Consider the following 57,671-nt stretch of genomic DNA (forward strand, 5'->3'; position numbering starts at 1 on the left):
CCGACGGTTCGCAGATTGTCGGCTTTCCCGACTGGTTCACCAGCCTGTCGATCATCCGCCATTTCGGCTTCCTGTCGGTCACAGTCGGGGTGATGATGGTGCTGGCGATCGTCTTCGCCATCTTCCTCAACTACCGCGCCACCGGCCGCAGCCTTTACGCCATCGGCGGCAGCGCCGAGGTGGCGCGGCTCTCCGGCATTCCGGTGAAGTCACTGACCAACTGGGTCTACGCCATCTGCGCCGTACTTGCGGGTCTTGCCGGCATCGTGCTCGCCGCGCGGCTGGATTCGGTGCAGCCGAGTTCCGGCCTCGGCTATGAGCTCGACACCATCGCGGCGGTGGTGATCGGCGGCGCCAGCCTGTCGGGCGGCATCGGCTCGATCGGCGGCACCGCGGTCGGCGTACTCATCATCGGCGTGCTGCGCAACGGGCTCAATCTGCTCGGCGTCTCGCCCTTCATCCAGCAGGTGGTGATCGGCGTGGTGATCGCGCTGGCGGTCGCCAGCGATACCTGGCGGCGCAGGGCGCGATAGAGAACGGGGCACAATTGAGAATTCGCCCGGAGCGTCCGGGCGATAGACGGATCGGTCGATCCGAAACTGGGATGTTCCAAGGGGCGCGATGCGCTGGCGGGACAGTTTGACTATCAACGGAGGAAAAACATGCTGACCAAACGTTCACTGCTGCTCGCCGCTGCCGCCATCATTCCTATGCTCGGGCTGACCGACATGGCCTCGGCCAAGGAGGCCAAGAAACTCGGCCTCGCCGTGGCCAATTTGCAGGCCGACTTCTTCAACCAGATCAAGCAGTCGGTCGAAGCCTACGGCAAGGAGAAGGGCATCGAGATCGTCACCGTCGACGCCAAGGGCGATTCAGCGACCCAGGTCAGCCAGGTGCAGGATCTGATCACGCAGAACATCGACGCGCTGATCTACATTCCGGCCGGCGCCACAGCCGCCACCGTGCCGACCAAGACCGCCAAGGCTGCCGGCATCCCGGTCGTCAATGTCGACCGCAACGCCGACGGCGCGCCCGGCGACACCTTCATCGCCACCAACAGTGTCGCCTCGGCGCAGGCGGTGTGCGACTACATCGCCAAGCAGGCCGGCGGCAAAGGCGAACTGATCATCATCCACGGCCAGAAGGGCACCACGCCGGAAGTGGATCGCTCGAAGGGCTGCGGCGAAGCGCTCAAGGCCTATCCCGATATCAAGGTGGTCGGCGAATTGTGGAGCGAAGGCTGGCACCAGGACGAAGGCTTCAAGCTGACGCAGGACCTTTTGCAGTCGCATCCCGATGTCTCCATCGTCATCGGCCAGGCCGATGCGCTGGCGCTGGGTGCGGCACAGGCGGTCAAGGTCGCCAATCCCGGCCACAAGGTCTGGGTTGCCGGCTTCGATGGCGACGTGGCCGCGCTCAAGGCGCTGAAGGACGGCGTGTTCGACGTCACCGCGACGCAGCAGACGCAAGGCATGGGCCGGCTCGCCGTCGATGCGGCGATCAAGCTGGTGGCGGGCGAGAGCGTTCCGGCCGAACAGCTGCAGGATGCGACGCTGACCACCAAGGACAATGTCGAGCAGTTCATCGCCAAGCATCCGTAACGACCGGCACCGCTTAAGAGAGCGCCACGATGTCTCCTGATCCTCGCCACAGCGAAAGCCCGCACAACGGGCTCTTCGTCAACGGCCTTTGCAAGAGCTACGGACCGGTCCAGGTCCTGGCCGATGCAAGCTTTGAGGTGCGGCCGGGCGAGGTTGTGGCGCTGCTCGGCGAAAACGGCGCCGGCAAGTCGACGGTGTCCAATATCATCGCCGGCTCGACCCGGCCCGACGCGGGCACCATCATCTGGCGGGGGAAACCTTATTCCCCCGCCTCGCCTGCCGCGGCAATCGATGCCGGTGTGGGCATGATCCATCAGGAACTGAAGCTGCTGCCGGATCTGTCGGTGGCGGAAAACGTCTATGTCGGGCGCCTGCCGATGCGCGGCGGCCGCATCGACCGCGCAGCAATGAACGCCAATGCCTCGGCGCAGTTGAAGCGGCTTGGCCTCGACGTCTCGCCCGAGCGCAAGGTGGGCACGCTGCGCATCGCCGCCCAGCAGCAGGTCGAGATCGCCAAGGCGCTGACGCTGAATGCCGAATTGCTGATCTTCGACGAACCGACCGCAGCGCTTGGCGGCGAGGAAACGGAGCTTTTGTTCCAGCAGATCCGCAAGCTCAAGGCGGAAGGCATGTCCTTCATCTATATCAGCCATCGTCTCGACGAGATCGCGCAGATTGCCGACCGCGTGGTGGTGATGCGCGACGGACGCATCGTCGCCCGCCACGAGCGCGCCGATATTCCCGTGCGCACAGTGGTGGAGCAGATGGTCGGCCGCTCGGTCGAGCGGATGTTCCCGCATCTGTCGCCACCGCGCGAGGAGACGCTGCTCGAGGTCGACAACCTGTCCTCGCCGGAGAAGAGCTTCAACAACGTTTCCTTCTCGGTCAAAGCAGGCGAGATCCTCGGCATTGCCGGGTTGATCGGCGCCGGCCGCACCGAACTGGTGCGGGCGATCGCCGGCGCCGATCCGATCTCGTCGGGCTCGGTGCGCGTTGCCGGCAAACCGGTGCATCTCAGCGGGCCAGCGGCAGCCATCAAGGCCGGCGTCGTGCTGGTGCCGGAAGACCGAAAGGCGCAAGGCGTCGTTCTCGACCAGACCATCGGCGAGAATTTGGCGTTCGGCAATTTCGACCATGTCGCGCCGAAAGGCTGGGTGTTTCCGAAAGCGGTGCAGAAATTCGCCGAAGCCGGCATCGCAAGGCTCGGGGTCAAGGGCAAACCTGGCCAGGCGGTCAGCAAGCTTTCCGGCGGCAACCAGCAGAAGGTGATCATCGCCAAATGGGTGTCGCGACCGCCGAAGGTGTTCATCCTCGATGAGCCGACGCGCGGCATCGATGTCGGTGCGCGTGCGGCGATCTACGACGTGATCGCCGACCTCGCCCGCTCCGGCATGGCGGTGGTGGTGGTCAGCTCCGACCTCGAGGAGGTGCTGGGCCTGTCACACCGGGTGCTGGTGCTGAGCCGCGGCCGCCAGCGCGGCATTCTCGACCGCAGCGAGGCGAGCAATGTCGCGGTGATGGAACTCGCCACGAGCTGAGGACAGGAGTCGGAACAAAGCGCAGCAGGTGGTATCCTCCCAAGGACCGGACCGCGCGGGGCGCCAGCAAAGACTGGCGCCCCTTCACTTCAGGAGGGGGAACAACATGAAACTATTCGATCTCAGCGGCGACGTAGCGCTGGTAACAGGCGCCGGCAGCGGCATTGGCCAGGCCATTGCCATCGGACTCGCCGAAGCCGGCGCCGACATAGCCTGTTTCGGCCATGCCTCGAAAGGCGGGCTGGATGAGACCGCGCACAGGATCGCCGCGCTTGGCCGCAAGGCGGTGGTGCTGACCGGGACGGTGACGTCGGAGGCCGACCTGGCGACCGCAGTCGAGCGCACGGAAAAGGAGCTCGGCGCGCTGACCATCGCCGTCAACAATGCCGGCATTGCAGGAGCCGAGGCCGCCGAGACGCTGTCGCTGGAGAAGTGGCAGAAAATCTACGACGTCAATGTCAGCGGCGTGTTCCTGTCCTGCCAGGCCGAAGCGCGCGCCATGCTGACGCGGCGCAAGGGCTCGATCATCAACATCGCCTCGATGTCGGGCTCGATCGTCAATCGCGGCCTGACCCAGGCGCATTACAATTCGTCGAAGGCGGCGGTCATCCACATGTCGAAAAGCCTCGCAATGGAATGGGCCGATCGCGGCCTGCGCGTCAATGTGGTGAGCCCAGGCTACACGCTGACGCCGATGAACAAGCGGCCGGAGGTCGCCGAACAGATCAAGATCTTCGAACGCGACACGCCCATGGGGCGCATGGCGACGCCGGAAGAAATGGTCGGCCCGACCGTGTTCCTGGCCAGCCGCGCCGCGAGTTACGTCACCGGCATCGACCTGATCGTCGATGGCGGCTTTGTCTGCTGGTAGGAGAAGAAAAGTGCAGAAGCGTTTTGAAGGCAAGACTGCGGTCATCACCGGCGCGAGCGGCGGCATCGGCGCGGCGATGGCGAAGCGCTTCGCCGAGGAAGGTGCCGCGATCGTGGTCAGCGCCATCGATACCCGCGTCGAGGACGTCGCCGCCGGCCTTAAAGCGGGGGGCGCCAAGGTCGCGTCGATGCGCATGGACGTGACCAAGAAGGATGAGGTTACAGCGCTTTACGATCTCGCCGAGAAGGAATTCGGCCGTGTCGACATTTCGGTGCAGAATGCCGGCGTCATCACCATCGCCCGGATCGAGGCGATGACCGAGGCCGAGTGGGACAAGGTGATGGCCGTCAACACCAAGGGCGTGTTCCTGTGCTGCCAGGAAGCGATCGCGCGCATTCGCAAGCATGGCGATGGCGGCCGGCTGATCAACACGGCATCGGGCCAGGCGCGGCAGGGTTTCATCTACACGCCGCACTATGCGGCGTCGAAGTTCGGCGTCGTCGGCATTACCCAGAGCCTGGCCAAGGAAGTGGCCAAGGAAAAGATCACCGTCAACGCCATCTGCCCCGGCATCATCGACACGGACATGTGGGCCTATAATGACGCCGCCTGGGGCAAGCTGATGGGTGACTACAAGCCCGGCGAGCTGATGGCCGAATGGGTGAAGAACATCCCGATGGGGCGCGCCGGCAGCGGCGAGGACGTGTCCGGCCTGGTCAGCTTTCTCGCCAGCGACGACGCCACCTACATCACCGGCCAAACCATCAATGTCGATGGCGGCCTGATCATGTCGTGAACGTCAGCTCTGGCGGTTGGCAATCGACCAGTCTGAAATTCCGCAGTGCACAGGGCATCAGCCGTTGCGCCGCATGAACGTTGGTATATATAATTTCATCTCATGAAACGGCCTTGGCGGGGATGGGGCTCGCCGGCCGAGACCATGGGACCTTGATGGCTCGCACGTCTGAGAGCGCCGCTGGAGCGGCGATCGATCTGTTGACGATTGCTCACGCAGCAATCCATCCGATGCCATGACGCGGGCCCGCCCGGCATCACATAAACACCAAGTCGAGCAACCATTTCGCCTGCGCAAGTTGCGGCCGCGGCAATGGCATGGTGCGAACGAACTTGCGCAACGACCCGCCTTTCCAACACAATCAAGAAAAGACGCAAGAAGGGAACGGTCAAGAAATTTCCACATGGTTTGACAGGAGAACAAGCATGTCATTTCGCAGTGTGATTTCGAACCTATCAATAGGAGCCCTTGCACTTGCCGCCGCAAGTGCGCTTACATCACCGGTCCACGCAGCAGCACCCGAATCCAACGACCCGATCAAGATCGCGCTCTTCGACTGGACCAGCGTCAACCTCAACGCCAAGATCCTTGGCGGTATCCTCGAAAAGCTCGGCTATACCGTCGAATATCCGACAGCCGACTACCTCTCCAGCCTGACCACCGGCCTCACCAATGGCGACCTTGATGTCGGCCTGGAGTTCTGGGACACGACGGCCGGCGAAGCGATGAAGGCTTCAGACGCCACCGGCCAGACCGAGCGGCTCGGCAAGCTCGGGCCGAAGGCCAAGGAGGAATGGTGGTTTCCCGAATATATGAAGGAGAAATGCCCCGGCCTGCCCAATTGGGAAGCGCTGAAGGACCCGAAATGCGCCGAGGCGTTCTCGACAGCGGAGACGGCGCCGAAGGGCCGCTATCTCGGCGGCCCGGTAACCTGGGAGGGTTTTGACGACGAGCGCGTCGAGGCGCTGAAGCTGCCCTTCACCGTCATCCATGCCGGCACCGACGCGGCGATGTTCGCCGAACTGGACTCGGCCTATCAGCGCAAGGCGCCGATCATGCTGTGGATCTATTCGCCGCACTGGGCGCCGGCCAAGTACAAGGGCGAGTGGGTTGAATTCCCGGAGTATACGCCCGAGTGCTACACCGATCCGAAATGGGGCACCAACCCGGATGCCAAATATGATTGCGGCAAGCCGCATGGCGAGATCTGGAAATACTCCTGGTCCGGCATGAAGGACAAATGGCCGATCGCCTACAAGGTGACCAAGGCCTACACGATCGACACCGATGAGCTCAACAAGATGAGCGGCGAGATCGATCTTGGCGGCAAGACGCCGGAAGACGTCGCCGCCGCCTGGATCGCTGCCCACGAAGCCGACTGGAAAGCCTGGGCGCAGTGATCGCCTGACTGGAAGCCGGACCCGGCCTAGCGGCCGGGTCTTATCTCCATTTTCCAGAAGGACCATTGGATGACGGAAGCGACTGAACCGCAGGCAGTTGGCACGCCAAAGGATGCGCGGCCGATAAAGCTTGCCTGCCGCAACGTCTGGAAACTGTTCGGATCGAACGCGGCCAGCTTCATCCGCGAGCGTGACGGCAAGGCCAGCATGGCCGATGTCGCTGCCGCAGGACTGGTGGGTGCGGTGCGCGCCGTCGATCTCGAAATACGCCAGGGCGAGATCTTCATCATCATGGGGCTATCCGGCTCCGGCAAGTCGACGCTGGTGCGCTGCATGTCGCGGCTGGTCGAGCCGACCCACGGCAAGGTCGAATTCGAAGGCAACGACCTGCTCAAGATTTCCGATGCGGCGCTGATCGAACTGCGGCGTCATCGCATGGGTATGGTGTTCCAGAATTTTGCGCTGCTGCCGCATCTTAACGTGCTCGACAACATTGCCTTTCCCCTGAGCATCCAGGGCCAGGACCGACCGACGCGCGAAACGAGAGCGCGGGAGGTGATCGATCTCGTGGGCTTACGCGGCCGCGAGCATTTCTATCCGCGCGAACTCTCCGGCGGCCAGCAGCAGCGCGTCGGCATTGCCCGCAGCCTCGCGACCAAGCCGGAGATCTGGTTCCTCGACGAGCCGTTCTCGGCGCTCGACCCGCTGATCCGCCGCGAGATGCAGGACGAACTGATGCGGCTGCAGACCATGCTGCACAAGACCATCGTCTTCATCACCCATGATTTCGACGAGGCGATAAGGCTTGCCGACCGCATCGCCATCATGAAGGATGGAGAGGTCATCCAGACCGGCACGCCGGAACAGCTGGTTGTCAACCCGGCGACCGACTATGTCGCCGAATTCACCCGCGATGTCGACCGCGCCAAGGTGATTTCGGCGCGCAGCCTGATGCGTGCCTGCGATGGCGCCGAGCACGGCGGCACGGTTTTGCCCGACGCCAAGATCGCCAGCTTCTCGGCCAGCATTGTCGCGTCGGGTAAGCCCTTCGCCGTGGTCAACGGCAGCGGCAGGCCGATCGGCGAGGTGACGCCGCAATCGGTGATCGAGTTGCTGGCCGGTATCGAGCATACGAGAGCCGGCGCATGACGGTGACGGCAAGCGCCAGCCAAACGAGGCCACCGGTTCAGCGCTGGCTGCTGGTCTGGGCGCTGGCGCTGGCCGCCGTGCTGGTGGTGTTTCTGCTGCAGGACAGACTGCCCTGGGCCGTCAACTATCCGGCCGAGGCGGTTATCCCGGTCGCCGACTGGGTCAGTGCGCTGATGCGCTGGATCAAGTCGAACTTGTCCTGGCTGACCCGCTCGATCACCGCGGTGCTCGGCGTTCCCCTCGATTTCGCGCTCGACCTGCTGGCCAAGAATTTCAAGATTGGTCACGGTGCCGATGCCTATGTCCTGCCGCGCCTGTCCTGGATCGGCGTCTGCGTAGCCGCCTTCATCGCCGGGCACGCCGTGGGCGGTAGAAAACTCGGCATGCTGGTCGGCGGCTGCTTCCTCTACACCGCGCTGTTCGGCCAGTGGACCAGCGCCATGCTGACACTGGCACTGATTTCCATCGCGGTGCCGTTCTGCATCGTCACCGGCCTGTTCGCCGGCATCTGGGCGTGGCGCAAGCCATGGGCCGAGCGGCTGATCATCTCCCCTGCCCTCGATTTGATGCAGACCATCCCGACCTTCGCCTATCTCATCCCGATGCTGCTCCTGTTCGGCAACAGCCCGGTCTCGGCGATGATCGCCACCGCCATCTTCGCCACGCCGCCCATGGTGCGGGCAACGATGCTGGGTCTGTCGCGGGTGCCCTCCGAGATCGACGATTTCTCAGAGATGGCCGGCTGCACGGCGCGGCAGAAATTGTGGCGCGTGCAGCTGCCGTCGGCGCGGCCGACACTGATGATCGGCGTCAACCAGGTGATCATGCTGGCGCTGAACATGGTGATCATCGCCTCGATGATCGGCGCCGGCGGCCTCGGCTATGATGTGCTGCTGGCGCTGCGTGCGCTGAAGGTCGGCGAAGCGATGGAAGCCGGGCTCGCCATTGTGGCGCTCGCAATCGCGCTCGACCGGCTGAGCCAGGCGATCGCGCATAAGCAGGCAAAAGGCCACGTTCAACGGCAGGCGAACCAGAGCGTTTGGCGGCGCTATCCCAATCTGTCGCTGGCCATCGCCATCCTGGTCGTGACGACGCTGCTCGGCCTGTTCGTACCGGCCTTCGCAGCGGTGCCGAAGGAGATCACCTTCACCACCGCGCCACTGTGGAAGGCGGCGGTGAGCTGGGTGACGATCAACTTCTTCGACGTGATCGAAGCGTTTCGCGTGGCGCTCATCCTCAATGTACTGAACCCGCTGCGCGCCTTCTGCGAAGGCTTTCCGTGGCTCGGCGCGGTGGCCCTGCTCGGCCTCGCCGGCTATCAGCTCAGTGGCCTGCGTTTGGCCGCCCTTGTCGCGGCGCTGACCGCCTTCTGCGCCGTCACCGGCCTTTGGGAAAAGACTATGGCCACAGTCTATCTCTGCGGCATCTCGGCCTTCATCGCCTGCCTGATCGGCATTCCGATCGGTCTCGCGGCCGCCCGCAGCGACCGCTTCGAAAAGATCGTCACGCCCATCATCGACACGCTGCAGGTGCTGCCGTCCTTCTGCTTCATCATTCCCGTGGTGATGCTGTTCCGGGTCGGCGACGTCACCGCCATGATCGCAACGGTCGCGTTCGCCGTGGTGCCAGCGATCCGCTACACCGATCACGGCATCCGGCAAGTGCCGCCGGCGCTGATCGAGGCGGCGAAGGTTTCCGGCTGCACGCCGCGCCAGACCTTCTTTCGCGTGCAATTGCCGCTGGCGCTTCCCGAAATCATGCTGGGCGTCAACCAGACGATCCTGATGGCGCTGGCGATGATCATCATCTGCGCCATGGTCGGCACACGCGACCTCGGCCAGGAAGTCTTCATCGCGCTGTCCAAGGCCGATTCCGGACGCGGCATTGTCGCGGGTCTCGCCATCGCTTTCATCGGCATCGTCGCAGACCGGCTGTTCAATGCCTGGACGGCGAAGGCGCGGGCAAGACTAGGATAATTGTTGAATGTCCAATCCCGGCGAACCGCCTTTTGCCGTACTCGTCTTCGACATGGCCAAGACCGGCGAGCCGGACGGGGAGCACGTAGTTTCGGGGTTTGAGACGCTGGAGGCGGCGACGTCCTACGCCATTGCGCGGGTTCGCGCCTCGGTGGAGGAGTTGCGCAAGCCCGGCATCGCCACTGCTGAGCTTCGCCAGCTCTGGCACCTCTATGGCGAAGACTGTTCGGTGCTGAACGCCGGAGGGCGCGGCAGCGATCTACTCGACGATTTCATTGCGACGCCGTCGATGCCGGCCGAATGCAACTGGCAAGTTCTCGCGCCAAGGCTGCGCCGCTTCCGCGCCTCGCTGCTGATCTCCAACGGCAACAACGAATCCGTCTGGGCGGGCGGCTTCTTTCGCTCGACCTACAGGCTGACGCGAGACGGCCTCCTCGAGCGCTTTGGCGACGACGCCATTGCCGCCTTCAAGGCCAAGGGGATCGAGCCGGCGGAGCCGACGAAGCTCATGGTCGCCAATTACTTCGAGCTTCCCGACCCGCCCTACCCGCCGCCAGGCGTGACGCTGCGATCCTGGAAGGTCGAGGTCGGTTTTGTCTGCCATGACGTGAAGTTCGGCGGCGACGCCGCCGGAATCTTCGCCTGGCCGCAAGAGCCCACCGACTGGGCGCTCAGAACCATGCAGTTCCTGCTGATGGCCGACATGATGGCCATGCGCGGCGATGGCCCCGACTGGGCCAACGACTGCGAGATACTAACCGCCAAGGTGACCGAGACGGAGGCGCCTCCCGACTATCCGCTGGATTGAAGTGATGATCATCACCTGCCCCGTGGCCGGCACACGCGATCTCGGCCAGGAAGTGTTGGTCGCACTGTCCAAAGTCGCGGCATTGTCGCGGGCTGGCAACAACCTGCCATCGACATCATCGCGGTCGGTCTTCGACCCCTGAGCCGCGAAAGCTCAAGCACGGCTCGGATAGACGGTTTCGCCTCTTCTGGAGTTCGCCTCTTCTGGAAATGGCAGGCCGCGCTCCAGCTCTTGACTTTGACGCATTTTCGCGCGGAAAGCTGCTTCATCCTCGACCAGCCTGAGCTTGCTGCCGAATGCCCGATCAGCGCAAACCGCCTTTTACTGTCGTCGTCTTCGACATGGCCAAAACCGGCGAGCATGTGGTTTCGGGGTTTGAGACGTTGGATGCGGCTACGTCCTACGCGATTGCTCGGGTTCGCGCCTCGGTGGAAGAGCTGCGCAAGCCTGGCATCGCAGCAGCCGAGCTCCGGCGGCACTGGCATATCCATGGTGAGGATTGCACGGTGCTGAACGCCAATGTGCGCGGCAGCGATCTGCTTAACGATTTCATCGCGACGCCGGGGACACCGGCCGAATGCGACTGGCGGGCGCTGGCGCCACGACTGCGCCGTTTCTACGCCGCTGTGAACGTCTTCAACAACGATGGCAAATCTATCCGGGTCAGCGGCTTTTTCCGCGCGACCTACCGGTTATGGCACGCTGGCCTGCTCGCACGATTTGGCGACGACGCCATCGCCTCCTTCAAAGCCAAAGGCATCACGCCGGCAGTGCCGACGAGAGTCTCGGTCGACCATCACTTCGAGCAGCCCGATCCGCCGCGCCCGCCGCTCAGCGATATCAGGCCGTTGCTGTCGTGGAAGGTCGAGATCGATTTCGGATGCACCGATGTGAGGTTCGGCGCCAAAACCGACGGCGTCTTCGCCTGGCCCGAGGAGCCGACCGGCCGGGCACTCAACGACATGACACATCTGCTGATGGCTGACAGGCTGTCTATGTACGGCACCGGCCCGGAGGGTGCCTATTATAGCGAATTGGTGTGGGTCAAGGTGACGGAGACCGATGCGGCTCCCGACTACCCTCTGAATTGAAACTGGGCCGGTGCCGGCGCATTGTTTTGCATCACGCCGACCTATTCCGCCGCCACGCCCTTCACCTGGAGATAGCTTTCCATCGAGTCGTCCAGCGCCTGCAGCCAGGGCGTATGGTGCAATGGCGCCATGGTGCCGGTCATCAGCGAGCGGTAGGCGTGGTCGCGAAAGCTCATAATGTCTTCCGCCTTGTGGTGCTCCCATTCCATGAAGGTCTGGTTGACCGCCTCGACGTCGAAGCCGGGATAGTCGGTCTGGTCCATCAGTTCCTTGGTGTAGTCGCCCTGGAACCAGATCATCTGCTCGGCGTCTTCCAGCGTCTCTTCGCGTGCCCGCCACTTGGCGCCGTGCTCGGCCATCGCCTGTCCCGACGGCAGCTTGATGCGGCCCATGATGACGTCACGGGCGAACCAGGCCTGGGCGTCGAACATGTTGAAAGTGTAGAACTGGTCCTGCATGCCGATATAGGACAGTTTCGGGTTCTTCTCCCACACGACGCCCTCATAGAGCCCGTCCGGCCACATGCGGTTGGCGGTCTTCAGCTTCAGCTCTTCCGTGAGGAACGGGAAGGAATGCAGATAGCCGGTGCACAGGATGATGGCGTCGACATCTTTTGTGGTGCCGTCCTTGAAGTGCGCCGTCTTGCCGACGACCTTCTGCAGCAGCGGCACTTCCTTCCAGTTCTCCGGCCATTTGAACCCCATCGGCTTGGAGCGGTAGCTGGAGGTGATCGATCTGGCGCCGTATTTGTAGCATTGCGAGCCGATGTCCTCGGCAGAATAGGAGCGGCCGATGATCAGTATGTCCTTGCCCTTGAACTCCATGGCGTCGCGAAAATCATGGCTGTGCAGGATACGGCCGTTGAAGGTCGAAAAGCCTTCGAAATAGGGAACGTTGGGAACCGAGAAATGCCCGGAAGCGACGACGACATTGTCGAACTCTTCGGAGTAGGTGACGTCGTTGGTGCGGTCATGCGCGGTGACAGTGAATTTCCTGCTCTCGTCCGAGAAGGTGACCATGCGCACCGGGCTGTTGAAGCGCACCCATTTGCGCAGGCCTGATTTCTCGACGCGACCCTTGATGTAATCCCACAAAACGGCGCGCGGCGGGTAGGATCCGATCGGGCGGCCGAAATGCTCCTCGAACGTATAGTCGGCGAATTCCAGGCATTCCTTCGGTCCGTTCGACCAGAGGTAGCGGTACATCGAGCCGTGGACGGGGTCGCCATGCTCGTCGAGGCCGGTGCGCCAGGTGTAGTTCCACAGGCCGCCCCAGTCCGACTGCTTTTCGAAGCAGACGATTTCGGGGATCTCGGCGCCCTTGTCGGCAGCCGACTTGAAGGCCCTGAGCTGGGCCAGACCGGATGGCCCCGCTCCAATGACGGCAACGCGCGTTTTCATGGCAGGCCTCCCGGTGTCATTCGATTTTTGGAATTGCTCTTACGAAACAAATTTCACTCACAGGACAGTAATTGCCTCTTGGATGCTGTCAACAGGCCTTGTGGAGAAACCGCGTTTCGCCCCAGCGGATTTCCGGAAAAACGGATGACGGCGTAAATCCTGTTCGGACACCATTCGACTTAAGGGGCTTGCTGCGCGGTTGCGTTTCTGTATCGGCACCGAATATGTTCACCTGGAGTGAAATAATCATGGGGATTCGGAGGCGAGATGGCGAAGACAAGTTCCGATTCCAAGACTGCTTCGACAAGGGCAAAGCCACCGGCAAAGGCCTCCGTGGACGGAAAAACCATCCGCGCGCCGCTGACGCAGAATCCGCACGCCATTCGCGACACGCGCGAAAAAGTGCTGGAGGTGGCGATCGGGCGCGAGGTGCGCGCCTTCCGCAAGAAGCTCGGCATCACCGTCGCCGATCTCGCCGTCGCCACCGATATTTCGCTGGGCATGCTGTCGAAGATCGAGAACGGCATCACCTCGCCGTCGCTGACCACACTGCAGGCGCTGTCGAGGGCGCTCGGCGTTCCCGTCACCGCCTTCTTCCGCCGATTCGAGGAAGAGCGCAGCGCCGTCTTCGTCAAGGCCGGCGAAGGGCTAGATGTCGAACGCCGCGGCACCCGCGCCGGCCATCAATACAATCTGCTCGGCCATATCGGCTCCAACACCAGCGGCGTCGTCGTCGAGCCCTATCTGATTACGCTGACCGAGGATTCGGATGTGTTCCCGACCTTCCAGCATGAGGGCATGGAATTCCTCTATATGCTGGAGGGCGAGGTGGTGTACCGGCACGGCAGCAACCTCTATCCGATGAAGCCGGGCGACAGCCTGTTCTTCGACGCCGACGCGCCGCACGGGCCGGAGCAACTGACGAAACTTCCGATGCGGTATCTGTCGATTATTTGCTATCCGCAGAGCGCGGGGTAGTCGGACCGCCGCAGCCCGCTCACCCGGATTGCCCCGAGGGGAGAGGAGTCTGGCGTCAGCGCTGGCGATCTCTTCTCCGCTCGGGGAGAAGGTGGCCGCGCAGCGGCCGGATGAGGGGGCCTTTAGTCCGGCCCGAACCCCGGTGACGTCGCACTGCCATCATCCAGCTTCGACAGCCATTCCACCAATGTCGGCCGATACCGCGTCAGGCCCTTGTAGGTGGCCAGCTCTTCCGGCAAATCCCGGATCACCCGGTGCAGTCGCCTTGCCCATTTCGGCTGTGTCACCAGTTCGTCCATCTTGATCAGATAGCAGCGGATCGGGAAGACGATGCCGTTCGAGCGCGGCAGGCGCCAGAAGCTTTGCAGTTCGACGCGCAGATGCACCTTGTCGCCGACATTTTCGGGCGTCACCGTCGCGCGGTCCGGGCCCCATTTGTGGTAATTCTCCGGACTGGTGTCGAGGCGCGGGTTGATGGTCATCGTCCAGTTGAGACGCCGCGCCGGCTTGCCCTGCTGGATGTTGGTGAGGAACTTCAGCGCCCTGACGAAAATCCCCTTCTCATGCGCCAGCGGCACCGGCGCGTGCCATTCGAAGAAATTCATGCCGATGTCGAAATCGAGCGACCAGTCGGCCTGAGTGGTGACCATGCCGGCGTCCATCCAAAGATTGCCGTCGCGCTGATCGAGAATGCAGAAATCACCCTGGCTCTGGCGGGTGATGTACTCCATCGGCCCGTAAGGCAGTGTCGAGGTGTCGCCGAAGGTGAAGGTGTCGTCGATGCCGAGCGGCCGGTTGATCCAGCGCCAGCGGTCGCCGTCGCGGGTCAGGGTGAAATGCTCGGGATAGCCAAGTGCCTGTTGCTCCATCAAAAGTTCGAGCAGGTCCCAGCCGGCCAGCGTCATATGCGGCAGCGACTGGCAGCGCAGCGGATCGTCGGCCAGCACCAGTGCACGGTCCTGCATCTCGGCGACATAGTGCTCGTCGACGTCGATCAGGTTTTCCAGAACGCTGCCCTTGGGGCCAACCACATGCGGCTCGATGTTGACCGCATACATGTAGGCGTCTTCGTGGAACGGGAACGGAAACCGCCTGATGTGTTCCGGGCTGTTCCTGAAGGTGAAATCGTCGCGAAACGTTTCCTTGCGAAAGGTGATGCCCAAGCTGGCCTCCTATCTTTCCAGGACCAGCGACTTGCCTTCGAAGCGCGACACGCACGGCATGATCTTGCAGCCGGAACGATGGTCTTCCTCGCTGAGCCAGTGGTCGTTGTGGATGAACTTGCCGTCATACGAGACGACGTTGGTCTCGCACTGGCCGCAGACACCGCCGCGGCAGAGATAGGGCGGATCGACGCCGGCGGCCTCGATCGCTTCGAGCAGGCTCTGCTGCTCGCCGACGCGGATGGTCTTGCCGCTAACGGCAAGTGTGACGTCGAACGGCAGGCCGGGCTGGGGTGCCGCGAAATGCTCGTAGTGCACGGTCTCCGCCGGCCAGCCGAGAGCCGCAGCGCGCTCGCGCACCCAGTTGATCATGCCGGCCGGGCCGCAGACATAGAGATGGGTGCCGAGCGGCTGCGAGGACAAGAGACGGTCGAGTTCGATGCGCTCGTCGCGGTCGTCGTGATAGAGCCGGACGCGACGGCCATAGCGCTCCTGCAGCACATCGGCATAGGTGCCGAGCGAGGCGGTGCGGCAGGTGTAGTGCAGCTCGAAATTGCCGCCGGACCCGGCGAGCTGCGCGGTCTGCGCCATGAACGGCGTGATCCCGATGCCGCCGGCAAGCATCAGATGCTTCTTTGCCCTGAGGTCGAGCGAGAACAGATTGACGGGGTAGCTGACCACCATCTCCAGGCCAGGCTTGACGCTCCGGTGCATGAACAACGAGCCGCCGCGGCCGACATCGTCGCGGCGCACCGAGATGGTGTATTCGCGGGTGTCGAGCGGCGATCCCATCAGCGAATAGGGATTGAGCCTTGTGCGGTCGCCATCGCGCATCTCGACCACGACATGGGCGCCGCCGGAAAAGGTCGGCAAAAGCTCACCGTCACGGCGGCGGAAATGGAAGCGCGTCACCAGTTCGTTGACCGGGACGACGTCGCTGACGACGACATCGAGCTTGGTGGTGCCGGTGCTCATGGGAAGACCTCCTCTATGGGAGGGGTCTCCGAGCGATCCTCGGCATTTATGCAGACGCCCTGGAATGCTGCCAGCCGTCGCGAATAATGATCGCGCACCAGAAGCAGCAGGCCGCAATGCGCGCAGGTGGCCGGCTGCGTCGTCACATTTTCGGTGATGCCTTTGCAATGCACGCACTGCATGCGCCGCGCCAATGAGCCGCGATGCTCGGTCTGCATGGAGGTATGATCGATGCCGGCTTCGAGCGCCACCTGCATGGCCTGGCCGATCAGCCCTTCGGTGCCGGCGAGATAGAGGCGCAGGCCCATATGCGCGTTGGCAAGCGTCTGCTTCAGCCGGGGCAGCAGGCTGGCGAAGGTTGGCGCGACATGAAATTGCGCGGACTTCAGTGCCTCAAGAGCGGCAACGTGCTTGCCGTCGGCCCCGGGAATGAAGACGATTTCGGCGCCGTCGAAGAAGCCGGGGGGCGCCGTCCTTGCCATATCGACGATCGCCAGCGCGCCTTCCGCATCCGCCACGAAAAGATGATGCTTGCCGGGCTGCGGGGACAGGGTTCCGTAAATGGGCCGGCTGATGATCGTTTTGGCTGCCATTCTCTACTTCGTACCTCGAAACCCCTCGCTGTCGATTGTGCCTCAGCCTTTCGCCGTGCGCTTGGTCTTTTTGGGATCGTCGAAGGGCAGAGGCTGCGCCGTCGCCCTGATCGAACCGCTCTTGTTGCGGATCTCGAGCTTGGTGTCCTTGACCGCGCAGTCGACGTCGAGGCGGGCGATGCCCATCGATTTCTCGACCAGCGGCGAATACATGGCGCAGGTGACCACGCCCACCTTTTTGCCGTCGCGATAGACCGGCGCGCCCTCATCCGCGGGTTGCTTGCCGTCGAGCAGCACGCCGTAGATCTTGAAGCGCTCCTTGCCCTTGAGGCGGTAATGCTCTTCGGCGCCGCGAAAGCCGGTCTTGCCGGGGCTGACGGTGAAGTCGAGGCCGAGCTCCCACAGCGTGTCGCCGGGGCCTTCGTTCTCGAACGGATATTTCTGCGAGTTGTCATAGGGATAAAACAGCAAATAACTTTCGACGCGCAGCATATCGAGCGTGGTGAAGCGGCACGGAATGATGCCGGCGCTCTTGCCCTCGTCGAGGATCCTGTCCCAGATCGTGCCGGCGTCCTGGCCGCGGCAGAATATCTCGTAGCCGCGCTCGCCGGTATAGCCGGTGCGCGAGATCATGACGGGAAAGCCGAACAGCTGCGTCTGCATATGATGGAAATAGTTGAGGTCGCGAATGCCCGGCACATGCTTTGAGAGATAGTCGACCGCGGTCGGCCCCTGCAGCGACAGGTCGTGCAGATTGTCGTCGAAGCGCAGCGATACGTCGCGGCCGACGGAAGCGCGCTGCAATTCCTCATGGCCGGTGCCGGAGCCGTGCACCACCATCCAGGCGTTCGGCCCGGTGCGGTAGAGGATGCAGTCGTCGGTGAATTTGCCGGCCTCGTTCAGCATGCAGGCATAGGCCGACTTGCCGGGATAGATCTTCTCCACGTCGCGCGTCGTTGCCAGGTCGATAAGGTGTGAGGCGTGCGGCCCGGTGATGTGAACCTTCTTCAGGCCCGACACATCCATCAGCCCGGCCCTGGTGCGGATGGCGGTGTATTCCTCGTCGGCGTCCTTGTCGTAGGTCCAGGCGGTGCCCATGCCGCTCCAGTCTTCGAGCTTCGAGCCTAACGCGCGATGGCGATCCGCCAGGGTCGAAAATCTCCAGGATGCCGTCATGCGCAAATCCTCCGTTCGAAAATTCTATTGTGTTCCCGGCTCCCTGCGCGGAGGCGGGAGCATTTGGTCGAATTTGATCGCAAACGTCCTGATGCCGCAATACCCGGAAGCAAATAATTTCATTGTCAGGCAAAATTCGCGGCTGGGGACAAACGGTTAACCCAACGTAAAATCGGCTTGACAATTGCTGGATTCGGCCTGAATTTATGAAAAAAATTTCACTCTGTTGAAAGAGGGCAGCTGGCGGCCAATTCGGGGTCGGGCGCTGGAAAAGGGGAAAACCGATGTCAGATCTGCAGCAGCGCATCGAAGCGCTGTACCGTTCCGACCTGCGCGGATCCGCGCTCCTGATCATCTGCCTTTGGGCGACGATCCTCTTCGTGCTCGTCATGACATGGCCCTACATCCCGGACACCGGGATCAAGATCGTCGTCGCCATCGCTGCCGCCGCCGTGCTGATCTTCAATACGGCCGCCATCCTGGCGATGGTCAATCACTACAAGGAAGACAAGGACTTCATCTACGGTCTCGACATCAAGAACGCCGACGCGGCCCGCAACCGCAAGTCCTGAAAACAGAACGTCCTGAGGGGTAGAAGTCATGTCGCGCTACACGCCGCCGGAACAAGGCAAGGCCGGGCAGATTTTCGATATCGTGGTCGTCGTGGTCGCCATTTTCGTGGCGCTGTGGCTGCCATTGAAACTCGGCCTGGCGGGTGCGGCGAAATCCATCGACGCGCTCGATGCCAAAACCTGGGAAGCGTTGGGACAGAACCCGACCATGGCCTCGATCTGGGAAAAGCTCGGCTATACGCCGGAGACCGCGCACGACATCATCCAGAACCGCTTCCACTACATCATCGACTGGCCGACGCTGATCATCATGGCGGCGGTGCTGATCGGCTATTTCGTCTTCCTGTTCCGCGCCTCCGACCGCGAATATCGCGACGTCATCAACGAAAAGTTCGACGACAAGTAACGCCAGAGATTTTGGGGAAGCACGCTCATGTGGGTCGCACTCTCTTACGCATCGTGGGGCATCTCGGTCGTGCTTGCGCTGTGGATGCTCTACGACTGGTTCAAGATCGACACGACCTATTCCGAGGAGGTGCTGACTTCCTCGCGCGAAGGCGAGCTTGAAGCCGCTTCCGAAAAACACCGGATCTGAGTGGGGATTGAACAATGACGATCACGCTTGAACCGGCAATACACGGCGACAGAGTTTCACTGCTACGCGTGCTCGGCCCCGCCCATGTCTGGGCGCTTGGCGTCGGCATCGTGCTGGTCGGCGAATTCACCGGCTGGAATTTCTCGGCCGACAAGGGCGGCGCACTGGCGGCGCTGATCGTCTGCTGGGTGGTCGGGCTCTTGTACACTTCGGTCGCCATGATCGACTCCGAGGTGACATCGACGGTTGCCGCCGCCGGCGGCCAATACGCGCAGGCTAAGCACATTGTCGGGCCGCTGATGGCCTTCAACGTCGCGCTGTTCCTGGTCTTTGCCTACACCATGCTGGAGGTTTCGGACGCCATCCTGCTCGGCGACACCATCGTCGCCAAGGCCGGCGTCGAAGGGCTCACCCACAACTCCTTCATTGCCGCCACCATCGTCGTGCTGGCATGGCTGAACTATCGCGGCGTGCTGATGACGCTCAACGTCAACTTCGTCATCACGGCGATAGCCTATGTCTCGATCGTTATCCTGTTCTTCTCGGTCAGCCCCTGGACGCAGGGTGCTGTGCTGAAGCTCAACGAGTTGGTCACCCCCGGCAATGCGCTGCCCTATGGCTGGATCGGCGTCATCGCGGCCTTCCAGTTCGGCATCTGGTACTATCTCGGCATCGAAGGCACCACGCAGGCCGCCGAGGAAGTGCGCTCCCCGGCGCGTTCGCTGCCTTACGGCACCATGGCCGGCATGATCACGCTTTTGATCGCCGCCGCCATGACCTGGTATGTCTGCGCCTCGCTGATGCCCTGGGAGTACCTCGGTATCACCTATTATCCCTTGTGGGACGCCGGCAAGCTGACCGGCAGCCCGCTGCTGGAAAACCTGTTGTTCATCGCCACGCTGCTCGCTGCACTGGCATCGGCCAATGGCTGTATCAACGATGCGGCCCGCGCGTGGTTCTCGCTTGGACGCGACCGCTATCTGCCGACATGGTTCTCGGCCGTGCACCCGAAATACCGCACGCCCTATCGCTCGATCCTGTTCCTGTTGCCGATCGCGCTCGCCTTCGCCTTCATAGCCGACCTCAACCAGGCGATCACCTTCTCGATCCTGTCGGGCGTGCTGCAATACACCTTCATGAGCATAAACATCATGATGTTCCGCAAAAAGTGGCCGCTGGGCACGATCCGCCGCGGCTATACGCACCCGTTCCACCCGATCCCGGCGATCGTGCTGTTTTGCCTCTGCGTGGTGACCTTCTTTGCGATCTTCCTCGGCTACGGCACGCAGCTGATCGCCATGGTCGCCTTCTACTTCCTGATCTCGCTGTGGTTCCACTTCTACCGTTACCGCTATGTGCGCCGCGGCGACCAGTTCACCATGCCGTGGCCGAAGCCGCAGGGCTATTGACAGGAGAGGGCCTGCCGGTCTGGGCGGGCATGGCGTGACGAGGTGTCTGACGTGACGACAGCATTGCTGGCCGGGGCGGTCGCCGTGGCTCTCGTCCTGCACCTCGCCTGGCATGCGCGCGCCAGCCGCAAAAAGGCCAAGGCTGATCTTGCAGCCGAGGCAGCCAGCATCCGGACCGTCATCACAGATGCCGTTGATGTCTCCGATAACACAGCCGGCGTTGTCACCTGGGCGGGTTCGTGGAACGGACAGCGCGTGCAGCTGCGCACCATCGTCGACACGCTGGCGACGCGAAAGCTGCCGGCGCGATGGTTGAGTGTCACGATCACAGAGCCGGTTGCGGTGCCGGCGACCTTCGACATGATGATGCGGCCGGGCTCGCCGACGACCTTCTCCAATTTCGACCACCTCCAGCACACACTGCCGAAGGCACCCGGCTTCCCGGCCGAAGCGGTGCTGCGAACCAACCTCAGGGCGGCGCGCTTTCCGCAGAACCTCATCGCCCGCCATCTCGACATCTTTGCCGAAGGCCGCGCCAAGGAACTTCTGATCACACCGAATGGCGTGCGCATCGTCTGGCTGCTGACCGAGGCCGAGCGGGCGCGCTACGGCGTGTTCCGGCAGGCCGCATTCGGCGGCGCCAGGCTGGATCCAACGCTGGTCGAGAGACTGCTGACCTCAGCATCGGCGCTGCGCGGTGCCATCAACCGACAGGAAAGGCAGGTGGCATGAGCGCTCCCTCTCCCGCTCCAACAAACCCGTATCTCGTGCTCGGCGCGGCCATCGTCTTGCCGGCCAGCGGCCACGTCATTCTGGGCGTGCCTGTGCGCGGCCTGCAATTCCTGTTCTTCATAGTGATCCTCGCCTGGGTGACGGCCAAGATCGCGCCGGCCGATGCCAGCTTCGTCGGCCGCCACGCCGGCGGCTTCCTGATCTATGCGCTGTCGATCCTCGATGCCTACAGAATAGCCCGCATCCGCACCGCCACATGGATTCACAGCGCCCGCGACGGCGGCGATAGTTCACAAGGCCGCATCGAGCCGGATACGTAACTACAGGAATATTTTTTTCATATGATTGAATTCGCACGACGCATTCGATACATCATCGTCTAGTGGTAACGCCGGGAGGCTGACATGTGTGGAATCGTCGGACTTTTTCTGAAAGACAAGTCGCTTGAGCCGCAGCTCGGCTCGATGCTGTCGCAGATGCTGATATCGCTCAGCGATCGCGGCCCCGACAGCGCCGGCATTGCCATCTATGGCGCGCCTTCCAGGAATGAAGCCAAGATCACCATCCAGTCCGCGAAGCCCGAGCGCGATTTCCGCGGCCTCGACGCCGAACTCGCGAAGGCCATCGGCGCGCCGGTGAGCATAGCAGTGAAGTCGACGCATGCGGTGCTCCGGACCGCGCCCGACAAGGTCGATGCCGCGCGCGAAGCGCTGCAGTCAATCCGCCCCGACGTGCGCATCATGGGCGCCGGCGAAGCGGTGGAAATATACAAGGAAGTCGGTCTGCCGGAAGCGGTCGTCGACCGTTTCGACGTCCGCTCGATGACCGGCACCCATGGCATCGGCCATACCCGCATGGCGACGGAATCGGCCGTCACCACGATGGGCGCGCATCCGTTCTCGACCGGCGCCGACCAGTGCCTGGTACACAATGGCTCGCTGTCCAACCACAATAATGTGCGACGTGAGCTGGTGCGGGAGGGCATGAAATTCGAGACCGAGAACGACACCGAGGTCGCCGCCGCCTATCTCTCGTCGCAGATGGCGCATGGCAAGAACCTCGGCGAGGCGCTGGAAGGTACGCTGTCCGACCTCGACGGCTTCTTCACCTTCGTCGTCGGCACCAAGAACGGTTTCGGCGTGGTGCGCGATCCGATCGCCTGCAAGCCCGCCGTCATGGCCGAGACCGACCAGTATGTCGCCTTCGGCTCGGAATATCGCGCGCTGACCAAACTGCCCGGCATAGACAATGCGAGGGTCTGGGAACCGGAACCCGCAACCGTCTATTTCTGGGAGCATTGAGCCCATGCCGGCAACCAAACTTTCGAAGGCGGCGCAAGACCAGGCGTCCCGGGTCTTCGATCTCGATGTGTCGTCGCTGCGAGAGCTCAACCAGGCGCTTCACAATCTGACGCCCGGCTCCAACGAAACGGCGTGGGAAGTGCTGCACCCGAAGGGCAGCCATTCGGTTGCCGTCGGCGTCGACCAGCCGGTCAGCATCGATGTGCGCGGCAGCGTCGGCTACTACTGCGCCGGGATGAATGACGGCGCTGCGATCACAGTGCACGGCTCGGCCGGACCTGGCGTCGGCGAAAACATGATGTCGGGCTCGATCGTCATCAAGGGCGACGCCAGCCAGTATGCCGGCGCCACCGGCAAGGGCGGGCTGCTCGTCATCGAGGGCAACGCCTCGTCGCGCTGCGGCATCTCGATGAAGGGCATCGACATCGTCGTGCACGGCAATATCGGCCACATGTCGGCCTTCATGGCGCAGTCCGGCAATCTGGTGGTGCTGGGCGATGCCGGCGACGCACTTGGCGATTCCATCTACGAAGCGCGGCTGTTCGTGCGCGGCAAGGTCCAAAGCCTGGGCGCCGACTGCATCGCCAAGGAGATGCGGCCCGAGCATATCGAACTGCTGCAGGGACTGCTCGACCGCGCCGGCGTCACCGGCGTCAAGCCGTCGGAATTCAAGCGCTACGGCTCGGCGCGCACGCTCTACAATTTCAATATCGACAACGCCGACGCGTATTGAGGCAGCATGACCTACAAGAACCCGCCGACGACGCCGCGCAAATCCGCGACCTTCGACGACTACACGCTTTCCGAAATCCGCCGCGCCGCGGCGACCGGCATCTATGACATCAGGGGCGCCGGGGCCAAGCGCAAGCTGCCGCATTTCGACGATCTGCTGTTCCTCGGCGCCTCGATCTCGCGCTATCCGCTGGAAGGCTATCGCGAGCGGTGCGACACGTCGGTGGTGCTGGGCTCGCGCTATGCCAAGAAGCCGATCGAGCTGAAAATCCCGATCACCGTTGCCGGCATGAGCTTCGGGTCGCTGTCCGGCCCGGCCAAGGAAGCGCTCGGCCGTGGCGCCACACTCTCAGGCACGTCGACCACCACCGGCGACGGCGGCATGACCGAGGAAGAGCGCGGCCATTCCAAGCAACTGGTCTACCAGTACCTTCCGTCGCGCTACGGCATGAACCCCAGGGATTTGCGCCGCGCCGACGCCATCGAAGTGGTCGTTGGCCAGGGCGCCAAGCCGGGCGGTGGCGGCATGCTGCTTGGCCAGAAAATCTCCGATCGCGTTGCCGAAATGCGCACGCTGCCGAAGGGCATCGACCAGCGTTCGGCCTCGCGCCATCCCGACTGGACCGGGCCGGACGATCTCGAGATCAAGATCCTCGAGCTGCGCGAGATCACCGACTGGGAAAAGCCGATCTACGTCAAGGTCGGCGGCGCCCGCCCCTATTATGACACAGCACTTGCGGTGAAGGCCGGCGCCGATGTCGTCGTCGTCGACGGCATGCAGGGCGGCACGGCGGCCACCCAGGAAGTATTCATCGAAAATGTCGGCCAGCCGACGCTTGCCTGCATCAGGCCGGCGGTGCAGGCGCTGCAGGATCTCGGCATGCACCGCAAGGTGCAGCTGATCGTGTCGGGCGGCATCCGCAATGGCGCCGACGTCGCCAAGGCGCTGGCGCTCGGCGTGGACGCGGTGTCGATCGGCACGGCAGCGCTGGTCGCACTCGGCGACAATGATCCGCGCTGGGAAGCGGAGTACAATGCGCTCGGCACCACCGCCGGGGCCTATGACGACTGGCACGAGGGCCGCGACCCCGCGGGCATCACCACGCAGGACCCCGAACTGATGAAGCGGGTTGATCCGGTCGCCGCGGGACGGCGTCTGGCGAACTACCTCAAGGTGATGACACTGGAGGCGCAGACCATTGCGCGTGCCTGCGGCAAGAACAGCCTGCACAATCTCGAGCCCGAGGATCTCGTAGCCCTCACCATCGAAGCCGCCGCCATGGCCGGCGTGCCGCTGGCCGGCACCAACTGGATACCGGGGAAAAACGGCTTCTAAAAAACACATCAAAATAAGCGAGGAACTATAATGGGGAACGATCTCGCCGCATTCGCCAAAGAGAACGGCGTCAAATATTTCATGATTTCCTACACCGACCTGTTCGGCGGCCAGCGCGCCAAGCTGGTGCCGGCGCAGGCGATCGCCGACATGCAGAAGGACGGCGCCGGCTTCGCCGGTTTCGCCACTTGGCTCGACCTGACGCCGGCGCATCCTGATATGCTGGCGGTGCCGGATCCGGATTCGGTGATCCAGCTGCCGTGGAAGCGCGATGTCGCCTGGGTCGCCGCCAACTGCATCATGGACGACAAGGAAGTCGAGCAGGCGCCACGCAACACGCTGCGCCGGCTGATTGCGGAAGCCGCCACTGACGGTATGCATGTCAAGACCGGCGTCGAGGCTGAGTTCTTCCTGATCTCGCCGGACGGCAGCGTCATCTCCGACAAATACGACACGGCTTCAAAACCCTGCTACGACCAGCAAGCGGTGATGCGCCGTTACGATGTCATCGCCGAGATCTGCGATCATATGCTGGCGCTGGGCTGGAGCCCCTACCAGAACGACCATGAGGACGCCAACGGCCAGTTCGAGATGAACTGGGCCTTCGACGATGTGCTGGCGACCGCCGACAAGCACTCGTTCTTCAAGTTCATGGTCAAGTCGGTGGCGGAAAAGCACGGCCTGCGCGCGACCTTCATGCCTAAGCCCTTCCAGGGCCTGACCGGCAATGGCTGCCACGCCCATATTTCGGTGTGGGACAAGGCCGGCAAGGTCAACGTCTTTGCCGACAATGCGATGGAGCTCGGCCTGTCGGCTAAGGGCAAGAATTTCCTTGGCGGCATCATGAAACATGCCTCGGCGCTGGCCGCCATCACCAACCCGACGGTGAACTCCTACAAACGCATCAACGCGCCGCGCACCATTTCGGGCGCCACCTGGGCTCCGAACACGGTGACCTGGACCGGAAACAACCGCACCCACATGGTGCGCGTGCCCGGCCCCGGCCGCTTCGAGCTGCGGTTGCCGGACGGCGCCGCAAACCCTTATCTGCTGCAGGCCGTCATCATTGCCGCCGGTCTCGACGGCATCCGCTCCAAGGCCGATCCCGGCAAGCGCTACGACATCGACATGTACCAGAACGGCCACACGGTGAAAGGCGCGCCGAAGCTGCCGCTCAATCTGCTCGACGCGCTTCGCGAATACGACAAGGACAAATCGCTCAAGGCGGCGCTGGGTGAGGAATTCTCGTCGGCTTATCTAAAGCTGAAGCACCAGGAATGGAATTCCTATGCTTCGCACTTCACGCAATGGGAGCGCGACCACACGCTGGACATATAATCGTCCCAGCTGTGCGAGCGACCTCGGAATGACCTGATGAAATATTCGATCTTCTCGCTCGCCCGTGCTGCCCTTTCCGGCCACAAGAATTGGCAGCGCACCTGGCGCGATGCGCCGCCCAAGGACCACTACGATGTGGTGATCATCGGCGGCGGCGGCCATGGGCTCGCCACCGCCTGGTTCCTCGCCTGCGAGTTCGGCATCAGAAACGTCGCCGTGCTGGAAAAGGGCTGGATCGGCTCCGGCAATGCCGGCCGCAACACCACCATCATCCGTTCCAATTACGGCCTGCCCGGCAATACCGGCTTCTACGAGCTTTCGATGAAGCTTTGGGAGCGGATGGAGCAGGACCTCAACTATAACGCCATGGTCAGCCAGCGCGGCGTCCTCAACCTCTATCATTCCGATGCGCAGCGCGACGCTTATGCGCGGCGCGGCAACACCATGCGCATCAATGGCATAGATACCGAACTGCTCGACCAGGCGGCGCTGAAGAAGATGCTGCCGTTCCTGAATTTCGACCATGCGCGCTTTCCCGTGCAGGGCGGCCTCCTGCAGCGCCGCGGCGGTACGGCGCGCCACGACGCGGTGGTCTGGGGCTATGCCCATGCGGCGAGCGAACTCGGCGTCGACATTATCCAGAACTGCGAGGTCACCGGCTTTGTCCGGGATGGCAACGGCAAGGTGGCCGGTGTCGAGACCTCGCGCGGCAAGATCGGCGCCGGCAAGGTCGGCATGGCGGTTGCGGGTTCCTCCTCGCGCGTCGCCGCAATGGCTGGCCTGCGCCTCCCGATCGAAAGCCATGTGCTGCAAGCCTTCGTCTCGGAGGCGATCAAGCCGCTCATTCCCGGCGTCATGACCTTCGGCGCCGGCCATTTCTATGTCAGCCAGTCGGACAAGGGCGGGCTGGTCTTCGGCGGCGACATCGACGGCTACAATTCCTATGCCCAGCGCGGCAATCTGCCTGTCATGGAGGATGTCTGCGAGGGCGGCATGGCGCTGATCCCGATGATCGGTCGCGTGCGGCTGTTGCGCCAATGGGGCGGCATCATGGACATGTCGATGGACGGCTCGCCGATCATCGACAAGACGCCGGTCGACGGACTCTATCTCAATGCCGGCTGGTGCTATGGCGGCTTCAAGGCGACGCCGGGGTCGGGCTTGGTCTTTGCCCATCTGCTGGCGCGTGACGAAACGCACAAGGAGGCGGCTCGTTTCCGCCTCGACCGCTTCCGGACTGGCGCCATGATCGACGAAAAGGGCCAGGGCGCCCAACCGAACCTGCACTGAGGCTGGCGAGATGCGTATTGTCTGTCCCTTCTGCGGCGAACGCGAACTCGGCGAGTTCAGCTATCTCGGCGACGCCAAGCCTGTACGGCCGGCGGCGGATGCCGGCGAAGATGCCGTCTACGACTATGTCTATCTGCGCGACAACATCGCCGGCGTGATGGCAGAGAACTGGTATCACGGCGGTGGCTGCCGGGCCTGGCTGAAGGTCACCCGCAACACGCTGACGCACGAGATCTCGGCGGTGGAGCCGGCGGCGGGCGCCGGGGCGAGGCAGGTGGCGAAATGAGCTATCCTGTCGAAATCGTAGCCGTCGCGAAAAGCGCCAGCCCCCTACCTCCCCCTTGTGGGGAGGTCGGACCGCAGGTCCGGGTGGGGGTCGGTGCCGCACCCCCACCCCGCTGCTGCGCAGCGACCCTCCCCACAAGGGGGAGGGTAAGGGGCGGCGCCATCCTTCGCCATGACACCATATGGATCAGAGGCTGGACATCGTGACCTCTCATCGTCTCTCATCCGGCGGTCTCATCGACCGTTCCACCCCCCTCACCTTCCGCTTCGACGGCACGACATTTTCCGGCTTCCAGGGCGACACGCTGGCGTCGGCGCTGGTCGCCAATGGCGTCAAGCTGGTCGGCCGCTCGTTCAAATACCATCGTCCGCGCGGCATTCTGACTGCGGGCTCGGAAGAACCCAACGCGCTGGTCGAACTGCGCACCGGCGCACGGCGCGAGGCCAACACCAAGGCCACGACGGCCGAACTCTATGAAGGCCTCGAAGCGGCCAGCCAGAACCGCTGGCCGTCGCTGCGCCACGATGTGATGTCGGTGAACCAGCTGTTCGCACCGATCTTCGTCGCCGGCTTCTACTACAAAACCTTCATGTGGCCGGCAAAATTCTGGGAAATGGTCTACGAGCCGGCGATCCGACGCGCCGCGGGTCTGGGTCGCGCGGCGGTCACCCCCGATCCGGATCACTACGACAAGGCCTGGGCGCATTGCGATGTGGTGATCGCCGGCTCCGGTCCGGCCGGTCTCGCCGCCGCACTCGCTGCAGGCCGCAGCGGTGCGCGCGTCATCCTGTGCGAAGAAGATTTTGCGCCCGGCGGCCGTCTGTTGTCGGATGGCGGCACGATCGACGGTCTGCCGGCCGCGGAGTGGCTGTCGCGCACACTGGCCGAGCTCAGCTCGATGCCGGATGTCCGCATCATGACCCGCACGACCCTGTTCGGCGTCTATGACGGCGGTACCTATGGCGCGATCGAGCGGGTCAACGATCATCTGCCGGTGCCGCCCGAGCATCAGGTGCGCCAGCGCCTGTGGCGCATCGTGGCCAAGCGCTGCGTCGTCGCCGCCGGCGCGATTGAGCGTCCCATCGTCTTTGCCGGCAATGACACGCCCGGCGTGATGATGGCGTCCGCCATCCGCACCTACGTCACACGTTATGCGGCGACGCCGGCAAAGCGGATCGCGCTGTTCACCAACAATGAGGATGGCTGGCGCACGGTCGAGACGGCACTCGGCGCCGGGCTGCAGATCGCGGCGGTGATCGACGCGCGGCCTGACGTCTCGCCTGCCCATCGTTCTCTCGCTTCCAGGAACGGCTTCACCGTGCTGCATGGTTCGGTCAGCGGCGTCGACGGCGGCAAGGACGGCGTAAGAAAAATAGCGGTGTCGCTGACCGGCGGCGCGCGCGCCGAGGTCGAGGCCGACGGGCTTGCCGTTTCCGGCGGCTGGAATCCGGCGGTCGGGCTCACCTCTTACCATCGCGGCCGGCCGAAATGGCGAGACGACATCGCCGCCTTCGTGCCGGACGGCGCGCCGCCCGGTATGGTCGCCGCAGGTGCGGCTAACGGCGACTTCGGGCTAGGCGCCTGCCTGCGCGCAGGTTTCGAGGCCGGCGCCGCAGCGGCGCGGGACGCGGGACGCAATGGCAATCCGGGCTCTGCAGCTGTTGCCGGCGACGAGTCCTTCTCACTGACCCCGCTCTGGCACGTCGCCGGCAAAGGCAAGGCCTTTGTAGACCAGCAGCATGACGTCACCGCGTCCGACATCGAGCTGGCGCAGCGCGAGGGTTTTGAATCGGTCGAGCATCTGAAGCGCTACACCACGCTCGGCATGGCGACCGACCAGGGCAAGACGTCCAATGTCGCCGGCCTCGCCATCATGGCGGCGGTGTCGGGCAAATCCATTCCCGAGACGGGCACGACCATCTATCGCCCGCCCTACGTGCCGGTCGCCATCGGCGCCTTTGCCGGCCACCATCGCGACGAAAATTTCCATGCGACGCGGCTGACGCCGTCGCATCACTGGGCGGCCGAACAGGGCGCGATCTTTGTCGACACCGGCCTGTGGAAGCGCGCGCAATGGTATCCGCGCGCCGGCGAGAAAGACTGGCTGGAATCGGTCACCCGCGAGGTCAAGGCGGTGCGCGGCGGCGTCGGCTTCTGCGATGTCTCGACGCTGGGCAAGATCGATGTGCACGGCCCCGATGCCGGCGCCTTCCTCGACCGCGTCTACATCAACACCTTCTCAAACCTTGCCGTGGGAAAAGCCCGCTACGGGCTGATGCTGCGCGAGGACGGCCTCGTCTATGATGACGGCACGACCTCGCGGCTGGCCGATGACCATTATTTCCTCACCACGACCACGGCGAAGGCCGGGCTGGTGATGCAGCATCTCGAATTCTGCCGGCAGGTGCTATTCCCCGAACTCGACGTGCAACTGACCTCGGTCTCCGACCAGTGGGCGCAATTCTCGATTGCCGGGCCAAGGACGCGAGACCTGTTGAAGGAAATCGTCGACCCTGCCGAGGACCTTTCGAACGAAGGTTTTCCATTCATGGGCGTGCGCGAAGTCGCTTTGCGCGGCGGCATCAAGGCGCGGCTGTTCCGCATCTCCTTCTCCGGCGAGATGGCGTTCGAGATTTCGGTGCCGGCGCGTTACGGTGAAGCGATGGCACGCAATTTGATGCTGGCGGGAAAACCGTTCGGCGTGACGCCGTATGGCACAGAAGCCCTCGGCGTCATGCGCGTTGAAAAGGGCCATGTCGCCGGACCGGAACTGAGCGGCACGACGACCGCCGCCGATCTCGGTCTCGGCAAGATGATGTCGACCAAGAAGGATTTCATCGGTCGCGTCATGGCCGGCCGCGAGGCGCTGGTGGCGCCGGACCGGCAGGTCGTGGTCGGCATCAAGCCGGTCGACAAGGCGCGCCGCCTGCGCTCCGGCGCGCACATCATCCCGAAGGGCCAGACGCCCGGGCCTGATAACGACCAGGGCTACGTCACCTCGGTCTGCTTCTCGCCGACGCTCGACCAGTGGATCGGTCTCGGCCTTGTCGAGCGCGGCCGCGAACGCATCGGCGAGATCGTCCACGCGCATGATCCGCTGCGCGGTGAAGACTACGATGTCGAACTCTGCAATCCCGTCTTCTACGATCCCGATGGAGGGCGCCAGCGTGGCTGACTTTTTCTGGGATGTTCGCAGCCCGCTCGAGCGCGCGCTCGCTCCTGGCGCTTGCGGCCCGCAAGGCGATGCCGGTGTGTCGCTGACCGAGATCCGCAATTTCGACCTCGTCCAGGTGATGGCACGGCGCGGCAAGGCGGGTGATTTGGCCGAGGCCGCGAACGCTCGTTTCGGCGTCGCGGCTCCGGAAACGCCGAAGGCAATTGGCACCGCTGATGCGACGCTGATCTGGTCGGGACCGGATCAGTTTTTTGTCCTGTCGAAGGGTGGCAGGACTGAGGTGCTCGCTCAGACCTTTGCATCTTCCGCTTCGCTATCCGACCAATCGCATGCACGCGTGCTGATCAGCATCTGCGGCCTCAAGGCGCGCGCCATGCTGGCGAAACTGTCGTCGATTGATTTGCATCCCGATGCGTTTCCGGTTGGCGCTGCTGCCGCGACCTCGATGGATCACACCAGCGTCACGCTCTGGCGTGGTGGTGACAAGGCGGATGGGCAGGCGGTGTTCAACCTCCTGGTGTTTGCGACGTTTGCCGAAAGTCTGTGGCACACGATGTTGGATTCGGCTGCGGAGTATGGTGTGGCTATCGGGCATTCCGAGGAGGTTTAGCTCGATAGTTTCAGATGTTGGCGCCGCCCCTCATTGCCCTGCCGGGCATTTCTCCCCGTATAGTGACGGGGAGAAAGAAGCTGGTCGCAGCCTCGGCGCTCGTCCTGCAACGCTGGCGATTGGCGAAACCGGCGACGACAGCATCCTTCGCCCCGTTTACGAGGAGAAGATGGGCAGCCAGATGAGGGGCGGCGCTGGCGTTCGGAAGATGGGTTTGATTGGAAGGGTCTAACCTGCAGCGACCGCGTCGAGAACGCCACCTCCACCTTGCCAAACCCAACCGCGCTGCTATTCTTGCTGCTAAAATAATTTTACACACAGGCAAACATGTTTCTCTAACCGCAAGGCTGAGATGAGCCAGTCGCCCTACCCTTCAGTGACAGCCGGGCCGCCGCGGCCGAGCCTCGTCGTGAGGCCCGGACAGATCGCGCTGCCGCCGGGCATGGAGCGGTATACGATCCAGGGCAATGGCGCGGTGCTGATCGAGGTCGAGGCCGGCGATACGTTCACCGTGCGCAATGTCGAGGGCGGGCAGGCTTGCGAGTTGCTGGCCTGGGGCAGGACCGGCGCCACCGATCCTTCCATCCTCGGCGAAAAGTCCAACAGCAATGCCGCCGGGATCAAGGCGCTTCTGGCCGAGGGCGATGACAGCCTGGCTTCCGTCCGTCGTGGCCTTGAGCGCCGCCAGGTGCAGCTCGACGAGCCCAAGGCGGTGCGTGTGTTCGGCGGCGCAACGCCTGCCGGCACCGAGCAGGCATTCACGGTCACGCGCGACGGCGCGATGCTGATTGCCGCACCCGGCGGGCCGATGCTCGTCGACAGCCATGATACGGCAACGCCGCTCACCGTCATGGTGCGCCGCGCCACCGTGCGCCTGAAGACAAAGTCGCAGCTGGCCGATCCGCTTGCCGATCCGGTGCTCGATCTGCGCGTCCATTCGGCGACAGCCGAATCCTATTTCGTCAAGGCCGGCGACTACCTGCAGATCATCGATGTCGACGGCCGCCAGTGCACCGATTTCCAGTGCTTCTCGGCGCGCAAGCTGGACAAGGGGCTGGACCATCCGCTCGACGTTACGACCACGCGCACGCTGATGGGGTCGAGCTACCCGATGCCCGGCCTTCACTCGAAATATTACGACCAGGACATGGAGCCGCTGGTCGAGGTTATCCAGGACACGTGCGGCCGGCATGACGCCTTCGCGCTCGCGTGTGCGGCCAAATATTACGACGACATCGGCTATCCCGGCCACACCAACTGCTCGGAGAATTTCAATCGCGCGCTGGCCGACAAGGGTGTGACGCCCCGTGCCGGCTGGATGGCGATCAACTTCTTCTTCAACACGGCGATCGACGCCCATGGCGTGATGGTGTCGGACGAGCCGTGGTCGCGGGCGGGTGACTATGTGCTGCTCAGGGCGCTCACCGACGTTGTCTGCGTCTCCTCCGCCTGTCCCGACGACACGACACCGGCCAATGGCTGGAACCCGACCGACATCCATGTGCGAACCTATTCCGGCCAGCACAAATTCTCGCGAGCGATCGCCAGACGCATGACGCCCGATTCGGAACCGAAAATGACCCGCGAGACCGCCTTCCATTCCAGCTTCGCCAAGCACACCCGCAACTTCGTGGAATACCGGGGTTATTGGCTGGCCAATTCTTTCGCCAAAGAGGGGCCGATCGCCGAGTACTGGGCCTGCCGGCAGGACGCGGTGATCATGGACCTGTCGCCGCTGCGCAAGTTCGAGGTCACCGGTCCCGATTCCGAAGCGCTGCTGCAATACACGTTGACCCGCGACGTCAAGAAGCTCGGCGTCGGCCAGGTCGTCTATTCCGCCATGTGCTACGAGCATGGCGGAATGATCGACGACGGGACGCTGCTGCGGCTCGGCAAGGACAATTTCCGCTGGGTCGGCGGCGATGACCTGTCCGGCGAATGGCTGCGCGACACCGCCAGAAAACTCGGCCTCAAAGTGCTGGTGCGCTCGTCCACCGACCAGATGCACAATGTCGCTGTCCAAGGGCCGAAGAGCCGTGACATTTTGCGAGAGGTGGTCTGGACCTCGCCGCTGCAACCGTCGATCGACGAACTCGAATGGTTCCGCTTCGCTGTCGCGCGCATCGGCGGCGGCAATGGCATTCCGGTCGTGGTGTCGCGCACCGGTTATACCGGCGAGCTCGGCTACGAAATCTGGTGCCACCCACGCGACGCCGAAAAAGTGTTCGATGCCATCTGGGAGGCCGGCCAGCCGCACGGGCTGAAGCCGATGGGCCTGCAGGCACTCGACATGGTGCGCATCGAAGCCGGGCTGATCTTCGCCGGTTACGAATTCTCCGACCAGACCGACCCGTTCGAGGCGGGCATTGGTTTCACCGTGCCGTTGAAGACCAAGACCGACGATTTCATAGGCCGCGAGGCGCTGATAAGGCGCAAGGAACATCCGCAGCACAAGCTCGTCGGCCTCGACATCGACAGCAATGTCGCGGTCGGCCATGGGGATTGCGTCCATATCGGCCGCGCCCAGATCGGTGTCGTCACCTCGGGCATGCGCTCGCCGGTGCTGAACAAAAACATCGCTCTGGCGAGGCTTGACGTCACCCACGCGGCAATCGGCACAGAGGTGGAGATCGGCAAGCTCGACGGTCATGCCAAGCGGCTGCCGGCGCGGGTGGTGGCCTTCGCTCACTACGATCCGCAAAAGACCAGGCCGCGATCCTGAGGGTTGCACCCCCGGCCCTTCGCAGGCTCAGGGCGTTCGAAGCTCGAAAGCAATTGGCTTTCCGTCCGCTACCGCGGACCGCTTCTCACCCCACAAGGGGAGAAGGACAAAGCGAGCGTTTCGCAACCGTGATGTGCACGGCGCCACAAATCACTTGACGTGAAAGCGCGCCGGATCAATCTTCACTGTTAAGAAAAAAATACGACTGAGTGGAAACACTGGAGTCGTGCGGTCATGTACCGGGGAACAAGCTTCGCGAAGCCGAGGCATCACCGGCCGGGAACACAAAATGGGGAATTCAGACAGATGAGCACGATTACCACTGCCCTGGAGCAGCCTGCTGAAGGCAAGCTGCTCCGCAACATCGACTGGCGCGGCGCCTTCTGGGTGGCGAGCGGCGTTCCTGCCCTTGTCCTGTTTTCGATCGGCGGCATTGCCGGCACGACCGGAACGCTGGCCTTTGGGATCTGGATCGCTTCCATGATCATGGGCTTCCTGCAATCCTTCACCTATGCCGAGATCGCCGGCCTGTTCCCGAACAAGTCGGGCGGCGCCTCGATCTACGGCGCCACCGCCTGGCTGCGTTATTCCAAGTTCATCGCGCCGCTGTCGGTGTGGTGCAACTGGTTCGCCTGGTCGCCGGTGCTGTCGCTGGGCTGCTCGATCGCCGCCGCCTATATTCTCAACGCGCTGGCGCCGGTGCCGCTGTTCACCGAGGCGTCGCCGGACGTCGTCGCCTATATCGCGGCGCATGCCGGAACGGTGCCTGCCGACGCCATCGCCGCGGTGACCGCGGCGGCCACGCCGGCGATCCGCAACTGGACGCTGTTCAGCCACACGCTGGGTCCTGTCTCCTTCACCCTCAATGCCACTTTCTTCATCGGCGCGGTGCTGATGCTGATCATCTTCTCGATCCAGCATCGCGGCATTCTCGGCACCGCCAATGTGCAGAAGTATATCGGCCTGCTGGTCATCATCCCGATGCTGATCGTCGGTGTCGTGCCGATCGTCACCGGCCAGATCAACTGGGCGAACTTTTCGCCGCTGGTGCCGCTGGCGGCGGCTTACGCGCCGGAGCCCGGCTCGTGGAACATTGCTGGCTGGACGCTGGTGCTGGGCGGCATGTTCATCGCGGCGTGGTCGACCTATGGTTTCGAGACTGCCGTCTGCTACACATCGGAGTTCAAAAACCCCGGCACCGACACGTTCAAGGCGATCTTCTATTCCGGCCTGCTCTGCATGCTTCTGTTCATCCTGGTGCCCTTCACCTTCCAGGGCGTGCTGGGCCTCAACGGCATGCTGGCGACGCCGATCGTCGACGGCTCCGGTGTTGCCGATGCACTGGCCGGCATGGTCGGGGGTGGCGCATTGATCCACAGCCTCTTGGTGATGCTGATGATCCTGGCGCTGGTGCTGTGCATCATGACGGCAATGGCCGGCTCGTCGCGCACGCTCTACCAGGGCTCGGTCGATGGCTGGCTGCCGCGCTATCTCAGCCACGTCAACGAGCATGGCGCGCCGACGCGCGCCATGTGGACCGATCTCGTCTTCAACCTGATCGTGCTGGCCATCGCCTCGGCCGACGCGACGAGCTTCTTCTTCATCCTCGCCGTGTCGAACTGCGGCTACATCATCTTCAACTTCCTCAACCTCAATGCCGGCTGGATCCACCGCATCGACAACGGCCACATCAACCGGCCTTGGAAGGCGCCGAGCTGGCTGCTCGGCCTCGGCGCCATCTTCGCCTATGTAAACGCCATCTTCATGGGCGCCGGCGCCAAGGTGTGGAACCCGATGGCGCTCTGGGCCGGCCTGATCACAGCCGCCTTGATCATCCCGGTGTTCTGCTACCGGCACTACGTCCAGGACAAGGGCAAGTTCCCCGACCACATGCTGGCCGACCTCGGCATGGCGGGCGCAGACCTCTCGGTCAAAAAGGCAGGCATGCTGCCCTACCTGACGCTGGTCGCCGGCCTGGTCGTGATGCTGCTCGCCAACTGGTACTTCGTCATCTGATAGTGATGGCTTGAAAAGAATGGGCGCGCTTCGGCGCGCCCGTTTCTTTTTGTGGCAGACGTCAGCCGGCCTTGCGGATGACCGCTTCGGAGCCTTTGAAGAACCGGTTCGGCGGACGCTTCAGGCCGAGATTCTCGCGCAAGGTGGTGCCCTCATACTCGCGCCGGAAGAGCTTTCGCCGCTGCAGCTCGGGCACCACCTTCTCGGCGAAGTCGTCGAGCCCGGCTGGCAGATAGGGGAACATGACGTTGAAGCCGTCTGACCCTTCGGCAAACAGCCATTCCTCCATCGAATCGGCGATGGTTTTCGGCGTGCCGACGAAAGCAAGGCCGGAATAGCCGCCGAGCCGCTGCGCCAGCTGGCGGACGGTCAAAGTCTCCCGGCGCGCCAGCTCGATGACGCGCTCACGGCCGCTCTTCGAGGCATTGGTCTCGGGGATTTCGGGCAGGGGCGCGTCGGGATCGAAGCCGGATGCGTCGTGCCCCAGCGCGATCGACAGCGAGGCAATGCCGCTCTCGTAATAGACCAGGCTGTCGAGCTTGGCGCGTTTGGCCTGTGCTTCCTCGACACTGTCGCCGACGATGACGAAGGCGCCGGGCAGGATCTTGATGTCGTCGCGCGAACGGCCGAGCTTCTCGGCCCGGCTTTTGACATCGGCAAAGAAGCGCTGCCCAGCCGCCAGATCGGAATGGGCGGCGAAGATCACCTCCGCCGTTTCGGCTGCCAGCTGCCGCCCGGCCTCAGATGCGCCGGCCTGGACGATGACCGGCCAGCCCTGCACCGGCCGCGCAATGTTGAGCGGGCCGCGCACCGAGAGATGCTCACCCTTATGGTCGAGCACATGCAGCTTCGCGGGATCGAAATAGAGCCCGCTCTCGGCGTCGCGGATGAAGGCGTCGTCGGCAAAGCTGTCCCAGAGGCCGGTCACCACATCGTAGAATTCCCGCGCATTGTGATAGCGCTCGTCGTGCTCGACATGCTCGTCGAGGCCGAAGTTCAGCGCGGCGTCGGGATTGGATGTGGTGACGATGTTCCAGCCGGCGCGGCCGCCGCTGATATGGTCGAGCGAGGCGAAGCGACGGGCAATGTGATAGGGCGCGTCGAAGGTCGTCGATGCGGTGGCGATAAGGCCGATATGATCAGTGACGGCGGCGAGCGCCGACAGCAGCGTGAACGGCTCGAACGAGGTCACCGTGTGGCTGCGCCGTAGCGCCTCGATCGGCATGTTGAGAACGGCCAGATGGTCGGCCATGAAGAAGGCGTCGAACTTCGCCGCCTCAAGCGTCTGCGCGAAGCGCTTCAGATGGGCGAAGTTGAAGTTGGCATCGGGATATGAGCCGGGATAGCGCCAGGCCCCGGTGTGAAGACTGACCGGACGCATGAAGGCGCCGAGCCGCAATTGCTTATTGTCTACCATGGGATGATCACCTGATGCGAATGAGCGTTGCCGCTCCGATATGTAAGCAGGATCGGACGGCTTTGCCGTCCTGGAAAGGAATTCTGTTTTGCAAAACCGGCGCCGCGAAGCATTTTCATACAGGTGGCCGTTCAACCTATTTTGATGAACCCGCCTGGTGTTGAGATACTTGCCGAGGTGCTCGGTGCCACCGGCAACGAGAAAGCCAGAACGCCGCACGTCAAGCGTACGGCGTTCCAGCCTTTTCCAAGGTGCATCCTGTGCGCCGGCAGCGCTTACTCGGCGGCCAGGGCAAGTGGCGGCCTGTCATTGTCCTGCACCGCCTCATCAGCTGGCTTCTTGCCTTGCTTCGGCTCGCGGCCGAAGAACAGCGCGTAGCCTGCCGGCAGCACCAGGATGGTGAGTACGGTGGCGACGAGGATGCCGCCCATCATGGCGTAGGCGAGCGGTCCCCAGAACACCGCACGCGAGATCGGGATCAGCGCCAGCACCGCCGTCATCGCCGTCAGCACGATCGGCCGGAAACGGCGCACCGCCGAGCCGATGATGGCCTCCGATCGGTCCATTCCCCTGGCGATGTCCTGATCGATCTGGTCGACCAGGATGATTGAGTTGCGCATGATGATTCCGAGCAGCGCGATGACACCGAGGATGGCGACGAAGCCGAACGGCGCGCCGCTGATCAACAGAGCCGCCGCCGCACCGATGATGCCGAGCGGACCGGTGGCCAGCACGAGCATCGCCTTGCCGAAATGCTGCAGCTGGATCATCAGGAGCACGACGATGACGGCCAGCATGATCGGCGCCTTGGCGGCAATCGAGGCCTGGCTTTCGGCGGAATCTTCCGCACCGCCCTGGATCTCGATCTTGTAGCCGGGCGCCAGGCCGGCGCGCATGCCCTGCATGTCATTGTAGAGCTTGGTGACGACGTCGTTCGACTGCACGCCATCCGGCAGCGTGGCGCGCACCGAGATGGTCGGCAGGCGGTCGCGCCGCCATTCGACGCCTTGCTCGAGCACCGGCACCACCTTGGCCACCTGCGACAGCGGCACGAAGCCGCCGAAATCGGTCGGGATATAGACCGAGTCGACCGAGGACAGCAGGCTGCGGCTGGCGTCCGGTTCGCGGGCGACGATGGAAACCGTCTCCTCGCCATCACGGAAGTCATCGAGCGGCGCGCCGGACATCGCTGCCTGCAGCATCTGGCGGATGCGCTGCGAGGTGACGCCAAGCGCACGGGCGCGGTCCTGGTCGATGACCAGCTTCATCGCCGGTACCGGCTCCAGCCAGTCGTCATGGACGGCGCCGAGCAGCGGATTTTCGGCGAATTTCGCCTTCACCTGGTCAGCGATGCGGCGCACCTCCTGGCGGTCCGGACCCATGATGCGCATCTGCACCGGCCAGCCGGTCGGCGGGCCGAGGAACAGACGGTCGACCTTGGAGCGGATCGAAGGGAAATCCTGCGCCAGGACTGAGCGCAGCTTGAGGATCAGCCGCTCACGCGCCGGCTCGTCATTGGCCATCACCAGAAGCTGCGCATAGTTCGGATTGCGCAATTGCTGGTCGAGCGGCAGGAAGAAGCGCGGCGCGCCTTCGCCGATATAGGTGGCGATGAAGCGCTTGTCCTTGTCGTCCATCATCCGGGCTTCCAGCGCCTTGGCCTGCGTCTCGACTTCCTTGATCGAGGTTCCCTCAGGCAACCAGAGATCGACGAGGATTTCCGGCCGCGAGGATTGCGGGAAGAAGTTTTGTGGGATGAACTGGAACGCCCACAGGCTGGTGGCGAAGGTGACCAGCGTCATCACCAGAACGATGATGCGGTGGCGCACCGCCCAGCCGACCGTGGCGCGCAGCCGCCGGTAGAAGCCGGTGTCGAAGGCGTCATGATGGTTGCCGGCATGCTTGCGCTGCTTGAGGATCATGTAGCCCAGCCACGGCGTGAAATAGACGGCGACGAACCACGACACGACGAGCGCGATGCCGACGACATAGAACAGCGTGCGCACATATTCGCCGGCGGTCGAGGCGGCGAAGCCGACCGGGATGAAGCCGGCGATGGTGATCAGCGTGCCGCTCAGCATCGGGAAGGCGGTCGAGGAATAGGCGAAGCTCGCCGCCTCGATCTTGACCAGCCCCTCCTCCAGCTTGCGCTCCATCATCTCGACGACGATCATGGCGTCGTCGACCAACAGCCCGAGCGCGATGATCAGGGCGCCGAGCGAAATGCGCTGCAGATCGATGCCGAGCTCGTACATGATGGCGAAGGTGGCGGCCAGCACCAGCGGAATGGCAATGGCGATGACCAGGCCGGAACGCCAGCCGATCGACAGCAGCGAGACAGCAAGCACGATCAGCAGCGCCTCGCCGAGCGCCTCCATGAACTCGTTGACGGCGTCCTTGACAACCTCGGGCTGGTTGGAAATCTGGTCGACCGCAACGCCGTAGGGCAGCGCTTCCTCAAAGCGCTTGTAGGTCGCCTCGACATCCGTGCCGACGTCCCTGACGTTAAAACCCTTGGCCATGACGACGCCGACCTGGACGCTTTCGTGGCCGTTGAAGCGGTACTTGCGCTGATAGGGATCTTCGAGACCGGAACTCACGGTGGCAATATCGCCAAGACGTGTCACCTGACCACCGGCGCGCAGGCGCAATTCCCTGATGTCGGCAGCCCTGGTGACATCGCCCTCGACCGAGATGCGCACCGAGCGCAGGCCGGTGTCGACGGAGCCCGCCGGATCGACATTGTTCTGGCCCTTGATGGCGTTCTGCAGGTCGGTCAGCGTCAGGCCGCGTTCGGCCAGGGCCTTGGACGAGACGTCGATATAAAGCTTCTCCGGCTGGTCGCCGATGATGACGGCCTTCTCGACGCCCGGCGTCGTCAGCAGCATGTCGCGAGCCTGGGTGGCGAATTTCTTCAGCTCCGGATAGCTGTAGCCGTCGCCGCCGATCGAGTGCAGGGTGATGAAGGTGTCGCCGAACTCGTCGTTGAAATAGGGCCCGAGCAGGCCTTGCGGCAGGTCGCCGGAGATGTCGCCAACCTTCTTGCGCACCTGGTAGAAGGCGTCCTTCACCTCCTCTGCATTGGTGTCGCCCTTGATCTGGACGGTGATGATGGCGCTGCCGGCGCGGGTGTAGGAACGGACGAAGTCGAGGTGCGGCGTTTCCTGCAGCTTGCGCTCGATCTTGTTGACGACCTGGTCTTCCATCTCCTGGATCGAGGAGCCCGGCCAGATCGCCTGGACGACCATGACGCGGAAAGTGAAATCGGGGTCTTCCTTCTGGCCCATGCGCATCAGGCCGAGCGCGCCGGCAATGATGATCAGACCGAACAGGAAGCGCGCGATCGAGGGATGGCCGATGGCCCAGCGCGAAAGATTGAAAGGCTGCTTTTCAGTGCTGTCGGTGGTGGTCATCGGCGTCAGTCCAATTCGTTGATCGTGCGCGCATGGCTTTGCATGCAGCTAGGATATTCCGATGCTGGCTTCCGGGCGGCGAGGCTTTCCGAGCAGAGAGACACTCATCGCGGTGGGACGCGCGGATCGATGCGGGGGAACTCGATCTTGGCGTCTCGACCATCGGGCGCTCGCCGCCCGGAAACCCTGAATTCGCTTGCCCAGCCTTTTCGCCGAAGCGACGATCAAGCCGGCTTCATGCCTGCGGTCAGCGCAGGGCCTTTGCGGCATCGCCTTCCGCAGAGGCGGCCTGGACCGCATCGCCGGTCAGCTTGACCTTGAGATTCTCGGTCATGAACTGGGTGCCGGCGGCAACGACGACATCCCCCGGCTTGAGCCCGTCGGCGACGCTGACGCCCTCGGCGGTGAACTCCGCAACCTTGACCAGGCGCTCGTGCACCGTCTCGCCGGCGCGGTCGACGGTCCAGACAATCTTGCGACCATCCTTTTCCGCAAGCGCGCTGAGCGGGATCGACACCATCTCCTGCTTCTTGGCCACCGAGGCCTCGATGTTGGCGGTCATGCCGAGCAGCACGCGCGGGTCGTCGGGCAGCGAGACGCGGACGGCAAAGGTGCGCGACTGCTGGTCGGCGCTGCCGGCGACTTCACGCACTTTGCCGGAGAGCGCCAGCGCGTCATCGGACCAGAAGCTGGCCTTGACGTCCTTTCCCGGCTTGAAGGCGGCGATGTCCATTTCGGGAACCGCGATCAGCACTTCCTTTTCGCCGTCGACGGCGACGGTCATCACAGGCGTTCCGGCGCCGACCACCTGGCCGACATCGGCCGAGACCGCCGTGACGATGCCGTTCTCGCTCGCCTTGAGATCGGTGTAGACGACCTGGTTCTGCGCCTGGGCAAGGGTAGAGCGGGCGGCATCGCGCGTCGCTACCGCCTGGTTGTAGCTCAGCGTCGCCTGTTCGAGCTGCGACTTGGAGGTGAAGTTCTTGGCAAAAAGCTGTTCGGCGCGCTTGCGGGACAGATCGACCGTCTCGACCTGCCGCTCGGCGGCGTCGAGGCTGGCCTTGGCGCTCTTGACCGACAACTCATAGTCCGTGGGATCGATACGGGCTAGCACATCGCCTGTCGTCACATGCTGGCCGATGTCGACCAGACGCTCAGTGACCTTGCCCGAGATGCGAAAGCCGAGGTTCATTTCGGTACGGGCTCGCACCGAGCCGGAATAGGTGAGTTCGCGACTCTTTTCGGCCTGGCCGATCTCGACCACCTTGACCGGACGGATGATGTCCTGGACCTCGGTCTTCTCCTGGCTGCAGGCGGCGAGCCCGAGCGTGGCGACGATCAGGCCGGCGACCGGCAGCTTGCGGATGATGGAACTGGACAAAGACACTTTCGTACTCCCGACTGGAGATGAACGGTCGACACCGGCGCCCGGCGGGCGGCGGCTATTACTTCAGAGCCTTGATCGCGTAATCGATGAGATCGTCGGGCATCGCCCGATTGGTCTTGGCAAGGCACTGCGCCACCATTTGCGGGTGGCACAGAATGACGGTGGCGGCGCCGAAGCAGCGCGATGCGATGACCGGATCCTGGTCGGCAAACTCGCCGGCCTCGATGCCCTCGCGGATGACCTCGGCAAACAGGTCGTGAATGCTGTCGATATGCTTGTCGATGACGCCCCAGTCGCGCTCGAGCGCGACGATGACCATTTCGTGGACCTTCTGGTCGTCGAGCATGACTTCCAGCGTCATCTTGTACTGCGCATGCACGTAGCGGCGCAGCCGCTCCTCGGCGCTGATCGGCAACCGGGAAATCTCGTAGGCCATGTTGTAGCTGGCGAGGAGCATGCGGCCGCAGACGGCCTGGTGGATTTCGACCTTGGAGGCGAAGAAACGGTAGATATTGGCCGGCGACATGCCGAGTTCGCGGGCGATGTCGGCGACATTGGTCTTGCCGTAACCATAGTGCCGGAACAGGCGTTCGGCACAGTCGAGAATGCGGGTGACATTCTCCTGGCGGGTGGAGTCGGCCATTATGCTGGCGGCTTCGGACATGGCTCTCTGTCGATTTATGAGTGACGAATTTCAACTTTCGTCAGTCGTAAATCGAAAAGAGGGAAGTGTCAATGCGAATTCGACGTACGCGTATAATTTGGTGACAGAGGGTGTGCGCGAACTCGACCTTGCGCGTGCCGTTGCGCTCTGGAACTAAGATCCCTTCGCCATTTCCCGCAGCTGAAACTTCTGGATCTTCCCCGTCGATGTCTTCGGGATCTCGGCAAAAATCACCGCCTTCGGCACCTTGAAGCGGGCGAGCAGCGCGCGGCAGTGTTCGATGATCTCGGCCTCGCTTGCCGCCTTGCCGGGCTTCAGCTCGACATAGGCGACCGGCACCTCGCCCCATTTGTCGTCTGCCTTGGCGACGACGCCGCAGGACGCCACGGACGGGTGTTTGTAGAGGGCTTCCTCGACCTCGATCGATGAAATGTTCTCGCCGCCGGAGATGATGATGTCCTTGGAGCGGTCCTTGAGCTGGATGTAGCCGTCGGGATGCATGACACCGAGGTCGCCGGAGTGGAACCAGCCGCCGGCAAAGGCCTCTTCGGTCGCCTTCCTGTTCTTCAGATAGCCCTTCATGACGATGTTGCCGCGAAACATGACCTCACCGATCGTCTCGCCGTCGGCCGGCGTCTTCTGCATCGTCCCCGGGTCCATCACGGTCAGGCCTTCGAGTGCGGCATAGCGCACGCCCTGCCTGGCCTTTTTGGCGCTGCGTTCGCCCTTGTCGAGATCGTCCCACGCACTGTGCCATTCGTTGACGACCGCCGGGCCATAGGTCTCGGTCAGCCCGTAGAGATGGGTGACGGCAAAGCCGGCATCGGCCATGCCCGACAGCACCGCTTCCGGCGGAGGTGCTGCCGCCGTATTGAAGGTCACCGTCTGGGGGAACGTCCGCTTGTCCTCGTCCCTGGCGTTGATCAGCACCGACATGACGACCGGCGCACCGCACAGATGCGTCACGCCGTGGTCGGCGATGGCATCGTAGATCGGCTTCGGCCGCACCCAGCGCAGGCAGACATGGGTGCCGGCCTGGACCGCCATCGTCCACGGAAAACACCAGCCATTGCAGTGGAACATCGGCAGCGTCCACAGATAGACGGCGTGCTTGGCCATGCCGGCATGGATGGTGTTGGTGTAAGCCATCAGGGCAGCGCCGCGATGGTGGTAGACGACGCCCTTCGGATTGCCTGTCGTGCCGGAGGTGTAGTTGAGCGAGATGGCGTCCCATTCGTCGTCGGGCATCGACCAGGCGTAGCCCTGGTCACCGCCGGTGACGAACGCCTCATAGTCGATCGCGCCGATGCGCTCGCCCTTGGGATAGGGTGCATCGGCGGCATAGTCGGGATCGTCATAGTCGATGACCAGCGGCTTCACCTTGGCCAGTGCCAGTGCCTGTTTGACGACAGCGGAAAATTCGCGGTCGACGACGAGGACCTTGGTCTCGGCATGGTCGAACTGGAACGCAATGACGGCGGCATCGAGCCTTGTGTTGAGCGAATGCAGCACCGCTTTGGTCATCGGCACGCCGAAATGCGCCTCCAGCATCGGCGGCGTGTTCGACAGCATCACCGTGACGGTATCGCCCTTGCCGATGCCGCGCTTCGACAGCGCCGAGGCGAGCTTCAGCGAGCGCCGCCAGAAGGTACGATAGGTGATGAGCTGGCTACCATGAATGATGGCAACATGGTCGGGATAGGTGCTTGCCGCCCGCTCCAGATATGTGAGCGGCGTCAGCGGCTGGTGGTTGGCGGCGTTCTTGCCGAGATCCTGATCGTAGGGACTGCCCATCCCGTGCTCCCCGAGTTTCATTTGCTGAGAACTTCTAACCACAGGTTCCCGCCACGTCACCATCGGCGATTCCCGACCGGGCACATTTGGCGCAATGATCGTCCAGATTCGAGTGGGCAAAGAGGTATCATGTACCCACGCAAGTTTGACTTTTGTCGAGAGCCGTGAATAATGTCAGCCGAGGAGACGGCATGGCGATCCGACCGGCAGAACAGCTTATCCACAAGGCCGCCTGGCTCTATTACGCCCATGGCCTGCGCCAGGACCAGGTCGCCAGCCAGCTTAACATCTCCCGCGCCTCGGTCGCCATGTATTTGCGCAAGGCGCGCGAGACCGGCATCGTCAACATCTCGACCTCGACGCAGCTGTTCACCGACGACGTATTGGCACGCCAGCTCGAGGACGCGCTCAAGCTTGATGCGGTGTGGATCGCGCCGGAGAATGCCTATGTCGTCGACCCTTCGACGGACGTTGCGGTGCTGGCGGCGAGCGTCTTTCTCGAACTGGTCAAGAAGGGCGACCGTATCGGCGTCGCCTGGGGCCGCACCGTCTACACCATCGCCGACGTCATGTCCTATGCCGACCTGCAGGACGTCACGGTTGTGCAGCTCTGCGGCAATCTCGGCGCGCCCTACTCCTACCGTCCCGACCAGTGCACGATGGAGATCGCCCGGCGGCTCAACGCCAAGGGCCTCAATTTCTACGCGCCGCTGGTGCTGACGACGGAATTGCTGGCGCATGGGCTGCGCGCCGAACCGGTGATCCGCGAACAACTGGCCGATATTGCAAACTGCGATCTGGCGCTCTATTCGGTAGGCACGGTCGATGGCGACAGCCATGTCGTCAAATGCGGCGCGCTCAGCCCCGGCGAGATGGGGCTGTTGCGCGAAGCGGGCGCCGCCGGCGTCGTTGCCGGCCAGATCATCGATGCCGCCGGCAAGGCGCTCGACTGCAGCTACAACCGCCGCGTCATCTCGGCCTCGCTGTCGTCACTGCGCCAGATCGAGAAGCGGCTGATGGTGGTGCAGGAAGACAGCAAGTTCGAACCGCTGCTCGCCGCGCTCGCCGGCGGGCTCTGCACGCATCTCGTCGTCGGCGCCAGCATGGCGCGGCGGCTGCTCGACCATGCCGGAGCCAGCGCGGGGGCAAAAAAGGCTTCCTGACCAACGAAATCCCAGCAGCCGGCGCATTGTCATCAAGGCGTCGCGGTACTCCTGTTCACAGCAACATCAAAGACAGCAAAGCGGACATAGCGACATGAAGAACCTTTGGAATGACGGCGACGCGGAAAGACTGGTTGCCGACTATGCGAAAAAGGGCGTTGCCCGCGACCTCGCGCTGCGCGTCTACACGACCCGGCTGCTCGGCGGCGAGCCGCGGCTGGTGCTGCATGGCGGCGGCAACACCTCCTGCAAGACCAAGGCCACCGATCTCGTCGGCGACGAATGGGATGTGCTGTGCGTCAAGGGCAGCGGCTGGGACATGGGTGTGATCGAGCCGCAAGGCCTGCCGGCGGTCAAGCTCGGCGCGCTGCTGAAGGCGCGTGCGCTGGCCAGCCTCGCCGACGAGGACATGGTGGCGCTGCAGCGGGCGAACCTCATCGACCCCGCCTCCCCCAATCCTTCGGTCGAGACGCTGCTGCACGCCTTCCTGCCGCATAAATTCGTCGACCACACGCATTCGACCGCGATCCTCGCCATCGTCGACCAGGCGGACAGCAAGCCGCTGATCAAGACCGTGTTCGGCGACAAGATGGGGTACGTGCCCTACATCAAGCCGGGCTTCGACCTCGCCAAGGTGGCCGCCGATGTCTACGACGCCGACCCCAGCGTCGAAGGCCTGATCCTCGACAAGCATGGCATCTTCACCTTCGGCGACGCTGCGAAGCAGGCCTATGACCGCATGATCCATTATGTGAACGTGGCCGAAGACTATGTGGCGAAGAACGGCAAGCCGAAGACAGCGAAAGCCGCACTGCCGGCCAAGCTCGCAACGCCGGCAGCGATCGCGCCGATGCTGCGTGGCGCGGTGGCGGTGGCGCGTGGCGAAGGCCGCTTCGACCGCATGATCAGCGATTTCCGCACTTCGGACGCCATCGTCGATTTCATCAACTCAGCCGGCATAGCAGACTATGCCGGACGCGGCGTGTCGACGCCCGACCTGTCGATCCGCATCAAGACCGGACCGATGGCGGTTCCGGCGCCAGACGCCGACAAGATTGGCGACTACAAGGCCGTCATCAAGAGCCATGTCGACGCCTTCGCCAACGACTATCGCGCCTATTTCGAAACCAACGATGCGCTGGACGACGTCCAGCGCACCATGCTCGACCCGATGCCGCGGCTGACGCTGGTGCCGGGCCTCGGCATGTTCGGCCATGGCCGCACGCTGAAGGATGCGAAGATCGCATCTGATGTCGGCGAGATGTGGATCGAGGCGGTGCGCGGCGCCGAGGCCGTCGGCAGCTTCCATCCTCTATCGAAGGCCGACCTCTTCCCGCTGGAGTACTGGTCGCTTGAGCAGGCCAAGCTCGCCTCCAACAAGCCGAAGCCGCTGACCGGCCAGGTGGTGCTGATCACTGGCGGCGCCGGCGCGATCGGTGCTGCGACGGCAAAACTGTTCGCCGCCAATGGCGCGCATGCCGTCGTCGTCGATCTCGATGCGGCCAGGGCGGCCGAGGCGGCAAAGGCAGCCGGCAACAATTCGATCGGCGTCGGCGCCGACATCACCAACCCGGCCGAGCTGCGCGCCGCCTTCGACAAAGCTGTCGCTGTCTATGGCGGCGTCGACATTCTGGTCTCCAACGCCGGTGCCGCCTGGGAAGGCCGCATCGGCGAGCTCGACGATGCCCTGCTGCGCAAGAGTTTCGAGCTCAACTTCTTCGCCCACCAGTCGGCGGCGCAGAACGCGGTGCGCATCATGCTGGAACAGGGCACCGGCGGTGTGTTGTTGTTCAACACCTCCAAGCAGGCGGTCAACCCGGGTCCGAAATTCGGCGCCTATGGTGTGCCGAAGGCGGCGACGCTATTCCTGTCCCGGCAATATGCGCTCGACTACGGCGCGCACGGCATCCGCTCCAATGCGGTCAACGCCGACCGCATCCGCTCCGGCCTGTTGACCGACGCCATGATCGCCAGCCGTTCCGGCGCGCGCGGCGTGTCGGAGAAGGAATACATGTCGGGCAATCTGCTCGGACAGGAGGTGACGGCAGAAGACGTGGCGCAGGCCTTCCTGCACCAAGCATTGGCCGAACGCACCACCGCCGATGTGACGACGGTCGACGGTGGCAACATCGCCGCAGCGCTGCGCTAGACATAGACCTGGAGCGGTTCATCGTTCACCAAAACGACGAACCGCTCTCCCACCTGAAGGACTCCAGGCGGAGAACTGCTTTTGCAGGTCGTGCTGAAAAACTGCTCGAACTGGTCAAAATCCACTCCAATCCTTGGCCTATTGCTCGACCACTTTAGGGCGCGCCTTGTGTTTCGCATGCGAGCTCCGACCCTGAGCCTTGGTGGAGTTGTCGATGGCTGCGAAGAGACTTCGTGTCGGCGTGCTGTTCGGCGGGCGCTCCGCCGAGCATGAGGTTTCGCTGCTTTCGGCAACCATGTCATGCGTACTCTGGATCGGCGAAATACGACTCCGTTCCCACCTTCGTCACCCGCGAAGGCCAATGGCTGCTGAGCGATTTCAAGGACGGCGCGCTGGCGACACCTTCTGATGGGACGCAGCTTTGCCTGCCGCCGGGCGGGCATGGCGGATGCTGGCGATCCCGCCAAGGGCGCCGCATGACCTGCCTGCCATCGAATATGGTGTTCCGGTGGGTAGTGTGCTGAGAGTTCTGCAAATTCGCTGAGAGGGGGCGGTCATGGCAGGCTGGTGATTGTTCACGTCACCTGATTCCCGCGAAGGAACGCCACCATGACCAAGACTGAAGTTAAGACCGCCAGCGCTGCCGTCAAAGACATTTTGCTTTCGAACCCGGATGGATTGCACGAAGTGCTCCGTGCGGTGATGCAGGAGGTGCTTGAGGCCGAGATGGACGAGGCGCTGGGTGCCTCGAAGAGCGAGCGCACGCCCGAACGGCTTGGCTATCGCTCGGGCTATTACGGCCGTACCCTTGTGACGCGGGTCGGCAAGCTCGAGCTGCGGGTTCCGCAGGACCGGGCCGGGCGCTTCTCCACCGAGCTGTTCGAGCGCTACCAGCGTTCCGAGCGGGCCTTGGTGGCGACACTGGCGGAGATGTATGTCCAGGGCGTGTCGACCCGCAAGGTGAAGGCGATCACGGAAGAACTGTGCGGCCATGCCTTCTCGGCCTCGTCGATCTCGGCCATCAACAAGCGGCTGGACGAGAGCCTCGCTGCCTTTGCCAGGCGCCCCCTTCAAGAGCCGTTTCCTTACCTCATCCTCGATGCGCGCTACGAGAACGTGCGTGAAGCCGGTGTTGTCATGAGCCAGGCGGTGCTGATCGCGGTCGGTATCGACTGGGACGGAAGGCGCCAGATCCTGGCCGTGGAGATGGCCAATCGCGAGAGCCGCTCGGCCTGGAGGGACTTCCTCGTCGGCCTCAAGGCGCGCGGCCTCAAGGGCGTCGAGTTGGTCGTGTCCGACGATCACGCCGGCCTGGTGGCAGCGATCGGCGAGGTGATCCCCGAAGCCGCCTGGCAACGCTGCTACGTGCACTTCCTCAGGAACGCGCTCGATCATCTGCCGAGGAAGCACGGCGACGACTGCCTGCAGGAATTGCGCTGGCTCTACGACCGGCGCGATCTCGCAGAGGCCAGGGCTGATCTTGCCGCATGGCTTGCCAAATGGTCGGCACGCTATCCGCGCCTGACAGGCTGGGCCGAGGATGCCATCGAACAAACCCTGACCTTCTTCAGGCTGCCGAGACAGCACCACAAGCATCTCAAATCCACCAACATGCTGGAGCGGCTCAACGAGGAAATCCGCCGGCGCACCTATGTCGTGCGCATCTTCCCCAATACCGAAAGCTGCCTGCGCCTGGTCAGGGCCTTGGCCGTCGAGACCAATCAAAACTGGATGGAGGCCAACCGATACATCAACATGGACGACCTGCGCGAGCACAAGAAGCTCGCTCTGCGCCAAGCCGCATGACCAGCATCATGGCTGCCCCATTTTGCAGAACTTGACGCACACAACCTTCCGGTGCTGCACGCCTGCATGGCGAGGACGGCGCGGTGGCTGGTGCGCGTCGGGCGGTCATGATGCAGGGGCAGATTCCTAACAGATATTGTTAGATCTTGTTGGATGCATTATAATGTGGGTATGAAAAACGAACCTATGCGCACCCTCACCATATCCCTTACCGCGCAGCAGATAGCTCGCCTGCAAAGCGCTATCGAAGGTGGCGGTTATGCTTCCAACAGCGAGATTGTCCGCGACGCCCTGCGCTTATGGGAGCAGCGCGAGGAATTGCGCACGCTCGAACTCCAGCACTTGAAGCGGGCCTATGCCGACGGGATGGGCAGCGGCAAGCCGGTGGCTGTCGACCCCACCGAGTTCATCGACAGCCTGAAGGCAGAACGCCGCGCCCGTGGCTAGCTATAGGCTCACACCGCGCGCTTCGCAGGATTTGCGAGACATCTGGCACACCATCGCCGCCGACAATGAAAGGCAGCAGACAGACTGTTGATGCGCATTTTCGAAAGACTGGAGCTGGCGGCGCAGCACCCCAAGATGGGCTGCGCACGGCCCGAGTTAAGCGCAACGGCCCGCGTGCTCGTCGAAGGCCGTTATATCATCATCTACGAGCCGCAGCCCGATGGTGTTATCGCTGTGGCGATTGTCCACGGGATGCGCGATCCAGACCATTGGTTGTAGGCCGGCAGGCTTACGATCAAATGAAAAGAGCGGCCCATGCCGCCCTTCGCATCTATCAGACGACCGATCCTACTTCGCGTTCGGGTTCGGCATCCAGGCCGGCATGGCGACATCGGCATGGGCGAATTGCGGCAGCTTGGCCGACAGGTCCTCCATGTTCTTGATGTCCTTGTCGATCAGGTCCTTCTGGGTGATCAGCGTCGGCGGCACGATGACGTTGTGGCCGGGATCTTCACCGGCGAGCAGCTGCGCCAGCGCGCGCACCGAGACCTGGCCGACGACGGCAGGGTTGGTGGCGGCGGTGGCGGCCCAGGCGCTGTCAGTCTCGCGCATGGCCGCGATGTCCGAGGTAGAGATGTCGGCGGAGTAGATCTTGATCTTCTTGTTCAGCCCCGCCTCGTCGACGGCGATCTTCACACCCTTGGCGAACTCGTCATAGGGCGCGAACATCACATTGATGTCGGGATGCGCCTGCAGCACCGAGCGCGCCTGGTTGGCGACCGAGTTGGCGATCGGGTTGTCGAGCGTGCCGAACATCGCGACTTCCTTGATGCCGGCATGTTTCTTCTTCACGTCGACCCAGGTCTCGTTGCGGCGGTCGAGCGGCGCGATGCCAGCGACATAGACATAGCCGGCGTTCCAGCTCTCGCCATTGTCCTTGACCGCCTGCTCGAGCGCCAGGCGCGCAAGGTCCTTGTCGGACTGTTCGATCTGCGGGATCTTGGGGTTTTCGACATTGACGTCGAAGGCGACGACCTTGATGCCGGCATCGACCGCGCGCTGGGCGGCGTCCTTCATCGATTCCGTCAGGCCGTGCTGGATGATGATGCCCTGCACGCCGAGTGCGATGGCCTGGTCGACCATGTCGGATTGAAGGGCGGCGTCCTGGCGGCTGTCGAGCACGCGCAGATCGATGCCGAGCGCCTTGGACTGGGACTCGACGCCCGAGAGATAGGCCTGGAAGAAATCGCCGGTCGAGAGATAGCGCACCAGCGCGATCTTGACGCCGGGCTTGTCGAACGGCGCCGGCTTGTCGGCGGCAAAGGCCGGGACCTGCATCAGCATTGTTGCGCCGGCCAATCCGAGCGCGACCTTCCCCAAAAGTCTTCTTGTGATGTTCACGTTCTTTCCTCCGTTTGTTGAACCCAAAACTGTCCCGGCAGCCATTCTATCTCCTGCCCCGGCCGGAAAGGGCGAAGGTAAAGACAAGGGCGACGACGAGAACCACGCCCTTGACGAAATCCTGCGTGTAGTAAGGCGCGTTCATCATCGTCAGGCCTTGCAGCAGGATGCCGACGAACAGCGCGCCGATGGCGGTGCCGAAGGCGTTCGGCTTGGCGGCGCCGAGCACCGCGTAGCCGATCAGCGCCGCGGCAACCGCATCGAGCAGCAGATTATTACCCGACGCGATGTCACCGCGTCCAAGCCGTGCGGCCAGCAAAATCCCGCCGATCGAGGCAAAAACTCCTGAAATGACGTAGGCCCAGATTTTGTATGCCTTGACAGGCGCGCCGGCGAGTTCGGCGGCCCGTTCATTGCTGCCCACGGCATACATCATGCGGCCGAAGCGTGTGTATTCGAGGAAGAACCAGATCAGCACGGCGAGCACGATCAGCACGACCACCGAGACCGGAATGAGGTTCGGGATGAAGAAGTCGAAGCGGTGGCGGCCGAGCGCCAGGAAGGCGTCGGAGAATTTGCCGTTGGCGACCGAGCCGTCCGGCATTGTCATACCGGTGGCGATGGAGCGTCCTTCAGTCGGGATGCGCTGGAGGCCGACGAGCAGGAACATCATGCCGAGCGTCGCCAGCAGATCGGGCACGCGCATATAGACGATCAGCCAGCCATTGATGAGGCCGACAAGGGCGCCGATGAGCAGGCAGATGAGGACAGCGACGACAACGTTCTGCTCCAGCACCACCATGACATAGGCAGCCGCCATCATGGCCGATGTGGCGACCGAGCCGATCGAGAGATCGAAGCCGCCGACAACCAGTGTGGCGGTGACGCCCAGCGCCAGCACGCCGGTGATGGCGACCGACTGGAAAATGAAGACGGCACTTTGCGGCGAGACGAACCCGTCGGCGGCGATGGCGAAATACGCGATCAGCCCGAACAGAAGCACGATGAACCCGTAGCGGATAGCGTAATCGCGCGGCGTCATTCAGCGCCCGCCGTCAATACCCAACTCAAACCCGTGCACTCCATTCCAACCCTCAGTTCTTCAATCATCGTGGCTCAGGCCGCACTGTGCAACGGCCCGCCCGCGACTTCGGCCAGCAGACGGTCGAGATCGACATCGGCGTTGCGGTGTTCGCCGACGATGGTCTGCTCGGACATCACCAATATGCGATCGGCCGTCTCCAGTGCCTCGTCGAGTTCGGTGACGAACAGCAGCGTGGCGCGGCCATTGGCGCTGGCCCTCAGCTTGGCGGCGATGTCGCGCCTGGCGGAGATATCGACGCCCTGGAACGGTTCGTCGAGAATGAACAATCGGGCGTCCTGCGCCATCCAGCGGGCCACCATCACTTTCTGCTGGTTGCCGCCCGACAGAGTGGTCATGTCGTCCTTCTCCGAGCGGCAGACGATGCCGAGATCCTCGATCTGCCGGCGGGCAATAGTGCGTTCAAGGCCGCGTTTGAGAACTGAAAAGCGCGACATGCGCTTGTGGAAGGGCAGGCTGATGTTTTCCTGGATGTTGAAGCCGCCGACGATGCCGTTTTCGCCACGGTCCTTGGCGACCAGAAACACGCCGGCGGCGATGGCTTCGCCCGTCGACCCAGGCGCATAGGGCTTGCCATATAAAGTCATCGTACCGGACAGCGGCTTGCGCAGGCCGAACAGCGTCTCGGCGAGCGCTGTCTTGCCGACGCCGACGAGGCCGGTAATGGCAACGACCTCGCCGTCGCCGAGAGTCAGCGAGAATGGCCGGGCACCAGGGGCGATGCGGAAGGCATCGACGGTCAGGATCGGCTCGGCAGAACTCCTGGCTTCGATGCGGTCAAGATGGATCTTGCGGCCGAGCATGGCGTTAACGGCGCCCTCATAGTCGAGAGGCTTGCTGTCGAAGACGCCTGAGATGACGCCATCGCGCATCGAGACGATGCGGTCGGCCAGCCGCCTGATATCCGACATGCGATGCGAGATGTAGAGGATGGCGACGCCCTGCTCGCGCAAGCGGTCGAGCAGCGCAAACAGCCGGTCGGCCTCGGCGCTGGACAGCGACGAGGTCGGCTCGTCGAGGATCAGCACTTTCGGCTGGTGCGCCATGGCGCGCGCGATGGCCACCATCTGGCGATCGGCCAGCGACAGGTCGCTGATGCGGGCCTTGAGGTCGATGGCGAGCCCCATGCGGTCGGCCACCGCTTTGGCTTCGCGGCGCACCCGGCCGGGGTTGAACAGCAGCGGCGCGCCCTTGCCGCTCAGCCGGTCGAGCGTCAGATTGGTGGCGACATCGAGATCGGCGACGACGCCGTCATTGATGTTTTGGTGCACGGTAACGACACCGGCGCGGATCGCCTCTGCCGGCGTGTTCGGCACAAAGTTGCCGCCAGCGAGGTGCATGATGCCGCCGTCATGGTCGTAGACGCCGCTGATGATCTTGACGAGGGTGGACTTGCCGGCGCCGTTGGCGCCCATCAGCACGGTAATCTCACCGGCATGCAGTTCGAGCGAGACGCCGCCAAGCACCTCGATATGGCCGAAGGATTTCCTCAGCCCGTCCACGCGGAACACGGCATCATTGCCCATTCGTTCCTCCCTGAAGATGACGCTATGGGCTACGTCATCAATTGTCAACTCGATTGACAATTGCCAGTCAGCTTCCTAGCTTGGCCTCACCGCCATCGCTCCACTATGATTGGAGCGAGCAAGCGGGAGGGTGAGGATGACTGCGAAATTGCCGTTTGAAGCACTGTCGGTGGAGACGCTTGCAACGCGCCTCGGTACGAACGAAGCGCTGTGCGCCAAAATCGGCAAGGGCCCTTGGAAGGTGCGCGAGGTCGGCGACGGCAATCTGAACCTCGTCTTCATCGTCGAAGGCGGCTCGGGTGCGGCCGTGGTCAAGCAGGCCCTGCCCTATGTTCGCCTCGTCGGCGACAGCTGGCCGTTGCCGCTCAAACGCTCCTTCTTCGAGTATCACGCGCTGACGCGGCAAGAGGCGCGCGCGCCGGGCTCGGTGCCGGCGATCCTCCATTTTGACGAAGCCCAGGCGCTGATCATCATGGAATATCTGGCGCCGCCGCACATCATCCTGCGCCGCGCCCTGATCGACGGCCGCGAGTTGCCAAATATCGCCCGCGACATCGGCCTGTTCATGGCCCGCACTTTGTTCCGCGGCTCTGATCTCTCCATGCCCACCAAGGACCGCAAGGCCGACCTGGCGCTGTTTGCCGACAATGTCGAGCTCTGCGGCATCACCGAAGACCTGGTGTTTTCCGACCCATATTTCGATGCCAAGCTGAACCGGCATACGTCGCCGCAACTGGACGGCCTGGTTGCCGAACTGCGTGCCGACCGCGACCTCAAGGTCGAAGCGCAGCGGCTGAAGCATATCTTCGCCGCCAATGCCGAGACGCTGCTGCATGGCGACCTGCATTCGGGCTCGATCATGGTCACCGACACCGAGACGCGGATGATCGATCCGGAATTCGCCTTCTACGGTCCGATGGCCTTCGACGTCGGCATGCTGCTCGCCAATTTCTGGATGTCCTACTTCTCGCAGCGCGGCCATGAACACAAGGGCAAGCGTGACGCCATGCGTGCCTATCTGCTCGGGGTGACCAATGACACCTGGACGGTGTTCCGCGCCGAGTTCTCGCATCTATGGCGCACCGAGCGCACCGGCATGCTTTACCAGAAGAGCCTGTTCGAGGATCAGGGCGACATTCTCGCCTCGGAGCAGGCGCTCGACCATGTGCTGCACCAGATCTGGACCGACCTCTTGGGCTTTGCCGGCATCGAGGTGCACCGGCGCATCCTCGGCCTCGCCCACAATGCCGATTTCGAGACCATCGAGGACGAGGATCTGCGAGCCTCCTGCGAGGCCAAGGCGCTGAAATTCGGCCGTCACATCGCCGTCAACCGGCGCCAGATTCACGGCATGGACGAGGTCAATAATCTGGCCGCTTTGATCGAACGGGAGAGCAGGATTTGAACGTCGGCGAGCGCCACTACCGCACCATCTGGCTGAGCGACGACCAGCGTTCGGTCGAGATCATCGACCAGCGCTGGCTGCCGCACGAGTTCCGGGTCGAGACGATCGGGAGCGTTGCCGGCATCGCCACCGCGATCCGTGACATGTGGGTTCGTGGCGCGCCGCTGATCGGCGTCACCGCGGCCTACGGCGTCGCCATCCAGATGGCGGACGATCCGTCTGACGAAGCGCTCGACGCGGTCTGGGAGACGCTGCACAAGACGCGGCCGACTGCGATCAATCTACGCTGGGCACTGGACGAGATGCGGCGGTTCCTCAGGCCGATCGTATTGGGACAGCGCGCGGAGGCGGCCTATAAGCGCGCCGCGGAAATCGCCGACGAGGATGTCGATCTCAATCGCGCCATCGGCGAGAACGGGCTTGCCATCATCAAGGAGATCGCGGCACGCAAGAAGCCGGGCGAGCCGGTCAACATCCTCACCCATTGCAACGCCGGTTGGCTGGCGACGGTCGATTACGGCACCGCCACGTCGCCGATCTATCTCGCCGTCGAGGCCGGCATTCCGGTCCATGTCTATGTCGACGAGACGCGCCCGCGCAACCAGGGCGCCCAGCTGACCGCCTGGGAGATGGCCGGCCACGGCGTGCCGCACACGCTGATCGTCGACAATGCCGGCGGCCATCTGATGCAGCGTGGCGCGGTCGACATGGTGATCGTGGGCACCGACCGCACCACGGCCAATGGCGACGTCTGCAACAAGATCGGCACCTATCTCAAGGCGCTCGCCGCCTCCGATAATGAGGTGCCCTTCTACGTCGCTCTGCCCTCGCCGACCATCGACTGGACAGTGGGTGATGGCCTCACCGAAATCCCGATCGAGGAACGCTCCGGTGACGAGGTGTCGCTGGTCTGGGGCAAGACGGCGGACGGCAAGATCGCGCAGGTTCGGGTTTCGCCCGAAGCGACGCCGGCGGCCAATCCGGCGTTCGATGTGACGCCGGCACGGCTGGTGACGGGGCTGATCACCGAGCGCGGTGTGGCCAAGGCTTCGCGCGAAGGGTTGAAGGCGATGTTCCCCGAACGCGGATAATCTCCCCCCTTGAGGGGGAGATGTCGCCAAAGGCGACAGAGGGGTCGGCGCGTCCTGACGCGACCTCCCAGCACCGACAGATGATGCTAGCGCTCCAGTCGAACCGACCCCCTCTGGCCTGCCGGCCATCTCCCCCTCAATGGGGGAGATTAGCGCCTCACCGGCTGGCTACCGGATTTCAGCCCTGCAACAAGAATTGCGGCCTCGATGGCCGCTGACGGTTGCGGTTCTGGCGAAATCCGGCCAGAAGCATCTAGGCCGGCAATCGGCCGGCCCGCGACGTTGCGCTTGAAACCAGATACGGGAGACTATTGGGTGGCTCGCATAACACTGAGACAATTGCTCGATCACGCCGCCGAGTACGGCTACGGCGTACCCGCTTTCAACATGAACAATATGGAACAGGGCCTCGCCATCATGGAGGCGGCCGAGGAGACCAAGTCGCCGGTCATCCTGCAGGCCAGCCGCGGCGCCCGCGCCTACGCCAATGATGTGGTGCTGGCCAAGCTGATCGACGCGCTGGTCGAAATCCACCCCGACATTCCGGTCTGCATGCATCTCGACCACGGCAACAACGAAGCCACCTGCGTCACCGCCATCCAGTACGGCTTCACCTCTGTCATGATGGACGGCTCGCTGAAAGAGGACGGCAAGACGCCGGCCGACTATGCCTACAATTCCGGCATCACCCGGCGCGTCGTCGACATGGCGCATTGGGGCGGCGTGTCGGTGGAAGGCGAGATCGGTGTGCTCGGTTCGCTTGAGAGCGGCGGCGGCGAGCAGGAGGACGGCCACGGCGTCGAAGGCGCCATCAGCCACGACCAGCTCTTGACCGATCCGGAACAGGCGGTCGAGTTCGTCAAGGACACCCATGTCGATGCGCTGGCAGTCGCCATGGGCACCAGCCACGGCGCCTACAAATTTTCGCGCAAGCCAGACGGCGCGGTGCTGGCGATGAACGTCATCGAGGAAATCCACCGCCGCCTGCCCAACATGCATCTGGTGATGCACGGCTCGTCCTCAGTGCCCGAGGACCTGCAGGAAATCATCAATAGATATGGCGGCCAGATGAAGCCGACCTGGGGCGTGCCGGTGGAAGAGATCCAGCGCGGCATCAAGCACGGCGTGCGCAAGATCAACATCGACACCGACAACCGCATGGCGCTGACCGGCGCCATCCGCAAGGTGCTTACCGAAAACCCGTCGGAGTTCGATCCGCGCAAATATTTGACGCCGGCCATGGCTGCGATGCGCAAGCTGTGCAAGGAGCGCTTCGA

General features: G+C 63.3%; 49 protein-coding genes and 1 pseudogene (2 of these 50 only partly in view). 37 read left to right on the plus strand and 13 right to left on the minus strand.

Annotation, left to right across the window (positions count from 1 at the left end; genetic code table 11):
* The 11 genes from ACYG9Y_RS18980 to ACYG9Y_RS19030 all read left to right on the plus strand — a co-directional run.
* Positions 1–533: the 3' portion of an ABC transporter permease gene (locus ACYG9Y_RS18980; protein WP_050587411.1), read on the plus strand. 451 nt of this gene lie to the left of the window's left edge; 533 of the gene's 984 nt are visible here — the last part of the coding sequence; its start codon lies off the left edge, out of view; the stop codon is at positions 531–533.
* 129 nt (positions 534–662) lie between these two features.
* The gene (locus ACYG9Y_RS18985; protein ID WP_023668529.1) at positions 663–1,601 is read left to right on the plus strand and encodes a sugar ABC transporter substrate-binding protein; all 939 of its coding nucleotides are present in this window, start codon (positions 663–665) and stop codon (positions 1,599–1,601) included.
* Positions 1,602–1,630: 29 nt separating this feature from the next.
* Entirely contained in the window at positions 1,631–3,139 is a 1,509-nt protein-coding gene (locus ACYG9Y_RS18990; protein ID WP_023687072.1) for a sugar ABC transporter ATP-binding protein, read from the plus strand.
* 106 nt (positions 3,140–3,245) lie between these two features.
* Entirely contained in the window at positions 3,246–4,010 is a 765-nt protein-coding gene (locus tag ACYG9Y_RS18995; RefSeq protein ID WP_023684416.1) for an SDR family oxidoreductase, read from the plus strand.
* Positions 3,988–4,806 (plus strand): SDR family oxidoreductase, encoded by an 819-nt coding sequence (locus tag ACYG9Y_RS19000; protein WP_050593112.1) that lies wholly within the window; start codon positions 3,988–3,990, stop codon positions 4,804–4,806. The genes ACYG9Y_RS18995 and ACYG9Y_RS19000 overlap by 23 nt, the downstream gene beginning before the upstream one ends.
* 425 nt (positions 4,807–5,231) lie before the next feature.
* Positions 5,232–6,206, plus strand: coding sequence for an ABC transporter substrate-binding protein (locus tag ACYG9Y_RS19005; protein WP_023738441.1), 975 nt, complete (start codon positions 5,232–5,234; stop codon positions 6,204–6,206).
* 69 nt (positions 6,207–6,275) lie between these two features.
* Positions 6,276–7,355: a quaternary amine ABC transporter ATP-binding protein gene (locus ACYG9Y_RS19010; protein WP_023738440.1), complete on the plus strand. Its 1,080-nt coding sequence runs from the start codon at positions 6,276–6,278 to the stop codon at positions 7,353–7,355.
* Complete coding sequence (locus ACYG9Y_RS19015; RefSeq protein WP_023738439.1) at positions 7,352–9,331, plus strand: ABC transporter permease; 1,980 nt, start codon at positions 7,352–7,354, stop codon at positions 9,329–9,331. Before ACYG9Y_RS19010 ends, ACYG9Y_RS19015 begins: the two co-directional genes overlap by 4 nt.
* Before the next feature lie 7 nt (positions 9,332–9,338).
* Positions 9,339–10,139, plus strand: coding sequence for a hypothetical protein (locus tag ACYG9Y_RS19020; RefSeq protein WP_023738438.1), 801 nt, complete (start codon positions 9,339–9,341; stop codon positions 10,137–10,139).
* A gap of 4 nt (positions 10,140–10,143) precedes the next feature.
* Positions 10,144–10,281, plus strand: a complete 138-nt coding sequence (locus ACYG9Y_RS19025; protein ID WP_023726364.1) for a hypothetical protein — start codon at positions 10,144–10,146, stop codon at positions 10,279–10,281.
* 154 nt (positions 10,282–10,435) lie between these two features.
* A complete protein-coding gene (locus tag ACYG9Y_RS19030; protein ID WP_023738437.1) occupies positions 10,436–11,230 on the plus strand; it encodes a hypothetical protein in 795 nt (264 codons plus the stop codon).
* A gap of 41 nt (positions 11,231–11,271) precedes the next feature.
* Here the strand turns inward: ACYG9Y_RS19030 and ACYG9Y_RS19035 are convergent, their stop codons facing one another.
* Positions 11,272–12,630 carry an NAD(P)-binding domain-containing protein gene (locus ACYG9Y_RS19035; RefSeq protein ID WP_023709929.1) on the minus strand — a complete coding sequence of 453 codons (1,359 nt, stop codon included), beginning with the start codon at positions 12,628–12,630 and terminating at the stop codon, positions 11,272–11,274.
* A gap of 267 nt (positions 12,631–12,897) precedes the next feature.
* On the opposite strand from ACYG9Y_RS19035, the gene ACYG9Y_RS19040 reads away from it, so the two are divergent.
* Positions 12,898–13,608, plus strand: a complete 711-nt coding sequence (locus ACYG9Y_RS19040) for a helix-turn-helix domain-containing protein (protein WP_023687066.1) — start codon at positions 12,898–12,900, stop codon at positions 13,606–13,608.
* Between the two features lie 122 nt (positions 13,609–13,730).
* Here the strand turns inward: ACYG9Y_RS19040 and ACYG9Y_RS19045 are convergent, their stop codons facing one another.
* From ACYG9Y_RS19045 to ACYG9Y_RS19060, 4 genes are read right to left on the minus strand one after another with little or no spacing between them, the layout of a single operon-like run.
* Positions 13,731–14,771, minus strand: coding sequence for a heme-dependent oxidative N-demethylase family protein (locus ACYG9Y_RS19045; RefSeq protein WP_023687065.1), 1,041 nt, complete (start codon positions 14,769–14,771; stop codon positions 13,731–13,733).
* Positions 14,772–14,780: 9 nt separating this feature from the next.
* The gene (locus ACYG9Y_RS19050) at positions 14,781–15,746 is read right to left on the minus strand and encodes a PDR/VanB family oxidoreductase (protein ID WP_023687064.1); all 966 of its coding nucleotides are present in this window, start codon (positions 15,744–15,746) and stop codon (positions 14,781–14,783) included.
* Positions 15,743–16,339 (minus strand): dimethylamine monooxygenase subunit DmmA family protein, encoded by a 597-nt coding sequence (locus tag ACYG9Y_RS19055; RefSeq protein WP_023738436.1) that lies wholly within the window; start codon positions 16,337–16,339, stop codon positions 15,743–15,745. Before ACYG9Y_RS19055 ends, ACYG9Y_RS19050 begins: the two co-directional genes overlap by 4 nt.
* Before the next feature lie 42 nt (positions 16,340–16,381).
* Complete coding sequence (locus tag ACYG9Y_RS19060; RefSeq protein ID WP_023668543.1) at positions 16,382–17,515, minus strand: aminomethyltransferase family protein; 1,134 nt, start codon at positions 17,513–17,515, stop codon at positions 16,382–16,384.
* Positions 17,516–17,799: 284 nt separating this feature from the next.
* Between ACYG9Y_RS19060 and ACYG9Y_RS19065 the strand changes: the two genes are divergently transcribed.
* The 16 genes from ACYG9Y_RS19065 (at position 17,800) to ACYG9Y_RS19140 (ending at position 35,629) form a co-directional block, all read left to right on the plus strand.
* On the plus strand, positions 17,800–18,087 hold the full coding sequence (locus ACYG9Y_RS19065) for a hypothetical protein (RefSeq protein WP_023668544.1): 288 nt from the start codon (positions 17,800–17,802) through the stop codon (positions 18,085–18,087).
* A gap of 28 nt (positions 18,088–18,115) precedes the next feature.
* Positions 18,116–18,493 carry a hypothetical protein gene (locus ACYG9Y_RS19070; protein ID WP_023668545.1) on the plus strand — a complete coding sequence of 126 codons (378 nt, stop codon included), beginning with the start codon at positions 18,116–18,118 and terminating at the stop codon, positions 18,491–18,493.
* A gap of 27 nt (positions 18,494–18,520) precedes the next feature.
* Complete coding sequence (locus ACYG9Y_RS19075; RefSeq protein WP_023668546.1) at positions 18,521–18,682, plus strand: hypothetical protein; 162 nt, start codon at positions 18,521–18,523, stop codon at positions 18,680–18,682.
* A gap of 14 nt (positions 18,683–18,696) precedes the next feature.
* Positions 18,697–20,091 carry an APC family permease gene (locus ACYG9Y_RS19080; protein WP_023696629.1) on the plus strand — a complete coding sequence of 465 codons (1,395 nt, stop codon included), beginning with the start codon at positions 18,697–18,699 and terminating at the stop codon, positions 20,089–20,091.
* A gap of 42 nt (positions 20,092–20,133) precedes the next feature.
* On the plus strand, positions 20,134–20,823 hold the full coding sequence (locus ACYG9Y_RS19085) for a hypothetical protein (RefSeq protein ID WP_023738435.1): 690 nt from the start codon (positions 20,134–20,136) through the stop codon (positions 20,821–20,823).
* The gene (locus ACYG9Y_RS19090) at positions 20,820–21,143 is read left to right on the plus strand and encodes a hypothetical protein (RefSeq protein ID WP_023738434.1); all 324 of its coding nucleotides are present in this window, start codon (positions 20,820–20,822) and stop codon (positions 21,141–21,143) included. Before ACYG9Y_RS19085 ends, ACYG9Y_RS19090 begins: the two co-directional genes overlap by 4 nt.
* A gap of 84 nt (positions 21,144–21,227) precedes the next feature.
* Positions 21,228–22,124: a class II glutamine amidotransferase gene (locus ACYG9Y_RS19095; protein WP_023668550.1), complete on the plus strand. Its 897-nt coding sequence runs from the start codon at positions 21,228–21,230 to the stop codon at positions 22,122–22,124.
* A gap of 4 nt (positions 22,125–22,128) precedes the next feature.
* Complete coding sequence (locus ACYG9Y_RS19100) at positions 22,129–22,857, plus strand: GltB/FmdC/FwdC-like GXGXG domain-containing protein (protein WP_023738433.1); 729 nt, start codon at positions 22,129–22,131, stop codon at positions 22,855–22,857.
* A 6-nt stretch (positions 22,858–22,863) separates the two neighbouring features.
* On the plus strand, positions 22,864–24,192 hold the full coding sequence (locus ACYG9Y_RS19105; RefSeq protein WP_023668552.1) for an FMN-binding glutamate synthase family protein: 1,329 nt from the start codon (positions 22,864–22,866) through the stop codon (positions 24,190–24,192).
* A gap of 30 nt (positions 24,193–24,222) precedes the next feature.
* Positions 24,223–25,530 (plus strand): type III glutamate--ammonia ligase, encoded by a 1,308-nt coding sequence (glnT, locus tag ACYG9Y_RS19110; RefSeq protein WP_023696631.1) that lies wholly within the window; start codon positions 24,223–24,225, stop codon positions 25,528–25,530.
* A gap of 36 nt (positions 25,531–25,566) precedes the next feature.
* Positions 25,567–26,820 carry a sarcosine oxidase subunit beta family protein gene (locus ACYG9Y_RS19115; RefSeq protein ID WP_023738432.1) on the plus strand — a complete coding sequence of 418 codons (1,254 nt, stop codon included), beginning with the start codon at positions 25,567–25,569 and terminating at the stop codon, positions 26,818–26,820.
* Between the two features lie 10 nt (positions 26,821–26,830).
* On the plus strand, positions 26,831–27,106 hold the full coding sequence (locus ACYG9Y_RS19120) for a sarcosine oxidase subunit delta (protein WP_023732171.1): 276 nt from the start codon (positions 26,831–26,833) through the stop codon (positions 27,104–27,106).
* A gap of 181 nt (positions 27,107–27,287) precedes the next feature.
* Positions 27,288–30,281: a sarcosine oxidase subunit alpha gene (locus tag ACYG9Y_RS19125; RefSeq protein WP_031253312.1), complete on the plus strand. Its 2,994-nt coding sequence runs from the start codon at positions 27,288–27,290 to the stop codon at positions 30,279–30,281.
* Positions 30,259–30,891: a sarcosine oxidase subunit gamma gene (locus tag ACYG9Y_RS19130; RefSeq protein WP_084014287.1), complete on the plus strand. Its 633-nt coding sequence runs from the start codon at positions 30,259–30,261 to the stop codon at positions 30,889–30,891. Before ACYG9Y_RS19125 ends, ACYG9Y_RS19130 begins: the two co-directional genes overlap by 23 nt.
* A 352-nt stretch (positions 30,892–31,243) precedes the next feature.
* The gene (locus tag ACYG9Y_RS19135; RefSeq protein WP_023738430.1) at positions 31,244–33,613 is read left to right on the plus strand and encodes a DUF1989 domain-containing protein; all 2,370 of its coding nucleotides are present in this window, start codon (positions 31,244–31,246) and stop codon (positions 33,611–33,613) included.
* A 306-nt stretch (positions 33,614–33,919) separates the two neighbouring features.
* On the plus strand, positions 33,920–35,629 hold the full coding sequence (locus ACYG9Y_RS19140; RefSeq protein ID WP_023668560.1) for an APC family permease: 1,710 nt from the start codon (positions 33,920–33,922) through the stop codon (positions 35,627–35,629).
* 61 nt (positions 35,630–35,690) lie between these two features.
* Here the strand turns inward: ACYG9Y_RS19140 and ACYG9Y_RS19145 are convergent, their stop codons facing one another.
* The 5 genes from ACYG9Y_RS19145 to ACYG9Y_RS19165 form a co-directional block, all read right to left on the minus strand.
* Positions 35,691–37,046, minus strand: coding sequence for an LLM class flavin-dependent oxidoreductase (locus tag ACYG9Y_RS19145; RefSeq protein ID WP_023738429.1), 1,356 nt, complete (start codon positions 37,044–37,046; stop codon positions 35,691–35,693).
* A 275-nt stretch (positions 37,047–37,321) separates the two neighbouring features.
* Positions 37,322–40,459 (minus strand): efflux RND transporter permease subunit, encoded by a 3,138-nt coding sequence (locus ACYG9Y_RS19150; protein ID WP_023738428.1) that lies wholly within the window; start codon positions 40,457–40,459, stop codon positions 37,322–37,324.
* Between the two features lie 247 nt (positions 40,460–40,706).
* Entirely contained in the window at positions 40,707–41,846 is a 1,140-nt protein-coding gene (locus ACYG9Y_RS19155) for an efflux RND transporter periplasmic adaptor subunit (RefSeq protein ID WP_023738427.1), read from the minus strand.
* Positions 41,847–41,904: 58 nt separating this feature from the next.
* Complete coding sequence (locus ACYG9Y_RS19160) at positions 41,905–42,510, minus strand: TetR family transcriptional regulator (RefSeq protein ID WP_023668564.1); 606 nt, start codon at positions 42,508–42,510, stop codon at positions 41,905–41,907.
* A gap of 153 nt (positions 42,511–42,663) precedes the next feature.
* Positions 42,664–44,304 carry an acyl-CoA synthetase gene (locus ACYG9Y_RS19165; RefSeq protein ID WP_023738426.1) on the minus strand — a complete coding sequence of 547 codons (1,641 nt, stop codon included), beginning with the start codon at positions 44,302–44,304 and terminating at the stop codon, positions 42,664–42,666.
* Positions 44,305–44,495: 191 nt separating this feature from the next.
* On the opposite strand from ACYG9Y_RS19165, the gene ACYG9Y_RS19170 reads away from it, so the two are divergent.
* From ACYG9Y_RS19170 to ACYG9Y_RS19195, 6 genes and pseudogenes are all read left to right on the plus strand, one after another.
* Positions 44,496–45,467, plus strand: a complete 972-nt coding sequence (locus tag ACYG9Y_RS19170; protein ID WP_023738425.1) for a sugar-binding transcriptional regulator — start codon at positions 44,496–44,498, stop codon at positions 45,465–45,467.
* A 94-nt stretch (positions 45,468–45,561) separates the two neighbouring features.
* The gene (locus ACYG9Y_RS19175; protein WP_023738424.1) at positions 45,562–47,616 is read left to right on the plus strand and encodes a bifunctional aldolase/short-chain dehydrogenase; all 2,055 of its coding nucleotides are present in this window, start codon (positions 45,562–45,564) and stop codon (positions 47,614–47,616) included.
* Between the two features lie 208 nt (positions 47,617–47,824).
* Positions 47,825–48,127: pseudogene (locus ACYG9Y_RS19180) on the plus strand (D-alanine--D-alanine ligase A); the annotation flags it as partial.
* A 98-nt stretch (positions 48,128–48,225) separates the two neighbouring features.
* Positions 48,226–49,422, plus strand: a complete 1,197-nt coding sequence (locus ACYG9Y_RS19185; RefSeq protein ID WP_352609099.1) for an IS256 family transposase — start codon at positions 48,226–48,228, stop codon at positions 49,420–49,422.
* 186 nt (positions 49,423–49,608) lie between these two features.
* A complete protein-coding gene (locus ACYG9Y_RS19190) occupies positions 49,609–49,869 on the plus strand; it encodes a ribbon-helix-helix domain-containing protein (RefSeq protein WP_023738422.1) in 261 nt (86 codons plus the stop codon).
* A gap of 90 nt (positions 49,870–49,959) precedes the next feature.
* On the plus strand, positions 49,960–50,148 hold the full coding sequence (locus ACYG9Y_RS19195; RefSeq protein ID WP_348524242.1) for a type II toxin-antitoxin system RelE/ParE family toxin: 189 nt from the start codon (positions 49,960–49,962) through the stop codon (positions 50,146–50,148).
* Positions 50,149–50,217: 69 nt separating this feature from the next.
* Here the strand turns inward: ACYG9Y_RS19195 and ACYG9Y_RS19200 are convergent, their stop codons facing one another.
* From ACYG9Y_RS19200 to ACYG9Y_RS19210, 3 genes are all read right to left on the minus strand, one after another.
* Positions 50,218–51,270, minus strand: a complete 1,053-nt coding sequence (locus tag ACYG9Y_RS19200; RefSeq protein WP_023692173.1) for a substrate-binding domain-containing protein — start codon at positions 51,268–51,270, stop codon at positions 50,218–50,220.
* A gap of 46 nt (positions 51,271–51,316) precedes the next feature.
* On the minus strand, positions 51,317–52,312 hold the full coding sequence (locus ACYG9Y_RS19205; protein ID WP_023738421.1) for an ABC transporter permease: 996 nt from the start codon (positions 52,310–52,312) through the stop codon (positions 51,317–51,319).
* Between the two features lie 74 nt (positions 52,313–52,386).
* Entirely contained in the window at positions 52,387–53,898 is a 1,512-nt protein-coding gene (locus ACYG9Y_RS19210) for a sugar ABC transporter ATP-binding protein (RefSeq protein WP_023738420.1), read from the minus strand.
* 136 nt (positions 53,899–54,034) lie between these two features.
* On the opposite strand from ACYG9Y_RS19210, the gene mtnK reads away from it, so the two are divergent.
* The 3 genes from mtnK to fba all read left to right on the plus strand — a co-directional run.
* Positions 54,035–55,303, plus strand: a complete 1,269-nt coding sequence (gene mtnK, locus ACYG9Y_RS19215) for an S-methyl-5-thioribose kinase (RefSeq protein WP_023704828.1) — start codon at positions 54,035–54,037, stop codon at positions 55,301–55,303.
* Positions 55,300–56,394, plus strand: a complete 1,095-nt coding sequence (gene mtnA, locus ACYG9Y_RS19220; protein ID WP_023668575.1) for an S-methyl-5-thioribose-1-phosphate isomerase — start codon at positions 55,300–55,302, stop codon at positions 56,392–56,394. Before mtnK ends, mtnA begins: the two co-directional genes overlap by 4 nt.
* A 315-nt stretch (positions 56,395–56,709) precedes the next feature.
* Positions 56,710–57,671 carry the 5' portion of a class II fructose-bisphosphate aldolase gene (fba, locus tag ACYG9Y_RS19225; RefSeq protein WP_023687044.1) on the plus strand. 103 nt of this gene lie beyond the right edge of the window, so only the first 962 of its 1,065 coding nucleotides appear in the window; it begins with the start codon at positions 56,710–56,712; its stop codon lies off the right edge, out of view.

Source organism: Mesorhizobium sp. W050, assembly GCF_054719535.1.

Coding starts and splice junctions, on each gene's coding strand:
- ACYG9Y_RS19055 (WP_023738436.1), bottom strand. CDS start 16,339: ATGGCAGCCAAAACGATCATCAGCCGGCCCATTTACGGAACCCTGTCC.
- ACYG9Y_RS19165 (WP_023738426.1), bottom strand. CDS start 44,304: ATGGGCAGTCCCTACGATCAGGATCTCGGCAAGAACGCCGCCAACCAC.
- ACYG9Y_RS19025 (WP_023726364.1), top strand. CDS start 10,144: ATGATCATCACCTGCCCCGTGGCCGGCACACGCGATCTCGGCCAGGAA.
- ACYG9Y_RS19170 (WP_023738425.1), top strand. CDS start 44,496: ATGGCGATCCGACCGGCAGAACAGCTTATCCACAAGGCCGCCTGGCTC.
- ACYG9Y_RS18990 (WP_023687072.1), top strand. CDS start 1,631: ATGTCTCCTGATCCTCGCCACAGCGAAAGCCCGCACAACGGGCTCTTC.
- ACYG9Y_RS19195 (WP_348524242.1), top strand. CDS start 49,960: ATGCGCATTTTCGAAAGACTGGAGCTGGCGGCGCAGCACCCCAAGATG.
- ACYG9Y_RS18985 (WP_023668529.1), top strand. CDS start 663: ATGCTGACCAAACGTTCACTGCTGCTCGCCGCTGCCGCCATCATTCCT.
- ACYG9Y_RS19175 (WP_023738424.1), top strand. CDS start 45,562: ATGAAGAACCTTTGGAATGACGGCGACGCGGAAAGACTGGTTGCCGAC.
- ACYG9Y_RS19190 (WP_023738422.1), top strand. CDS start 49,609: ATGCGCACCCTCACCATATCCCTTACCGCGCAGCAGATAGCTCGCCTG.
- ACYG9Y_RS19135 (WP_023738430.1), top strand. CDS start 31,244: ATGAGCCAGTCGCCCTACCCTTCAGTGACAGCCGGGCCGCCGCGGCCG.
- ACYG9Y_RS19120 (WP_023732171.1), top strand. CDS start 26,831: ATGCGTATTGTCTGTCCCTTCTGCGGCGAACGCGAACTCGGCGAGTTC.
- ACYG9Y_RS19060 (WP_023668543.1), bottom strand. CDS start 17,515: ATGACGGCATCCTGGAGATTTTCGACCCTGGCGGATCGCCATCGCGCG.
- glnT (WP_023696631.1), top strand. CDS start 24,223: ATGGGGAACGATCTCGCCGCATTCGCCAAAGAGAACGGCGTCAAATAT.
- ACYG9Y_RS19015 (WP_023738439.1), top strand. CDS start 7,352: ATGACGGTGACGGCAAGCGCCAGCCAAACGAGGCCACCGGTTCAGCGC.
- ACYG9Y_RS19000 (WP_050593112.1), top strand. CDS start 3,988: ATGGCGGCTTTGTCTGCTGGTAGGAGAAGAAAAGTGCAGAAGCGTTTT.
- ACYG9Y_RS19005 (WP_023738441.1), top strand. CDS start 5,232: ATGTCATTTCGCAGTGTGATTTCGAACCTATCAATAGGAGCCCTTGCA.
- ACYG9Y_RS19140 (WP_023668560.1), top strand. CDS start 33,920: ATGAGCACGATTACCACTGCCCTGGAGCAGCCTGCTGAAGGCAAGCTG.
- ACYG9Y_RS19075 (WP_023668546.1), top strand. CDS start 18,521: ATGTGGGTCGCACTCTCTTACGCATCGTGGGGCATCTCGGTCGTGCTT.
- ACYG9Y_RS19160 (WP_023668564.1), bottom strand. CDS start 42,510: ATGTCCGAAGCCGCCAGCATAATGGCCGACTCCACCCGCCAGGAGAAT.
- ACYG9Y_RS19090 (WP_023738434.1), top strand. CDS start 20,820: ATGAGCGCTCCCTCTCCCGCTCCAACAAACCCGTATCTCGTGCTCGGC.
- ACYG9Y_RS19070 (WP_023668545.1), top strand. CDS start 18,116: ATGTCGCGCTACACGCCGCCGGAACAAGGCAAGGCCGGGCAGATTTTC.
- ACYG9Y_RS19065 (WP_023668544.1), top strand. CDS start 17,800: ATGTCAGATCTGCAGCAGCGCATCGAAGCGCTGTACCGTTCCGACCTG.
- ACYG9Y_RS19030 (WP_023738437.1), top strand. CDS start 10,436: ATGCCCGATCAGCGCAAACCGCCTTTTACTGTCGTCGTCTTCGACATG.
- ACYG9Y_RS19035 (WP_023709929.1), bottom strand. CDS start 12,630: ATGAAAACGCGCGTTGCCGTCATTGGAGCGGGGCCATCCGGTCTGGCC.
- ACYG9Y_RS19185 (WP_352609099.1), top strand. CDS start 48,226: ATGACCAAGACTGAAGTTAAGACCGCCAGCGCTGCCGTCAAAGACATT.
- ACYG9Y_RS19205 (WP_023738421.1), bottom strand. CDS start 52,312: ATGACGCCGCGCGATTACGCTATCCGCTACGGGTTCATCGTGCTTCTG.
- ACYG9Y_RS19145 (WP_023738429.1), bottom strand. CDS start 37,046: ATGGTAGACAATAAGCAATTGCGGCTCGGCGCCTTCATGCGTCCGGTC.
- ACYG9Y_RS19050 (WP_023687064.1), bottom strand. CDS start 15,746: ATGAGCACCGGCACCACCAAGCTCGATGTCGTCGTCAGCGACGTCGTC.
- ACYG9Y_RS19150 (WP_023738428.1), bottom strand. CDS start 40,459: ATGACCACCACCGACAGCACTGAAAAGCAGCCTTTCAATCTTTCGCGC.
- ACYG9Y_RS19100 (WP_023738433.1), top strand. CDS start 22,129: ATGCCGGCAACCAAACTTTCGAAGGCGGCGCAAGACCAGGCGTCCCGG.
- ACYG9Y_RS19125 (WP_031253312.1), top strand. CDS start 27,288: ATGGATCAGAGGCTGGACATCGTGACCTCTCATCGTCTCTCATCCGGC.
- ACYG9Y_RS19020 (WP_023738438.1), top strand. CDS start 9,339: ATGTCCAATCCCGGCGAACCGCCTTTTGCCGTACTCGTCTTCGACATG.
- ACYG9Y_RS19080 (WP_023696629.1), top strand. CDS start 18,697: ATGACGATCACGCTTGAACCGGCAATACACGGCGACAGAGTTTCACTG.
- ACYG9Y_RS18995 (WP_023684416.1), top strand. CDS start 3,246: ATGAAACTATTCGATCTCAGCGGCGACGTAGCGCTGGTAACAGGCGCC.
- ACYG9Y_RS19130 (WP_084014287.1), top strand. CDS start 30,259: ATGGAGGGCGCCAGCGTGGCTGACTTTTTCTGGGATGTTCGCAGCCCG.
- ACYG9Y_RS19105 (WP_023668552.1), top strand. CDS start 22,864: ATGACCTACAAGAACCCGCCGACGACGCCGCGCAAATCCGCGACCTTC.
- ACYG9Y_RS19040 (WP_023687066.1), top strand. CDS start 12,898: ATGGCGAAGACAAGTTCCGATTCCAAGACTGCTTCGACAAGGGCAAAG.
- ACYG9Y_RS19010 (WP_023738440.1), top strand. CDS start 6,276: ATGACGGAAGCGACTGAACCGCAGGCAGTTGGCACGCCAAAGGATGCG.
- ACYG9Y_RS19095 (WP_023668550.1), top strand. CDS start 21,228: ATGTGTGGAATCGTCGGACTTTTTCTGAAAGACAAGTCGCTTGAGCCG.
- ACYG9Y_RS19115 (WP_023738432.1), top strand. CDS start 25,567: ATGAAATATTCGATCTTCTCGCTCGCCCGTGCTGCCCTTTCCGGCCAC.
- ACYG9Y_RS19210 (WP_023738420.1), bottom strand. CDS start 53,898: ATGGGCAATGATGCCGTGTTCCGCGTGGACGGGCTGAGGAAATCCTTC.
- mtnK (WP_023704828.1), top strand. CDS start 54,035: ATGACTGCGAAATTGCCGTTTGAAGCACTGTCGGTGGAGACGCTTGCA.